This window comes from uncultured Cellulomonas sp. (assembly GCF_963527515.1).
Taxonomy (GTDB): Bacteria; Actinomycetota; Actinomycetes; order Actinomycetales; family Cellulomonadaceae; genus Cellulomonas.
In genome coordinates this window covers 1-43,661 of record NZ_CAURTV010000020.1, presented here as the reverse complement: position 1 = coordinate 43,661, position 43,661 = coordinate 1, and the positions used below count along the sequence as shown (strand labels likewise).

Genomic DNA, 43,661 nt, shown 5'->3' with positions numbered 1-43,661 from the left:
CCCGCGGGCTGCGCACGGTGGTGACGACGCTCGGCGCCGAGGCGAACCAGGACGACTCCGCCGCCGCGACCGCCGCCCGGGCGGTGGCTGAGGGGTACCTGCTCGCGGCCTACGCGCCGCCGAGGGCGTCGGCCAAGGACGCCCCGACCCGCGAGGTCGCGGACCTCGTCCTGCTCGGTCGCGACGGCATGCGTCCCGCCGCCGCGGTCGCGGAGGGTCGCACCGCCGCCACGGCCACCTGGCTGGTCCGGGACCTGGCGACCACCCCGGCCAGCACCAAGACCCCGGCCTGGCTGGCCGACCAGGCGAAGCGGCTGGCGACGAAGGCGGGCCTCGAGGTCGTCGTGCGCGGACCGCGCGAGCTGGCGGCCGAGGGGTTCGGCGGGATCCTCGCTGTCGGCGCCGGCTCGGCGTCGCCACCCCGGCTGGTCACGGTGACGTACTCGCCGCCGACCGCCGGCGGGCAGCACGTGGTCGTCGTGGGCAAGGGCATCACGTTCGACACCGGCGGCCTCTCGATCAAGCCGCGCGAGGCCATGGTGCCGATGAAGACCGACATGACCGGGGCCGCCGTCGCGCTGGCCACCGTGCTCGGTGCCGCCGCCGCCGGGGTCGCCCACCGGGTCACCGCGGTGCTGCCGCTCGCCGAGAACCATGTCGGTGGCGCCTCCTACCGCCCCGGCGACGTCCTGACGATGTGGGGCGGCACCACCGTCGAGATCGCCAACACCGACGCCGAGGGTCGCCTGGTCCTGGCCGACGCCCTGGCCTGGGCGGACGCCACCCTCGACCCGGACGTGCTCATCGACGTCGCCACGCTCACCGGCGCCGCGACCCTCGGCCTGGGCAAGCAGCACGCCGCGCTCTACTCCGCCGACGCCGGCCTGGTGAGCTCCCTGCTGGCGGCGGCCGACGCCTCCGGCGAGCTGGCGTGGCACATGCCGCTGGTCGAGGAGTACGAGGAGGCCGTGTCCTCCGCCATCGCCGACCTGCGCCACGTCCCCGTCGACAAGCACATCGGTGGCGGGTCGATCACCGCCGCGCTGTTCCTGCGGCACTTCGTCGGTGCGCGGACGTGGGCGCACCTGGACATCGCCGGGCCCGCCCGCGCGACCTCCGACCGGCACGAGGTCACCGAGGGTGCGACCGGCTTCGGCGCCCGACTGCTGCTGCGGTTCCTGGACGACCTGCGCTGACGGCGTCGGCCCCGCACCGTCCCGTGGGTCGGTGCGGGGCTCGTCCGCGCGATCAGAACGGGCAGCTGGTGCTCACGGCGGAGAGTGCAGAGCCGGACGGCGCCGGGCAGAGGAACTGCGTGTAGCGGGTGTCAGCGTCGACGAACCGCTTGAGCCAGGCGATCGAGTACTCGGCGATCGTCGTGTTGGAGGTGTTGGGCGCGAAGTGGCTGGCTCCCCGCAGCTCCAGGTAGGTGCGCGGGGTCGACGCCGGCAGGGTCTGGTAGAACGGCCGGGCGTGCGACGCGACCGAGGCGACGGAGTCGTTCTGCGCACCGATGACCAGGGTCGGGGTGGTGACCTCGGGCCAGGTCTTGTCGATGTTCCAGGGCGTCAGCGGGATCGCCGCCTTGAGCGACGGACGGTCCTTGACGGCCTCCAGGGTTCCGCCGCCGCCCATCGAGTGGCCCATGACGGCGACCCGGCCGGCGTCGATCCGGTCGGCCGCCGAGCTCCGCTGGGTCAGGTAGTCGGCGGCCGCGAGCAGCTGGTCACCCCGGGACGCGGGCTGGTCGTAGACCGTCGTCGTGTCGATGGTGAACACGACGAACCCCTGCGACGCGATCCGCGGCCCGAGCCAGGCGATGCTCGACTGCCTCGCCGTGTAGCCGGGGGCGACGACGACCGCACCGAACGTGCCCTGCGACCGGTCCGACGGGTAGTAGATGGTGCCCCCGCCGAAGCCGCTGACCAGGTACCGCGAGACCGACGACTGGGAGACGGCGAACGCGCCGCGTGCGGCTTCGATGCTGGCCCAGGTCGGTGCCGGTCCGCGCTCGTACGGGTTGTCGGCAGCGACGGCGGGACCGGCGACCCCGCCGACCGCGACCGTGGTGAGGAGTGCAGCGGTGGCGACGGCCCGCCGCCAGAAGATCGGAGATGTCACGACGTTGTGTCCTCTCGTGGGTGCCCCGCCCGCGACCGGCGACTGCGAGGCGCTGATGGGGAGCTGCCTCCTCTCGAAGCAAACCGACCGGTCGGTATCAGCACCGTAGCAACGAGGAGGCACTGCTGTCACGAGGGTGGGTCATCGCGTCATGCGTCGGAGCACAACCCGCCGAGAGCTCAGCGCTTGACGGCGACCAGGAGCCCGTCGCCCGTGGGCAGGAGGGCGGGGAGCAGGCGGTCGTCGGCACGCACGATGCGGCCGACCTCGCGGATGGTCGTCGTCGTCTCGTCCCGTCGCGCGGGGTCGGCCACCCGGTCGTGCCACAGGGCGTTGTCCACCGCGAGCACGCCACCGGGCCGCAGCAGGCGCACCGCCTGCTCGACGTAGCCCGGGTAGCTCTCCTTGTCGGCGTCGACGAACACGAGGTCGTAGCCGCCGTCGGTCAGTCGCGGCACCACCTCGAGGGCGCGGCCGGAGATCGTCCGCGTCCGGGTCGGCTTGACGCGCTCCTCGGCGAACGCCTCCTTGGCGGCACGCTGGTGCTCGACCTCGAGGTCGATGGTGGTGAGCACGCCGTCCGCCGGCATGCCGCGCAGCAGGTAGAGGGAGCCGACGCCGGCACCGGTGCCGATCTCGACGACGGCCCGCGCCGCCACGGCGGCGGCCAGCACGCTCAGCGCAGCGCCGGACCCGGGCAGGACGGGCGTGCACCCGAGCTGCGCGGCACGCTCACGGGCACGCAGCAGGATGTCGTCCTCCGGCAGGAACTCCTCGCAGTAGACCCAGCTCTGGGCCTTGTCGGTGGAGATGGCTGCCTCCTGGGCGGGACGGGGTGGAGCTGCAACGGTCGTCGACCAGAGTAGTCGCGGCGCCCCGCCGGACGCGGGAGGCGGTCGGCTCCGCCGAGGGCGGAACTTCTGGGGCCCCGCAGGCGTTCCTACCGTTCGAGGCTCACAGGTCCACCTGGGACACTGGGGCACGATGTCACGTACCGAGGAGACCCGTCCTGTGGCCAGCCAGCCCGCCACCCAGCCCGCCGCCTGGCAGGCTCCGTCGTGGGAGGAGATCGTCCGCGACCACTCCGCGCGGGTGTACCGGCTGGCCTACCGGCTCACCGGCAACAAGCACGACGCCGAGGACCTCACGCAGGAGACGTTCGTCCGCGTGTTCCGTTCCCTGCACTCCTACACGCCCGGCACGTTCGAGGGCTGGCTGCACCGGATCACCACCAACCTGTTCCTCGACCAGGCACGCCGGCGCCAGCGCATCCGCATGGACGCCATGGGTGAGGACTCCGAGCGGTACGCCTCGGGCGACCAGCTGGGAGCTCCTGAGCGCGCGTTCGAGCACGGCAACCTCGACCTCGACATCCAGCGCGCCCTCGACGACCTGCCGCCGGAGTACCGCGCGGCCGTCGTGCTGTGTGACATCGAGGGACTCTCCTACGAGGAGATCGCGGTCACGCTCGGGATCAAGCTGGGCACCGTCCGGTCCCGCATCCACCGCGCCCGCGCGCGGCTGCGCGTCTCTCTCGAGCACCGCGCGCCGACCACCTTCGTCGACTCCGCCGACGCGTCCCCGCTGACGGTCCTCGGATGAGCCACCTCGGGTCGCGGATCAGCGCGCTGGCCGACGGGCAGCTCTCGGTGGCGGACACCGAGAAGGCCCTCGCGCACGTCGCCGTCTGCCCCGAGTGCTGCGCCGAGCTGGCCGCCTCCCGTGCGGCCCGGCGCGCCCTGGCGTCCGCCGACGAGGTGGAGCCGGCGCCCGACCTGACGGCGCGCCTGCTCTCGCTCGCCGCCGGCGCGGACCTGTGCGGCAGCGACCCCTTCGCCCCGCCGGGGCGGCAGTCCCGCGACGAGCTGGCCTCCTACGGGGTGGCGAGCGGCGGGCTGGGTGCCCGCGGGTGGCGCGCGGGCGGCTCGTTGCGCGGGGACGTCGGGCACCGGCGGTCGGCGGTCCGGCTCGCCGCCGGCTCGATGGCCGGTCTCGGTGCCGTGGCGGCGATGCTCTTCGTCCTCGGCGAGCGGCCCGACGTCGTGCCGACCGTCCACCCCGGCGTCGACCTCGGCCTGCTCGGCCAGGCGATCACCGCGGGTCCGCCGCCGACCACCGGCGTCTCGGGCACGGCCGACCGCACGGAGGGCGTGACCGAGACGGTGTCGTGGCTGCGCGAGCACGCGTGGTCGTTCCCCGCCGCGCTGCCCGACGGGTGGTCGGTGACCTCCGTGCGCTGGGCGGAGGACGACTCGCGCGTGCTGGAGGTCGACGTGCGCGCCGCCGACGGGACCTCCTTCGTGGTCACCGAGCAGCAGGGGCGCCTCGAGACGAGCGCCCTGGCCGGTGCGCCGACGAGCGAGGTCGGTGGCCGGGAGGTGTACGTCCTGTCCTACGAGCCGTGGCACGTCGTGTGGCAGTCGGACGCAACCGTGGTCCAGGTGGTCGGCTCGCAGTCCTCGGCGTCGGGCGAGACACTTGTGGGAGCCTTTCCGGGCGGCGCCTTCGACGACGGCGTGCCCGCGCGGATCACGCGCGGCTGGAACACCGTGGCAGGAGCGCTCGAACGACCATGACGACCCCCGACGACGCGCACGCCGCGGCACCGGACCCCGGGACCGACCCGGTCGCGGCGCCGACCAGCCCGTTCGCGTCGCCGTCGGGACGTCGTGACCTCCCGCCCACGCCGGCGCTCCCGGAAACCACCGCGCCGCGCGAGCCCTCTACGGCATCGCGCGCGCCCGGGACGCACTGGTCCGTGCCGCACGGCTCGCTGCCGCCGACCGGGGCCCCGAGCCCGTACGGGTCGACGGCGCAGCAGCCGGGTGCCCCGTGGGCGGGGATGCCGGACGCGGCACCCGTGCCCGAGCGGGGGCCGCACGACGTCCCGCCGGTCGTGGTGCACCGCAGGCGCCGACGCTCCCTCTCCCTCGTGTGGATCGCGCCGCTCGTCGTGCTGGCCCTCGCGGCGGGCGCGGTCGGCGGCGTCCTCGGCGCGCGCCTGGACGAGGACGACCACCTCGCGGACGCGGGTCTGCCCGTGGCGCCCGTGGGAGCCGGACCGGTCGAGCGCGCCCCGGAGTCGGTGGCGGGGATCGCCTCGCGCGTGCTGCCCAGCGTGGTCTCGATCCAGGTCGACGGCCTCGGGGGCAGCGCCACCGGGTCGGGCTTCGTGCTGCGCGGCGACGGGTACCTGGTCACCAACAACCACGTGATCGCCCAGGCGGACGGGGCGGACGCCACGACGATCACGGTGACGTTCGTCGACGGCAGCGAGCAGGAGGCGACGATCGTGGGCCGCACGGCCGACTACGACCTCGCGGTGCTCAAGGTCGACGTGCAGGGCCTGACGCCCCTGCTGCTCGGTGACTCCGACGGCGTGGTGGTCGGGGACGCCGTCGTGGCCGTCGGTGCTCCGCTCGGCCTGGCCGGGACCGTGACCACGGGCATCGTCAGCGCGCTCAACAGGCCCGTGTCCGCGGGCGAGTCGGACGACCCCGACGACCAGGCGTTCATCAACGCGATCCAGACCGACGCCGCGATCAACCCCGGCAACTCCGGCGGTCCGCTGGTGAACCTGGCCGGCGAGGTCATCGGGATCAACTCGGCCATCGCCCAGCCGCCGGGCTCCACCTCGATCGTCGGCGGGAGCATAGGGCTGGGGTTCGCCATCCCCTCGAACCAGGTGCGCCGCACCGCGGACCAGCTCATCGAGTCCGGTCGGGCGACGTACCCGATCATCGGCGTGCTGCTGGACCAGCGGTACACCGGCGAGGGCGTGCAGGTCTCGTCGGCCGCGCAGCAGGGACGGGAGCCGGTCTCCGCCGACGGCCCTGCGGAGCGCGCCGGCATCCACCCCGGGGACGTCATCCTGGCCATCGACGGACGCCCCGTGACCGACCCGGACGAGCTCATCGTGGCGATCCGTGCGCGCACGCCGGGGGACACCATCGTGCTGCGCGTCCGCAGCGGCTCCGACGAGCGCGACGTGCGCGTCCAGCTGGACGAGTCGCCCACGTAGGCAGGCTCGACCGTCGGTCGGCCCGGGCCCCCGGCGCAGGCCGCAGGGGTAGTCTGACCCGGTGTTCGGGATCAACGGCGGTGAGCTGCTGGTGCTGCTCGTCGTCGCCGCGCTGGTCATCGGCCCCGAGCGGCTCCCCGGCTACGCCGAGCAGCTGGGACAGTGGGTCCGCCGGGGGCGGGCGTTCGTCCGGGACGCCAAGGCGCGCGTGGACGAGGAGCTGGCCGAGGAGGTCGGCGACGTCGACTGGGCCGCGCTCGACCCCCGCAAGTACGACCCGCGCAGGATCGTGCGGGACGCCCTCCTCGAGGACGACCCGCCCCGGCCCGTCCGACCGCCCGCCAGCCGTCCGGTGACGGGTACCGGCGCCGCCCGCGCCGCCACGGGTGGGGCTGCGGCCGCAGCGGTCCCGCCGACGCCGGCACCGTACGACGACGAGGCCACCTGACACCGGTCCGCACCCGTCCTCCCCCTCCCGGGCGGCATCCGGCACGCCGGGTCCGCCCGCCCTGACAGAATGGTCCGATGGTCTTGGCGCCGCAGCAGTCGCGCATCTTCTCGGGGATGCAGCCCACGTCCGACTCCCTCCACCTGGGCAACTACCTGGGCGCGCTGACGCAGTGGGTCGCCCTGCAGGAGGAGCACGACGCCATCTACTGCGTCGTGGACCTGCACGCCCTGACGGTGAGCCCCGACCCGTCCGTGCTGCGCGACCGCACCCGCCGCACCGCCGCGCAGTACCTGGCCGCGGGCGTGGACCCGGCTCGCTCGATCCTGTTCGTGCAGTCGCAGGTGCCGGAGCACGCGGAGCTGGCCTGGTTGCTCTCGTGCCACACGGGGTTCGGCGAGGCCAACCGGATGACGCAGTTCAAGGACAAGTCCGGCAAGCACGGCGCCGAGGGCACCACCGTCGGCCTGTTCACCTACCCGGTGCTCATGGCGGCGGACATCCTCCTGTACGACACCACGCTCGTGCCCGTGGGGGAGGACCAGCGCCAGCACCTGGAGCTGACCCGGGACCTCGCGCAGCGGCTGAACTCCCGGTTCGGGCCGGACACCGTGGTGGTGCCGGAGCCGCACATCGTGAAGGCGACCGCGAAGATCTACGACCTGCAGGACCCGGCGGCCAAGATGAGCAAGTCGGCGGGCAGCCCGAACGGCCTCATCGAGCTGCTCGACGACCCCAAGGTCGTCGCCAAGCGGATCCGGTCGGCGGTCACCGACGCGGACCGGGAGATCCGCTTCGATCCTGAGGGCAAGGCGGGCGTCTCCAATTTGCTCACCATCTACTCGGCGCTCACCGGCCGGGAGATCCCGGCGCTCGAGGCCGACTACGCGGGCAAGGGGTACGGCGACCTGAAGGTCGACCTGGCCAACGTCGTCGTGGACTTCCTCGCGCCGTTCCAGGCCCGCGTGCACGGGTATCTGGCGGACCCGGCGTCGCTCGACGACGTGCTCTCCGACGGTGCCGACCGGGCGAGCGAGCTGGCCGGGGCGACGCTCGAGCGGCTGTACGACCGCAGCGGTCTGCTGCCCCGCCGCGCGCGCACCCGGGTGGGCGCGTGAGGCTGCCGGAACGGTCCGGCGACCAGCTCCGGATCGGCGTCGCGATCACCGTGCCGGAGCCGTACGGCTCGGTGCTGCAGGCCGCGCGGGCGCGGTTCGGTGACCCGTGGGCCGAGTTCATCCCGCCGCACATCACGCTGCTGGGCCCCACCGTGATCGAGCACGACGAGATCCTGACCGTCGACGAGCACCTCGCCGCCGTCGCGCAGCAGCACGCACCGTTCGTGATCCGCCTGCGGGGGACGGCGACGTTCCGGCCGGTCTCACCCGTGGTGTTCGTCCGCGTGACCGAGGGGGCTCCCGGCTGCGAGGGCCTGGAGCGCAGCGTCCGCTCGGGCGTCCTCGCCCAGGAGCTCCGGTTCCGGTACCACCCGCACGTCACGGTCGCGCACGAGGTTCCGGACGACCAGCTGGACGCGGCGTTCGACGGGCTGGGCGACTTCGACGCCTCCTTCGTCGCCGACAGCTTCCACAGCTACGCCCACGGCGACGACGGCGTCTGGCGGCCCGCTCGTGACTTCACTCTCACCGGGTCGCCCGCAGATGCCGGGGTCGTCGCCGCGACCTAGGGTCGGGTCATGGCAGCCGACGGCACGCGTCCTGCGACCGGTGCCGGGGCCGCCCACGCGCACGCCACGGCGGTGGCTCCGGACCCCTCGCCGCCGACGCCGCGCGTGTCGCTCGTGGCGCGGGTGCAGAAGCTGCTCGCGTGGTGGCAGCACAGCCGTGCCGGCCGCGCCAACGCCCGGTTCGGGTCCCGCGGTGGCGGGGTGCTCACCGGCGGCATCGCGTACGCCGCCCTGTTCTCCGTGTTCGCCGCGCTGACCATCAGCTACACCGTCTTCATGGCCGTCCTCGGCGGGAACGACGCGCTGCGCCAGAGGGTGCTGGACTCCGTCAACGCGTCGCTGCCGGGGCTCCTCGACACCGGTGACGACACGGGAATGATCGACCCGGACTCCCTCGAGCTCAGCGGCGGGCTGACGCTCACCGGGATCGTGGCGGTCGTCGTCCTGCTGGTCAGCGCGATCGCCGTGATGGCGGCCCTGCGCACGGCGCTGCGGGCGATGTTCGCCGACGACGGGCCGGGCGGGAACGTGGTGCTCGGCAAGGCCCGGGAGCTCGGGGGCTTCGTGGGCATGGGGGTCGCGATCCTGCTCTCGGCGGTGCTGACCACCGCAGTGGCGTCGGCCGCGCAGTGGGTGCTCGACGCGCTCGGGTGGGGCGGGTCGACCGCGGTCGTGCTCCGGGTGGTCGCGGTCCTGGTGGGCCTCCTCATCGACGCCTCGATCTTCCTGCTGCTGGTCAAGGTGCTCGCCGGGGAGGATCCCGCGTGGCGTGACCTGTGGCGCGGTGCGGTCATCGCGGCGGTCGGGATGGGCGCGGTCCGGATCCTCGGTACCTCCGTGGTGGCCGGCAGCGTGAGCCGGAACCCCCTGTTCACGTCCGTGGCCGTGATCGTCACGCTGCTGGTGTGGATCAACCTCATCGCCCGCATCGTGCTGCTCGCGGCCGCGTGGACGGCCGACCCGCCGTTCGTCGGCCCCCCGTCGACCGACGAGCCGGACGGCGAGGTCAGCGGTCGAGAGCCTGGTGCAGGACCGGGAGCCGACCGCGCAGCACCGTGAGCCGTGCGCGGGTGGCCGCGGGCTCGCCGACCGTGCCGAGCCGCAGCATGCCCGGGTCGCCCGCCGCCTGGGCCGCCGCGATCTTGTCGGCGGCGCCGGTCATGCGCACCAGCACGTGGTCGAGCAGCGCGTGCGGGTCGAGGCCGCCGCCGTAGCCGTCCGCCGTGGTGCGCAGGCCGTGCGCGACCTCGTCGGCGTCGGCGTCCGGGAAGAGGACCGCGCCGTTCCACGCGAAGATCGCGACGTCGTCCAGCGGGATCCCGGGCCCGGCGACGTCCCAGTCGAAGACGCCTGCCAGCTCCTCGCCGTCGAACGCCATGTTGTACATCGCGGTGTCGTGGTGGCACACGATCTCCCCGGGGGCCAGGGCGCGCTCGAGGAACCGCCACCGCCGGCTGTCGCGCGGGAAGCCGGCGACCGTCGCGTGGTACTCGCGCAGCCACGCCATCGCCGAGCGCACCTGGGCATCGCTCAGAGTCTCGCGGCCGATGTCCAGCACCCGTCCGGGCAGGAACGTGAGGATCTCCCGGTCGCGGTCGTCGATGCCGAGCACCCGGGGGATGCGGCCGAGTCCCGCGTCGTCGAGGAACCGCAGCAGCTCGTGCACCGCCGGGGTCCACGGGCCGGTCGGTCGGCGCACCGTGTCCCCCACGCGGACGGCGCCGCCGACGTTCCCGCCGGGCAGGGGGATCTCGTCCTCGGGGCCGGAGGGTGGGGACGGGAGGTCAGCGGGCACGGGAGATCATCACCTGCCACGCACCCAGCGGGTGCGTGCCCTTCGCGGCTGAGCGGGTCAGAAGGCGCGGGTGATCATCGCCCTCTTCACTTCTTGGATCGCCTTCGTCACCTCGATGCCACGCGGGCACGCCTCGGTGCAGTTGAAGGTGGTGCGGCAGCGCCACACGCCCTCCTTGTCGTTGAGGATCTCGAGGCGCTGGGCGCCACCCTCGTCGCGGCTGTCGAAGATGAACCGGTGCGCGTTGACGATCGCGGCGGGCCCGAAGTACTGCCCGTCGGTCCAGAACACCGGGCACGACGAGGTGCACGCGGCGCAGAGGATGCACTTGGTGGTGTCGTCGAACCGCTCGCGCTGCTCGGCGCTCTGCAGGCGCTCCTTGGTGGGCTCGTTCCCGGTGGTGATGAGGAACGGCATGATCTCGCGGTACGACGCGAAGAACGGCTCCATGTCGACGACCAGGTCCTTGATCACCGGCAGGCCCTTGATGGGCTCGACGATGATCGGCTTGCTCGGGTCCAGGTCCTTGAGCAGCGTCTTGCACGCCAGCCGGTTGCGGCCGTTGATCCGCATGGCGTCGGACCCGCACACGCCGTGGGCGCAGGAGCGGCGGAAGGTGAGGGAGCCGTCCTCCTCCCACTTCACCTTGTGCAGGGCGTCGAGCACGCGGTCGGTGCCGTGGGCGCGGACGGTGAACTCGTCCCAGTACGGCTCCGGGGCACCGGCGCCGTCGTCGGGCAGGTAGCGCCGGATCTTCAGCGTCACGTCGAAGGACGGGATCGCACCGACCTCAGCAGCAGGGGCGTCGAGGGTCGCGGTCATCAGTACTTACGCTCCATCGGCTGGTAGCGGGTCATCGTGACGGGCTTGGAACCCAGGACGAGCTGGTAGTCCTCGAACAGGGTGGTGTGCGCGAAGGAGCCCTTGTGGTCGCCGTCGCCCTCGGTGCCCCACAGGCGGTGGCCCTTGACCGGCAGCGGCCGGCGGTACGCCATGGTGTGGCGCATGTAGCCCTTGTCGTCGCGGTCCGGGAAGTCCTCGCGGAAGTGACCGCCGCGGGACTCCTCGCGGTTGAGGGCGCCGACGACGACCGTCTCCGCGATGTCGAGCAGGAAGCCCAGCTCGACGGCCTCCAGCAGGTCGGTGTTGAACATCTTGCTCTTGTCCTGCACGGACACCCGGCGGAACCGCTTCTGCAGCGCCTTGATGTCGTCGAGCGCCTGCGTGAGCGAGTCGGCCGTGCGGAACACCTGCGCGTTGAGGTCCATCGACTCCTGCAGCGCGCGGCGGATGTCCGAGACGCGCTCCCCGTCGGGACGCGTGCGGATCTCCTCCAGTCCGGCGACGACGGTGGCAGCCGGGTCCTCGGGCAGGTCGACGAAGGACGCGGTGACGGCGTACCTCGCGGCCGAGATGCCGGCCCGCTTGCCGAACACGTTGATGTCCAGCAGCGAGTTGGTGCCCAGGCGGTTGGAGCCGTGCACGCTCACGCAGGCCACCTCGCCGGCGGCGTACAGGCCGCGGATGACGTCCGTGGAGTTGCGCAGCACCTCCGCCTCGATGTTGGTGGGGATGCCGCCCATCGCGTAGTGGGCCGTCGGGTAGACCGGCACGGGCTCGGTGTACGGCTCGATGCCCAGGTACGTCCGGGCGAACTCGGTGATGTCCGGCAGCTTGGCGTCGATGTGCGCCGGCTCCAGGTGCGTCAGGTCGAGCAGCACGTAGTCCTTGTTGGGGCCGGCGCCGCGGCCCTCACGCACCTCGTTGGCCATGGACCGGGCGACGATGTCGCGCGGCGCCAGGTCCTTGATGGTCGGGGCGTAGCGCTCCATGAAGCGCTCGCCCTCGGAGTTGCGCAGGATGCCACCCTCGCCACGCGCCGCCTCGGAGAGCAGGATGCCCAGGCCGGCCAGGCCGGTCGGGTGGAACTGGAAGAACTCCATGTCCTCCAGCGGGATGCCGCGGCGGTACGCCAGCGCCATGCCGTCGCCGGTGAGGGTGTGCGCGTTGGAGGTCGTCTTGTAGATCTTGCCCGCGCCGCCGGTGGCCAGCACCACCGACTTGGCCCGGAAGACGTGGATCTCCCCGGTGGCCAGCTCGTAGGCGACGACGCCGGAGACGTTGACCTCCTCGCCGTCCGGCACGTGGCCGGCCGCAAGGTCGTGGTCCACCAGCAGGTCCAGCACGTAGAACTCGTTGAAGAACTCCACCTCGTTCTTCACGCACTGCTGGTAGAGCGTCTGCAGGATCATGTGCCCGGTGCGGTCCGCGGCGTAGCAGGACCGTCGAACGGCCGCCTCGCCGTGGTTGCGGGTGTGCCCGCCGAACCGGCGCTGGTCGATCTTGCCCTCGGGCGTGCGGTTGAACGGCAGGCCCATCTTCTCCAGGTCGAGCACCGCGTCGATGGCCTCCTTGGCCATCACCTCGGCGGCGTCCTGGTCCACCAGGTAGTCACCGCCCTTGACGGTGTCGAACGTGTGCCACTCCCAGTTGTCCTCCTCGACGTTGGCCAGCGCGGCGCACATGCCGCCCTGCGCCGCGCCCGTGTGGGAGCGCGTCGGGTAGAGCTTGGAGATGACTGCCGTGCGCACGCGGGTGGAGGACTCCAGCGCCGCGCGCATGCCGGCGCCGCCCGCGCCGACGATCACGACGTCGTACTGGTGGGTCTGCATCGGGGTCGATGCCTTCCTGTCTGTGGGTCAGGCCGTGCAGAACGACGGCAGCAGGTCCGCCGGGGAGCCCGCCGGGCACGGGTCGAACGTGAAGATCACGAGCGTGCCGAGCACGACGACCACGACGAACGCGAGGTACAGCAGGCCCTTGAGCACCAGCCGCACGCCGTCGCGCTCCGCGTAGTCGTTGATGATCGTCCGCACGCCGTTGGTGCCGTGGATCATGGCGAGCCAGAGCATGAGCAGGTCCCAGACCTGCCAGAACGGCGACGCCCACTTGCCGGCGACGAAGCCGAAGTCGATGGCCGTGACGCCCTCACCGGCGACCAGGTTGACGAAGAGGTGCCCGAAGATCAGGACGACGAGCACCACGCCGGACGCCCGCATCAACACCCAGCCGTACAGCTCGGTGTTGCCGCGGGTGGTGAGGCGGGACGGGCGGGCGCGCGGGGGGCGCGGTGCCTTCGGGTCCGCGATCGTGGTCATCACTCGCCTCCGAACACGTGCATGAGGTGGCGGGGCAGGAAGCCGGCCATGGTCACGACGAACAGCCCCATCACGACCCAGAGCATGACGCGCTGGTACCGCGGACCCTTGGCCCAGAAGTCCACCAGGATGATCCGGATGCCGTTGAACGCGTGGAACACGATGGCGGCGACGAGGCCGGCCTCACCGAGTCCCATGATCGGGTTCTTGTACGTGGCGATCACGTCGTTGTACGCCTCCGGGGAGATGCGCACGAGCGACGTGTCGAGCACGTGCACGAGGAGGAAGAAGAAGATGGCGACGCCGGTGATGCGGTGGGCGACCCAGGACCACATGCCCTCGCGCCCCCGGTAGAGCGTTCCGGCGGGCACTCTGCGGGCAGGGGCCGGCGCTCCGCCCTTGACGGGTGCTGCAGGCACGGAGCCCTCCTGGTGGGTCAGAGGTTCGGACGACGGCGTCCTTGTCCCGGCAACTGTAGTGAACCGATCAGCACGCGACCGCTCGGCAAGGGCCCTTAGGCCCCCGCTGTGAGGTATTGCACAGAACGGTGCGGGGGTTCGTGCTCGCTACCCTGACCCCCATGTCGCCCTCTCCGATCCCCGGGTTCCACGCCGTCGTCCCGGCGGGCGGTGCCGGCACGCGTCTGTGGCCGCTGTCGCGCGCCGGCCACCCCAAGTTCCTGCTCGACCTGACCGGCTCCGGTCGCACCCTCCTGCAGGCGACGGTCGACCGGCTGCTCCCGCTGACGGGCGAGGGCGGCGTGCTCGTGGTGACCGGGGCCCGGCACGCCGAGGCCGTGACCGGCCAGCTGCCCGAGGTCGGTGCGGCGGACGTCCTGGCGGAGCCGTCGCCGCGCGACTCGATGGCGGCGATCGGGCTGGCGGCGGCCGTGCTCCTCGAGCGGCACGGTGAGGACGTGGTGCTCGGGTCGTTCGCGGCCGACCACGTCATCGACGGCACCGAGGCGTTCGAGCAGACGGTGCGCGAGGGCGTCGTCGCCGCCCGTGCCGGGTACGTCGTGACGATCGGCATCGCGGCCACCGGCCCGTCCACCGCGTTCGGCTACGTGCGCTCGGGTGCGACGCTCGGTCTCGCGGACGCCCCGAGCGTCGCGCACGCCGCCGGGTTCACGGAGAAGCCCGACGCCGAGACCGCGACCGCCTACCTGGCGACCGGGGAGTACCGCTGGAACGCCGGCATGTTCCTGGTCCGGGCACGCGTGCTGCTGGACCACCTGGCGACGCAGCTGCCCGCGCTGGCCGCCGGGCTGGCGGAGATCGCCGCGGCGTGGGACGGGCCCGACCGCGCGGACGTGCTCGGGCGCGTGTGGCCGGGGCTGACCAAGATCGCCATCGACCACGCGATCGCCGAGCCGGTCGCGGCTGCCGGGGGAGTCGCGGTCGTGCCCGGTGACTTCTCCTGGGACGACATCGGCGACTTCGACTCCCTGGCGCAGCTGCTGGCGGGGGACACCCTCGGCGACGAGTCGGTCGTCCTGCGGGTCGGCGCGGACGGGGCGTTCGTCGTCCCCGGCACGGGCCGGACGGTGTCCGTGGTGGGGCTGCCCCGCGCGGTGGTCGTCGACACCCCCGACGCGGTGCTGGTGACCACGCGGGAGCACGCGCAGTCGGTGAAGTCGGCGGTGGACGGCTGGCGCGGACGCGGGCGCGAGGACCTGCTCTGACGCGGACAGCATCCGCCGGTCCGCGTCGGCGCGGCTAGGGTCGAAGACGTGTCCCCCGCTCATCCCGGACCTCTCGTCGCTCCGCTGACCAGCCTCCGGCCCGCGCCCACCGAGCCGATGACGGTCCGCCTCGCCGCACTCGTCGCCGACCTGCGCGACGAGCTCGTCGCCGTCCGCCGCGACCTGCACGCCCACCCCGAGCTGGGCCGCACCGAGGTGCGGACCACGAAGGTGGTCGCCGAGCGGCTGCGCGCCGCCGGGCTCGAGCCGCACCTGCTGCCGAGCAGCGGCCTGATCTGCGACATCGGCCCCGGCCCCGTGACCACCGGCCGCAAGCGGATCGCGCTGCGGGCGGACCTCGACGGGCTGCCGGTGCAGGACACGTGCGGGGCGCCCTGGGCGTCGACCGTGCGGGGCGTCTCGCACGCGTGCGGCCACGACGTGCACATCGCCGCGGTGCTCGGCGCCGGGATCGCGCTGGCCCAGCTGGCCGACGAGCTGCGCACCGGGGTGCGGCTGATCTTCCAGCCCGCCGAGGAGGTGCAGCCCGGCGGCGCGCTCGACGTGGTGGCGGCGGGTGGACTGGACGGCGTCGGGGAGATCTACTCGTTCCACTGCGACCCCAAGGTCGACGTCGGCCAGGTCGGCACCCGCATCGGACCCATCACGTCCGCCTCCGACGAGGTGACCGTGACGATCTCCGGCCCCGGCGGCCACACGTCACGGCCGCACCTCACCGGTGACGTCGTGTTCGCCCTCGCCCAGGTGATCACGCAGGTGCCCGCGATCCTGGGCCGGCGCCTGGACCCGCGCTCCGGCGTCAACCTCACGTGGGGTGCCGTCCAGGCGGGGTCGGCGCACAACGCGATCCCCTCGACCGGCACGGCCAAGGGCACGCTCCGCTGCCTCGACGTCCGCGCGTGGGAGAAGGCCTCGGAGGTCTTCCACGCCGCGGTCGAGCAGGTCGTCGCGCCGCTGGGCGTGGAGGTCGACGTGCGCCACCACCGCGGCGTACCCCCGGTCGAGAACGCCGCGCATGCCACAGGGGTCCTCGAGGCGGCCGCGCACGACGTGCTGGGCAAGGGCTCGGTGCTGCTGACCGAGCAGTCCCTCGGCGGCGAGGACTTCGCGTGGTACCTGACCAAGGTGCCCGGAGCCATGGCGCGGCTGGGCACCCGGACGCCCGGCGGCCACACCTACGACATCCACCAGGGCGACCTGCGCGTGGACGAGCGGGCGATCGAGGTCGGCGCGCTGCTTATGGCGCGGACGGCGCTTCTCGCAGGTTGAGACGAAACGTCCGTCGCCTGGGCGTACACATACCAAGTCGGTAACGGAACCTGCGCGGATACCCGCCGGTAACCTGCCCGACACCTCTCGCTCGTTATGGTCCGAGAATCAATGCCGGGCAGCCCCAGACCTTGTGGTGGTACACCGTCGTGCTACCCGCACGGTCGGCCCAGCCGGACCGGCTGCTGACGAGATTCAGGAGAGTCGCGTGAAGAAGATCATTCGAGTGGCCGTGCTCGGCGGGGCGGTCGCCCTCGCACTTGCGGCGTGTGGCAGTGCCCCCGAGGACACCGAGGAGACCCCCGGCGCGACCGCGTCGGAGAGCGTCGACTTCAAGGCCTGCATGGTCTCGGACGCGGGCGGTTTCGACGACAAGTCGTTCAACCAGTCCGGCTTCGAGGGCCTGACCCAGGCCGAGGAGGAGCTCGGCATCGAGGTGGCCTCCGTCGAGTCCTCCGCGGACACCGACTACACCCCGAACATCGACGGTCTCGTCGCCGAGAACTGCGACCTGATCATCGGCGTCGGCTTCCTGCTCGAGGACCCGATCCAGGCGGCCGCCGAGGCCAACCCGGACGTGAACTTCGCGCTCGTCGACAGCTCCTTCTCCGACGCGGACTTCGCGCCCGTCACCCTGGAGAACGGCAAGCCGATCCTGTTCGACACCGCCCAGGCGGCCTATCTCGCGGGCTACGTCGCCGCGGGGACGTCGACCACCGGCAAGGTCGCGACCTTCGGTGGCATCCAGATCCCGTCCGTCACCATCTTCATGGACGGCTTCGCCGACGGCATCGCCAAGTACAACGAGGACAACGGCACCACCGTCGCGCTCCTCGGCTGGGACAAGGCCGCGCAGACCGGCGTCTTCGCCGGCAACTTCGACAGCCAGGACGACGGCAAGAACATCGGCCAGTCGTTCATCGACCAGGGTGCGGACATCATCATGCCCGTCGCCGGCCCCGTGGGCATCGGCACGGCGTCCGTCGCGCAGGCGGCCGGCAACGTCTCGGTCATCGGTGTCGACGCCGACTGGTTCGAGACCACGGAGTACGGCCCGATCGTGCTCACCTCGGTCATGAAGGAGATCGGCCCGGCCGTCTTCGACACGATCAAGGAGGCCGTGGACGGCAGCTTCAGCTCCGACGCGTACGTCGGCACGCTGGAGAACGAGGGCCTCGGCCTGGCGCCGTTCCACGACCTCGAGTCGAAGGTCGCCACCGACGTCGTCACCAAGATCGACGAGCTCAAGGCAGCGATCATCGCCGGTGACATCGTGGTGGAGTCCGACGCCTCCCCGAAGTGACCTGACGCATCACCGCAGGACGACGGCCCGGGCCCAGCGCCCGGGCCGTCGGCCTGTCCAGCACGGGAGCTCGTGAGGGGACGGATAGTGTTCGAGGACAGTCGTGACGTCGAGGGAGACGACCGGTGAAGCTGGAGCTGCAGGGCATCACCAAGACCTTCGGGCCGTTGGTCGCCAACGACCACATCGACCTCGTCGTGCAGCCGGGAGAGATCCACGCGCTGCTCGGTGAGAACGGCGCCGGCAAGAGCACCCTCATGAACGTCCTGTACGGCCTGTACGACCCCGACGAGGGTCAGATCCTCGTCGACGACGTCCCGGCGCGGTTCGTCGGGCCCGGTGACGCGATGGCCGCGGGCATCGGCATGGTCCACCAGCACTTCATGCTCGTCCCGGTGTTCACCGTCGCGGAGAACGTGGTGCTCGGCCACGAGCCCGTACGCGGCGCGGGACTGATCGACCTTCCCGAGGCGCGCCGCCGGGTCAAGGAGATCTCCGACCGGTTCGGGTTCCACGTCGACCCCGACGCCTACATCGAGGACCTGCCCGTCGGCGTCCAGCAGCGCGTCGAGATCATCAAGGCGCTCTCCCGCCAGGCCAAGGTGCTCATCCTCGACGAGCCCACCGCCGTGCTCACGCCGCAGGAGACCGACGAGCTGATCGCGATCATGCGCCAGCTCAAGGAGTCCGGAACCTCGATCGTCTTCATCACCCACAAGCTGCGCGAGGTGCGCGCGGTCGCGGACCGGATCACGGTCATCCGGCGCGGCAAGGTCGTCGGCACCGCGGAGCCGTCGGCGTCCGAGACCGAGCTCGCGTCGCTCATGGTCGGCCGCTCGGTCGACCTGGGCGTCGACCGCTCGGTCGCCGTGCCGGGCGAGGTCACCGTCCAGGTCCGCCACCTGACGGTCATCGACGAGGCCGGCGTGCGCCAGGTCGACGACGTGTCGTTCGACGTCGCCCGTGGGGAGATCGTGGCGATCGCCGGCGTGCAGGGCAACGGCCAGACCGAGCTCACCGAGGTCGTGCTGGGGCTCCAGGCCCCCGTCGCCGGCTCCGTGCAGCTGGACGGCCTCGAGCTGGTGGGGCGCTCCGTGCAGGACGTGCTCCACGCCGGCGTCGGGTTCGTGCCGGAGGACCGGTCGACCGACGGCGTCATCGCCGACTTCTCCATCGCCGAGAACCTCATCCTCGACCTGCACCGCTACGAGCCGTTCGCCCGCGGCGTCGCGCTGCGTCCGGTCGCCGTGCGCGAGAACGCCGAGCGGCGGATTGCCGAGTTCGACGTGCGCACCGGCTCGATCGACGCGCACGCGAGCACCCTGTCGGGCGGCAACCAGCAGAAGGTGGTGCTGGCCCGCGAGATGTCGCGGCCGCTGCGGCTGTTCATCGCGTCGCAGCCCACCCGTGGCCTGGACGTCGGCTCGATCGAGTTCGTGCACACGCGGATCGTGCAGGAGCGCGACAACGGCACGCCGGTGATCATCGTGTCCACCGAGCTGGACGAGGTGCTCGCCCTCGCGGACCGCATCCTCGTGATGTACCGCGGGCGCATCGTGGGCGACGTGCCCGGCGGGACCGAGCGCGACGTGCTCGGCCTGATGATGGCGGGCGTGCCGGAGGACGAGGCCGTCCGCCAGGCCGCCGAGCACCGGACGACGCTCGGCGTGGCCGACCTCGAGGCCGTGCACGACGAGCCCGCACCGATCACCACGACCGCCGACAGGGCGATCCCCCAGGAGGAGCTGTGAGCAGCCAGACCCCGGTCCCGCTGCCGGACGCGCAGGTGCCGCCCCCCGGCCAGACCGGTGTCGCCACCCCGGCGCAGGAGCCGGACGGCGGGCGTCGCGTCCTGCACGAGATGCTCTCGAGCAGCTGGCTCGTCTCCGTGCTCGCGGTCGTGCTCGCCCTGGTCATCGGCGGGCTGCTGATCGCGGCCGCCAACACCGACGTGCAGGCCGCCGCCGGCTACTTCTTCTCCCGGCCGGTCGACCTGCTCTCGTCGGCGTGGTCCGCCGTCTCGGAGGCCTACGCGGCCCTGTTCGCGGGGGCGGTGTTCGACCCGCGGGCCGAGGAGGTGGGCCGTGCGGTCCGACCGATCACCGAGACGCTCACGGTCGCGACGCCGCTCATCCTCGCCGGTCTCGGCCTGGGGATCGGCTTCCGGGCCGGCCTGTTCAACATCGGCGCCCAGGGCCAGATCATCCTCGGCGGAATCTTCGCCGGGTTCATCGGCTTCACGTTCGACCTCCCCCCGGTGCTGCACCTGCTGCTCTGCGTCCTCGGCGCCGCGCTCGGTGGTGCGCTGTGGGCGGGCATCGCCGGCGTGCTCAAGGCACGCACGGGTGCGCACGAGGTCATCGTCACGATCATGCTCAACAACATCGCGATCTACTTCGTCGCGTACCTGCTGAGCCTCGACGCGTTCCAGCGCACGGGCAGCAACAACCCGGTGAGCCCGCCGATCCCCGACACCGCCGTGTACCCGCTCCTGCTGGGCAGCGGCTACCGGCTGCACGCGGGGTTCCTGGTGGCCATCGCCGCCGCGGTGTTCACCTGGTGGCTCATGGAGCGCTCGACCATCGGGTTCCGGTTCCGCGCCGTCGGGTCCAACCCGCACGCCGCGCGCACCGCGGGCATCTCGGTGAACTCCACGTACGTCTGGGTCATGCTCACCGCCGGTGCGCTGGCCGGCCTGGCCGGCTCCGCGCAGGTGCTCGGCACCGAGCGGGTCCTGACCGCCGGGGTGGCCGCCAGCTACGGGTTCGACGCCATCACGGTCGCCCTGCTCGGCCGGTCCAAGCCGCTCGGCACGGTGCTCGCGGGCATCCTGTTCGGCGCCCTGCGCGCCGGCGGCGTGGTCATGCAGGCGCGTACCGGGACGCCCATCGACATCGTGCTCGTCGTGCAGTCGCTCATCGTCCTGTTCATCGCCGCCCCGCCGCTGGTCCGGTCCGTGTTCCGGCTGCCCGCGCCGGGCGCGCCACGCGCACCCAAGCCCGTCGTCCCCGTCGCCGCGAAGGAGGTCAGCGCGTGAGCGCCCCCACGATCGACTCCCCGGCGTCCGCACGCCCCGCCTCCCCGCAGGTGCTGCCCCCGATCCGGTGGCACGCGCCGATCGCCTACGCGGCCGTGGCGCTGGTCGGCCTGGTCGTGTTCGGCCTGCTCGGCCCCAGCGGGGAGAAGAGCACGTTCGGCGTCTCCACCGCGCGCGACTTCGTCCAGTTCACGCCCTTCTCGGTGCCCTCCAAGCTCACCGCGATCGTCCTGTGCCTCGGCGCGCTCGCGCTCGCCGGCGTGGCGTTCTACGAGACGCGCCGCCGGGAGAAGGCCGGCGTCTGGCTGCCGATCACCTACGGCGTGCTCATGGTCTTCGCGTTCCTGGTGTGGGCGGTCGCGGGCAAGGACAGCGCCCTGCCGCTGACCGGCCTGCTGCAGGGCTCGCTGTTCCTGGCCATCCCGCTGGTGTTCGGCGCCCTGGCGGGTCTGCTGTGCGAGCGGTCGGGCATCATCAACATCGCGATCGAGGGCCAGCTGCTCGGTGGCGCGTTCCTCGCGGCCGTCGTCGCCACCCTCACCGGCAGTGCGTACGCGGGGCTGATCGCGGCCCCGATCGCCGGTGCGCTGGTCGGTCTGCTGCTGGTGCTCTTCTCCATCAAGTACGTGGTCAACCAGATCATCGTCGGCGTGGTGCTCAACGTGCTGGTCATCGGCGTGACGAGCTACCTGTTCTCCACGGTGCTCAAGGAGAACCCCGACACCTGGAACAACCCCCCGGGCCTTCCGGTCATCAGCATCCCCGTGCTGTCCCAGATCCCGATCATCGGTCCCGTGCTGTTCCGGCAGACCGCGCTCGTCTACATCATGTACGTGGTCGTGATCGTGCTGCAGGTCATGGTCTTCCGGTCCCGGTGGGGCCTGCGTCTGCGATCCGTCGGCGAGCACCCGAAGGCCGCGGACACCGTGGGCATCAAGGTCAACCGGACCCGGCTGCGCGCCACGGTGCTGGGTGGCGCGGTGGCCGGACTCGGCGGCGCGTTCTTCACGGTCGCCGCGGGGCTGGCGTTCGGCAAGGAGATGACCAACGGCAAGGGGTACATCGCCCTCGCCGCGATGATCCTGGGCCGCTGGAGCCCCAAGGGCGCGCTGGCGGCCGCCCTGCTGTTCGGGTTCGCCAACAACCTGCAGCTCCAGCTGAGCATCATCCAGACGCCCATCCCCAGCCAGATCATGCTGATGACGCCGTACATCGTCACGATCTTCGCCGTCGCCGGGCTCGTCGGGCGCGTGCGCCCGCCGGCCGCCGAGGGCATCCCCTACACGAAGTGAGCTCTGCCGTGTCGAACGAGATCGACTGGGACGCCCTGCGTTCCGCTGCCACCGACGTCATGCACCGCGCCTACGCGCCCTACTCGCAGTTCCCGGTCGGCGCCGCCGCGCTGGTCGACGACGGGCGGGTGGTCGTCGGCTGCAACGTGGAGAACGCCTCCTACGGCGTGACGCTCTGCGCCGAGTGCGCGCTCGTCTCCGGCCTGCACGTCTCGGGCGGTGGGCGCCTCGTGGCGTTCACCTGCGTGGACAAGCACGGGAACATCCTCATGCCCTGCGGCCGCTGCCGGCAGCTGCTCTGGGAGCACGGGGGAGCGCGGCTGCTGGTGGAGACCACGCACGGGATCAAGCCGATGACCGAGGTGCTCCCGGACGCGTTCGGGCCCGCCGACCTGGAGGAACGCGCGTGAGCACCGAGGCATTTGACGCCGTCGACGTCATCGTCACCAAGCGCGACGGGCACCGCCTGAGCGACGCGCAGATCGACTGGGTCATCGACGCGTACACGCGCGGCGTGGTGGCCGAGGAGCAGATGTCGGCGCTGAACATGGCGATCCTGCTCAACGGCATGGACCGGTCCGAGATCGCCCGCTGGACCGCCGCGATGATCGCGAGCGGCGAGCGGATGGACTTCTCCGGGCTGTCGCGGCCGACCGCGGACAAGCACTCGACCGGCGGCGTGGGGGACAAGATCACGCTGCCGCTGGCGCCGCTCGTCGCGGTGTTCGGCGTCGCGGTGCCGCAGCTGTCCGGCCGCGGGCTCGGCCACACCGGCGGGACGCTGGACAAGCTGGAGTCCATCCCCGGCTGGCGGGCCGCACTGAGCAACGAGGAGATGATGGCGCAGCTCGACGACGTCGGCGCCGTCATCTGCCAGGCGGGCTCAGGCCTGGCGCCCGCCGACCGCAAGCTCTATGCGCTGCGCGACGTGACCGGCACGGTCGAGGCCATCCCGCTCATCGCCAGCTCGATCATGAGCAAGAAGATCGCCGAGGGCACCGGCGCGCTGGTGCTCGACGTCAAGGTGGGCTCCGGGGCGTTCATGAAGGACGTGGACCGCGCGCGCGAGCTGGCCCGGACCATGGTCGCGCTCGGCACGGACGCCGGCGTGAAGACCGTCGCGCTGCTCACCGACATGTCCACGCCGCTCGGCCTGACCGCCGGGAACGCCCTCGAGGTCCGCGAGTCGGTCGAGGTGCTGGCCGGCGGCGGACCCGCGGACGTCGTGGAGCTCACGGTCGCGCTTGCCCGCGAGATGCTCGCCGCGGCCGGGAGGACCGGCGACGACGTGGCGGCGGCGCTGCGCGACGGGCGCGCGATGGACGCGTGGAAGCGGATGATCGCGGCCCAGGGCGGTGACCCCGACGCGACCCTGCCGGTGGCGCGCGAGACCGAGCAGGTGCTGGCGGAGTCGGACGGCGTGCTCGCCGAGCTCGACGCGTACGCCGTGGGCATCGCGGCCTGGCGCCTCGGTGCCGGGCGGGCCCGCAAGGAGGACCCGGTGCAGGCCGGTGCGGGCGTCGAGCTGCACGCCAAGCCCGGGGACGTCGTGCGGGCCGGGCAGCCGCTGCTGACGCTGCACACGGACACCCCCGAGCGGTTCGGGCGGGCACGCGAGGCGCTCGTCGGGGCAGTCGTCGTCGCACCGGCGGGGACCGAGGTGCCCGCGCGACCGCTGGTGATCGACCGCATCGACGCCTGACCCCTCGCGGGCCGGGCCGGCCGGGGGCACGATGGAGCCATGAGCACCGTGCCCGGGAGTGACGCGTGGCGGGACGCCGGACTCGCACCGGTGGAACCCGACGGACCGCGCAGCCTGGCCGACGAAATCGAGACCGACGCCGACGACACGGACCCGGAGGAGTACGAGCCCGGGTTCGCCCGTGCCGACCGGGACGGCCGCGCGGACGAGGCGGACGTGGTCGAGCAGGACACCGAGGTCCCCGCGCGGGACGACGAGGCCGGCGACTGAGAACCTGCTCATGAACGTCGGCCCCGCTACGGTGGGGCCATGACCTCCCCTTCCGAGCCCTCGGTGGCCGTGCCCGCCGACGCGCCCGCTCCCACCGACGTCGAGGCGCTCGTCGCGCTGATCCCCGGGCTTCCGAAGGTCGTCCTGCACGACCACCTCGACGGTGGCCTGCGCCCCGCGACGCTCATCGAGCTGGCGGCGGAGATCGGCTACGAGCTGCCCGCCACGGACCCCGAGGAGCTGGGCCGCTGGTTCGTCGAGGCCGCGAGCTCCGGCACCCTCGAGCGCTACCTCGAGACGTTCGACCACACGGTCGCCGTCATGCAGACCGAGGAGGGCCTGCGCCGCGTCGCGCGGGAGTCCGCGATCGACCTGGCCGCCGACGGTGTCGTCTACGCCGAGCAGCGGTACGCGCCCGAGCAGCACCTGAGCAAGGGGCTCTCGCTCCAGCAGGTGGTCGACGCGGTGCAGGCCGGGTTCGCCGAGGGGATCGCCGAGGCCGCGAGCCAGGGGCGGTCGATCCGGATCGGCACGCTCATCACCGCCATGCGGCACGCGGACCGCGGCGACGAGATCGCTGCGCTCGCGCTCGAGAACCGCGACAACGGGGTGGTCGGCTTCGACATCGCCGGTGCCGAGGCGGGCTTCCCGCCCTCGCGCCAGGCCGACGCCTTCGCCACCCTCGAGGACGCGAACTTCCCCGCCACCGTGCACGCCGGAGAGGCGGCCGGTGTCGAGTCGATCGCCGAGGCCGTGCACGTGGCCCACGCCTGCCGGATCGGGCACGGTGTGCGGATCGTCGAGGACATCACCACCGACGGCCTGGGGGACAGGCTGGGCGAGCTGGCGCACTGGGTCCGGGACCGGCGCATCCCGCTGGAGCTGTGCCCGTCCTCCAACGTGCAGACCGGTGCCGCTGAGTCGGTGGCCACCCACCCCGTCACCCGCCTGCGCGAGCTCGGCTTCGCGGTCACCGTGAACACCGACAACCGCCTGCAGTCGGGCACCTCGATGACCCGCGAGCTGACGCTGCTGGTGCAGGAGGCCGGTTGGGGCCTGGTCGACCTGCGGGACGTGGCGGTCACGGCCGCGGCGCACGCGTTCCTGCACCACGACGAGCGGTCCGCCCTGATCGACCAGGTGATCCGCCCGGCGTACGTCGCCGCGCGGGGCGGCCGGCACCGCGCCTGAGCGGTGCTACGAGGCGAGCTGTCGGCCCGCGGCCTCGGCGTCCGTCTCCGCTCCGCTGATCTCGGCCCAGACGGCGTCGAGGGAGAGGCCGAGGACGGCGGCGATCGCGGCGATGGTCGGGAAGGCCGGCGTCGCGACCCGGCCCGACTCGATCTTGCGGAGGGTCTCCGGTGAGACGCCGGCATCGAGCGCGGTCAGCAGCATCGAGCGCTCTCCGCGGGCGCGACGCAGCAGGGCGCCCAGTCGCTGCCCGCGCTCGAGCTCGGCGGGGGTGAGTGGCAACCTGACCATGGACCGATAGTAATACCGGGATAGTATGGCCGGGATAGTTATTGGAGCACCCGGGAAGAGCGCCGCATGATCGAGATCCTGAACACCGCCGAGCTGGCCAGGGCCAGGGTCGCCGGCGCCCTCGTCGCCGAGATCCTGCGGACGCTGCAGGGACGCACGACCGTCGGGACGAACCTCCTGGACATCGACCGGTGGGCGCAGGCCATGATCGCCGACGCCGGGGCACAGTCCTGCTACGTCGACTACGCGCCCTCGTTCGGCCGCGGCCCGTTCGGCCACTACATCTGCACGTCGGTCAACGACGCGGTGCTGCACGGCCTGCCGCACGACTACCGGCTGGCCGAGGGCGACCTGCTGACCCTCGACCTCGCGGTCTCCACCGGCGGGATCGCGGCCGACTCGGCGGTGAGCTTCCTGGTCGGTACCGCACGGCCCGCCCAGAGCGTCGCCCTGATCGACGCGACGGAGCGAGCGCTGAGCGCGGGCATCGCCGCCGCCAGGCCCGGCGCGCGGATCGGCGACCTGTCCTACGCCATCGGCACCGTGCTGAGCGGGGCGGGATACCCGATCAACACCGAGTTCGGCGGGCACGGCATCGGCTCCACGATGCACCAGGACCCGCACATCACGAACACCGGCCGGCCCGGCCGCGGCTACACCCTGCGCCCAGGGCTCCTGCTCGCGCTGGAGCCCTGGGTCATGGTGGACACCGACCGGCTGGTCACCGCCGCCGACGGGTGGACGCTGCGCAGCGCGACGGGCTGCCGCACCGCGCACAGCGAGCACACGATCGCCATCACCGACGACGGTGCCGAGATCCTCACCCTGCGGAGCTAGATCAGGCCCTTCGTGTGCCAGACGGTCTTGGTCTCCACGAACGCGGTGATGCGGCCCAGCGTGGGTGCCGCTGCGTCCGGGCCGTTCTCCGGCGGCAGCACGCGCTTGAGGGTGTCCGCGGCTGCGATCTGCAGGTCGACCCAGTCCAGCGCGCCGGCCCCGACCAGGTCGAGCGCGTTGACGTCCTGGTGGCTGGCCAGCCAGGGCGCGATCTCGGCGGGCGACCCGGTGAGCACGTTGACGACGCCCTTCGGCACGTCGCTCGTGGCGAGCACCTCGGACAGGCTGATCGCCGACAGCGGCAGCCGCTCGCTGGCCACCACCACGACGGTGTTCCCGGAGACGAGCGCGGGCGCCACGGCGGACACCAGCCCGAGCAGCGACGAGTCCTGCGGCGCGATGATCGCGACGACGCCGGTGGGCTCCGGGACCGAGATGTTGAAGTACGGACCGGCGACGGGGTTGGCGTTGCCGGCCACCTGCGCGTACTTGTCCGCCCAGCCGGCGTACCAGACCCACCGGTCGATCGCGGCGTCCACCTGCGCGGTCGCGACGGCGGAGGAGACGCCCTCGGCGTCGACGATCTCCGCGACGAACTGGGCGCGACGGCCCTCGAGGATCTCCGCGACGCGGTAGAGCACCTGGCCGCGGTTGTACGCGGTCGCACCCGACCAGCCGCCGACGGCGCCGCGGGCGGCGACGACCGCGTCCCGCGCGTCCTTGCGGGACGCCTTCGACGCGTTGGCGAGGAACGCGCCCTTGGCGCTGGTGATCTCGTACGTCCGACCCGACTCGCTGCGCGGGAACGTCCCGCCGATGTACAGCTTGTAGGTCTTGGGCACGGCGAGGCGGGTCACTTGGTGGCTCCCTTGGTGACGGCGGGGCGCTTGACGGGGGCGGGCAGGGCCGGCGCGGCGGTCGTGAGGTACGAGGCGATGCCGTGGCGGCCGCCCTCGCGTCCGTAGCCGGACTCCTTGTACCCGCCGAACGGGCTCGACGGGTCGAACCGGTTGAAGGTGTTGGCCCAGATCACGCCGGCGCGGAGCTTGTCGGCCACGGCCAGGACGCGGCTGCCCTTGTCGGACCAGATGCCGGCGGACAGGCCGAACGGGGTGTTGTTGGCCTTGGCGATCGCCTCCGCAGGGGTGCGGAACGTGAGCACCGACAGGACGGGACCGAACACCTCCTCCTGGGCGATCCGGTGGCTGGTCGAGACGTTGGTGAAGATCGTCGGCGCGAACCAGAACCCGTTCTCGGGGATGGCGCACTCCGCGGTCCAGCGCTCGGCGCCCTCCGCCTCGCCGATGTCGCTCAGCGACCGGATGCGGTCCAGCTGCGCGGCGCTGTTGATGGCGCCGATGTCCGTGTTCTTGTCCAGCGGGTCGCCCAGGCGCAGGGTGGACAGGCGCGCCTTGAGCCGCTCGACCACCTCGTCGTGGATCGACTCCTGCACCAGAAGGCGGCTGCCCGCGCAGCAGACGTGACCCTGGTTGAAGAAGATGCCGTTGACGATGCCCTCGATGGCCTGGTCGATGGGGGCGTCGTCGAACACGATGTTCGCCGCCTTGCCGCCCAGCTCGAGGGTCACCTTCTTGTGCGTCCCGGCGACCGACTTCGCGATGGCCCGGCCGACCGGCGTCGACCCCGTGAACGCCACCGCGTCCACGTCGTCGTGACCGACCAGCGCCACTCCCGTGGCTCCTGCGCCCGTGATGATGTTGACGACCCCCGGCGGCAGGTCGGCCTGCTGCACGATCTCGGCGAACAGCAGCGCGGTCAGCGAGGTGGTCTCCGCCGGCTTGAGCACGACCGTGTTGCCGGCGGCGAGCGCGGGTGCGATCTTCCACGCGAGCATCAGGAGCGGGAAGTTCCACGGGATCACCTGGGCGGCGACGCCGAGGGAGCGCGGGTTGGCGCCGAGGCCGGCGTGGTCGAGCTTGTCGGCCCAGCCGGCGTAGTAGAAGAACCAGGCCGCGACCAGCGGCACGTCGACGTCCCGGCTCTCCTTGATCGACTTGCCGTTGTCGAGGCTCTCGGCCACGGCGAGCTCGCGGCTGCGCTCCTGGACCAGGCGGGCGATGCGGAACAGGTACTTGCCGCGGTCGGCACCGGACATGCGCGACCACGTGCGGTCGTAGGCCCGGCGGGCGGCGGCCACGGCGACGTCGACGTCCGCGGCGTCAGCCGTCGCGATCGTCGCGACGTGCTTCTCGGTGGCGGGCGAGATGGAGGCGAACGGGGTGCCGTGACCCTCCCGGAACTCGCCGTCGATGAACAGGCCGTACTCGCTGCGCAGGTTCAGGACGGCCTGCGACTCGGGGGCCGGGGCGTACTCGAGGAATGACATCAGTGGGCCCTTCAGTCGATCGTCACGTAGTCGGGGCCGGTGTAGTGCCCGCTGGTCATCTTCTGGCGCTGCATGAGCACGTCGTTGAGCAGGCTCGAGGCGCCGAACCGGAACAGGTGCGGCGTCAGCCACTCCTCGCCGACCGTCTCCGCGACGGTGACGAGGTACTTGATCGCGTCCTTGGACGTCCGGATGCCGCCGGCCGGCTTGACGCCGACCTTCTCGCCGCTGAGCCGGTGCCAGTCGCGCACGACCTCCAGCATCAGCAGGGTCACGGGCAGCGTCGCGGCCGGCGCGACCTTGCCGGTGGAGGTCTTGATGAAGTCGCCCCCGGCCAGGATGGCCAGCCACGACGCCCGGCGCGCGTTGTCGTAGGTGGTCAGCTCGCCGGTCTCGAGGATGACCTTGAGGTGGGCGGAGGTGCCGTCCGCGCGGCGGCAGGCGTCCTTGACCGCGACGATCTCGTCGTACACCTGCCCGTAGCGGCCCGACAGGAAGGCGCCGCGGTCGATGACCATGTCGATCTCGTCGGCACCCGCGGCGACGGCGTCCGCGGTGTCCTCGAGCTTGATGGACCGCGAGGCGCGGCCGCTCGGGAACGCGGTGGCCACGGCGGCGACGGCGATCTTGCCCTGGTCCGGGTCGCCGTGTGCCGAGCCGAGCGCCTGGACCGCGTGCGGGACCATGTCGCCGTACACGCAGACCGCCGCGACGCGCGGGCAGGAGGGGTCGGTCGGGTCGGGGGTGACCGCCTTCGCCACGAGCGACCTGACCTTGCCGGGGGTGTCCGCGCCCTCGAGCGTGGTCAGGTCGATCAGGCCGATGATCCGGTCCAGCGCCCAGGCCTTCGACGTGGTCTTGATCGAGCGGGTGCCCAGGCCGGCGGCCCGGTGCTCGAGGCCGACCGCGTCGACGCCGGGGATGCCGTGCAGGTACCGACGCAGGTTGGCGTCGTTCGCCTCGCCGCCCAGGAGCGCGATCGCGCGCTCCCCGGGGACGACCGGGGTGAGTGTCATGGTGTGCCTCGCTGTCCGTCGTGGTGCTGGTTCGATGAGGGGTGGTCGAGGAGGCTCAGGGCGGTCTCCTCGTCGGTGACGAGCACGGTGCACAGCCCGCTGCCGACGACCGCGCGGGCGACGGCGTGCTTGGCCGCTCCGGCGATCACGGCGATGCTCAGCTGCGCCCCACGCAGGCTCTCCAGGGGGAGGCCGACCGTGCGGCCGTCCAGGCCGGCGTCGACGATGGCACCGGCGCTGTCCACGTAGCGCCCGACGACGTCGCCGACCGCGCCGCGACGGACGAGCTCGGTGACGTCGTGGGCCGTGAGGTACCCGCTGTCGACGAGCACGGAGCCCGCGTCGGCAGCTCCGGCGCTGAACAGGTAGGCGTCCGCGCCGGACGCCAGGTCGAGCACGGCGGAGACGGCGCGGTCGGACTCGATGGCCTGCTTGGTCTCGAGCCGTTCGAGGATGGCGGGGCTGGGCAGGAGGGTGGCGTGCCCGCCGGCCTTCTGCGCGATCGTCACCGCGGTGGACGCGGCGGTCCCCGCCCGCCGGTTCAGGCTGACGCCGCCGTTGATCTGGACGACGTCGACGCCGGCCGCCCAGCCGTCCTGCAGGTGCCGGGCGACGTCGTCGAGGGTGCGGCCCCAGCTGATGCCGAGCGTGCGCGGGGTGGGCCGCAGCGCGGTGAGGTAGTCGGCGGCGGCCTGGGCCGTGCGCGTCTGCAGCTCGTCCTGGTCGTCCACGCCGGAGGTCGACACGACGATCGCGTCCGTCAGGCCCCACGCCTCCCGGAGCCGGCGCTCGACGGGCAGGCGACGAGCGCGGGGGTGGACGATCTCGATGCGGACGAACCCGCTGGCCTTGGCCTGGGCGAGCAGCCGACCGACCTTCCAGCGGGTCAGCGCGAGGATCGACCCGATCTCGTCCTGGGTCTTGTCCTCCTCGTAGTACAGCTCGGCCGCGCGGATGGAGAGCAGCTCGTCCGACTCGATCATCGCGTTCCTCTCACGTCGCTCCAGGGTAGGCGTCGACGCCGCGTGCTGCAACAGTTGTTGCTCGACCTGCTCATATGAGCAGCGCGGCGATTCATCCGGACGGGTGCCCGGTGTCCGATTGACTGGGCCGGGGGCGTCGGCCACAGTGGGGCGGCCGTACGCCTCTGGCGTGCGGCAGGGCGAAGGGACAGGCGCGGATGGGCCGAGGGGGACGGGGCGCGATCGTCGGCGCCGTGGTCCTGGTCGCCCTGCTGGTCGGCGTGGGGGTCGGCCTGACCGTCCGGCACCTGCGGCCCGACAAGACCGTGGTGGTCCCGGCGGCGTGGGCGGAGTCCTGGGAGCGTGCTCACGTCCTGCAGGGCCAGGACGTCGTGCTCGCCTGGGGCGACCGAGCAGGCGCGGACCCCGCGACCGCTCCGGCCGAGCTGCGGTTCGACCCGGCCCGTGCCGTCGCGCAGCTCGACGCCCTCTTCGCGCTCGACGTGCACGACCTCGGCGTGGTGGACGAGGACGGGGCCGTCGCCCGGCACAAGGTGGTCGTGGTCGTCGACGGGACCTGGTCGGACGGCCCCGGCGCCCCGAGCGCCGGCGTGGTCGTGCCGACCAGCGGAGGTCTGGCGCCGCCCGACCGTGGTGCGACGGGCACGGTGGTCGAGGGCGTCGGCCTGCTGCGCGTGGACGTCCCCGCGCTCACCGCCCGCGGCCACGAGTCGGCGACCGCCCCCGCGACGGGGGCTCCCGCGGCCGGCGGGTCGCAGTTCGACCCGTCGTGGGAGCTGGCGCGCGGGTTCGCGGAGGTGGTGCAGGGCTTCGCGTCGCTCGACACCCCCGGCGCCGGGTTCGCCTCCGACCAGGCGGCCACCTTCTGGGCCGCCAGCGCCGCGTACCTGGCCACCGTGGCGGCCCCCGGGGGGATCGGTGACCCCACCGACCTGGTCCGCAGCCCGCACCTGCACTGGGCCAGCCCTCGCCTGGGCGACGGTGGCTGGCTCCTGCTGCAGTACCTCGCGGAGCGCGACGGCGAGCAGCTGCTGGGCAGCATGTGGCGCGAGGCGCGGGCGGGCGAGGACCCGCTGAGCACCTACAAGCGCCTCACCGGGCTCAGCCAGGCTGACCTGAACCGGCGGGTCGCCGAGTACGCGATGCGCACGGTCACGTGGGACTTCGCGGGTCGCAGCGCGATCGCCGCCGCGGTGGACGGCCTCGACCCCGTGCTGCTCGCGGACCGGACCACGCCCGTCGAGGCCGTCGAGGGGGACCCCGGCCACTACCGGGTGCTCGACGGGTTCGCCCCGGCCGACTACGGCTTCACGGTCGTGCGGCTCGTCCCCGACGCCGGCGTCCGCGAGATCCACCTGCGCCTGCGCGGGCACGACGACGCCGCGGACGCGGGGCTCAGCTTCGGGTTCGTCGCGATGCGTGCGGGCGTTCCCCGGTACAGCCCGGTGACGGAGAGCCTCGACGAGGAGGTCCAGCTCTCGCTGCGCGCGCAGGAGCAGGAGGTCTACCTGGTGGTCGTCGGCACCCCGACCGCGAACCGTGCCCATGGCTCGGGGGACGGCTTCGGCGAGGTCACCCGCTATCCCTACGAGTTCCGGGTCGCGGGCGCGAGCGTGCAGGACGACGCCTCGGTACCGGCCGCCGACGGGGGTCACCGGCACGCCAACGGCGGGGGTTGGGTGGACGACGCAGCGACGGTCGAGGAGACCGCGTTCGTCGGGCCCGACGCCGTGGTGCGCGGCGACGCCCGCGTGCTGGGCGGCGCCCGCATCGAGGGGCGAGCCTGGGTGGACGCGGGTGCGGTGGTCGAGGGTGGCGCCGTCGTGCGCGACGTCGCGGTCGTCCGGTCGGCCGCCCGCCTGAGCGGCACCGTGGTGGTCGGGGGTGATGCGGTGGTCGACTTCGCGTGCTCCGCGGGGACCTACACGACGTTCGACCCGGCCCGCTGGTGCGACGGGCGCACGAGCCTCCCGGACGTGAACACCCCGCCCTCGCCGTTCGCGCCCGCTGACCTCCGGCTCACCCGCGTCCCCGAGCCCACCCCCACCCCGACGCCGACGCCAGCGCCCACGACGCCCGCGCCGCAGGTGACGCCGACCCCGACCGTGCCGCCGGTCGCGCGGCCCACGCCGCAGCCGACCCCCACGGTGCCGAGTCCGACCGACGGAGGCGTCGAGCCGCCGGAACCGGTCCCCGCCGGCGCGTGCACCGCGGTCTACACGGTCACCAACCACTGGACCTCGCAGGGACAGAACTGGTTCCAGGCGCAGGTGGTCGTCACTCCCGGTGCCAGCGGCGTGGAGGGCTGGGCGGTCACGTGGGCCCTGCCCGAGGGCGCTCAGATCACGGAGACCTGGAACACCCGGCTGGGCTTGAGCGGGACCCAGGTGACCGCCGAGAACATGTCCTACAACGGCACCCTGCGTGCCGAGGACACCGCGACGTTCGGGTTCCACGGCACCGCGCCCGGGGACTCCGGCCAGGTCGTGCCGGCGGTCACCTGCTCCCGCACGCGCTAGATGCCGAGCGCCGCCCGCACGTCGGCGGCGACCGCGTCCAGGCGGGTGCGCGCCTGTTCCCGGGCACGGCCGAGGGCCTTGTGGTCCGCGGCACGGTCCACCGGGACGACGACCTCGAGGTAGCACTTGACCTTGGGCTCGGTGCCGCTGGGGCGCACGATGACGCGCGTGCCGTCCGCGGTGAGCAGCCGAAGACCCTCGGTGGGCGGCAGGCCGTCGCGGTCGGCCTCGCTGCCCGCGGCCAGGTCGACCACCTCGGTCACGTGGGAGCCGCCCAGCGACGATGGCGGCCCGCTGCGCAGGCGCTGCACCGTCCGGCCGATCTGGTCGAGGTCGGTGAACCGCGCGGAGACCTGGTCGGTCAGGTGCAGGCCGTGCTCGCGGGCCAGGTCGTCCAGGGCGTCGACGACCGTGCGGCCCTCGGCCTTGAGCCGGGCGGCCATGCCGACCACGAGCAGTGCCGCGGAGATGCCGTCCTTGTCCCGCACGTGCGCCGGGTCGACGCAGTAGCCCAGCGCCTCCTCGTAGCCGAACACCAGGCCGTCGACGCGCGAGATCCACTTGAAGCCGGTCAGCGTCTGCGCGTAGCGGTGGCCCTTGCTGCGCGCGATCTTGCCGAGCAGGCGCGAGGACACGATCGAGCTGGCGAAGGCCGAGCCGTCGGGGTGGGCCGCACCGGCGAGGTCGGCGCCCAGCAGGGACCCCGTCTCGTCGCCGTGCAGGATGCGCCAGCCCTCGGCCTCCGCGGTGTCCGGGCCGCGGAACGAGCGGTGGCGCAGGTCCTGGATCCCGACGCCGCAGCGGTCCGCGTCGGGGTCGAGGGCGATCACCAGGTCCGCGTTCTCGTCGCTGGCCAGGCCGAGGGCGAGGTCGATCGCACCGGGCTCCTCGGGGTTGGGGAATGCGACGCTCGGGAAGTCGGCGTCCGGCTCGGCCTGCTCGGGCACCACCAGCACGTCCGTGAACCCGGCCTCGGCCAGCACCCGCTGGGCGACGGCCCCACCGACACCGTGCAGCGGGGTCAGGACCACCCGCAGGCGCTTGGCGGCCGCCCGGGTGGCGTCGTCCGTCGGGGCGAGCGCCAGGACGGAGGACACGTACGCGTCGAGCACCTCGGGCCCGAGGACGGTCCAGCCCGTCGCCGCGCGTGGCACCGACGCGACCGAGGGGACGTGCGCGATCTCGGCGGCGATGGCCGCGTCGGCCGGGGGCACGATCTGGGCGCCCTGGCCGGAGTCGGTGACCACGCGGCCGCCCAGGTACACCTTGTAGCCGTTGTCCTGCGGCGGGTTGTGCGACGCGGTGACCATGATCCCCGCGTCGGCGCCGAGGTGGCGGACCGCGAACGCCAGGACCGGGGTGGGCAGCGGCGACGGCAGGACCAGGACCTCCATGCCCACCGCGGTGAGCACCGCCGCGGAGTCGCGCGCGAAGTCCACGGACTTGTGCCGGGCGTCGTAGCCGATCACCACGCGCGGCGCCGGGTGCACGCCGTCCAGCTCGCCCAGCAGGTAGTCCGCCAGGCCGGACGCCGCGCGGATGACGACCGCACGGTTCATGCGGTGCGGGCCACCCCCGAGCCGGCCGCGCAGGCCCGCGGTGCCGAACTGCAGGAGGCCGCTGAACCGGTCGGCCAGCTCGTCGCGGGCGGCGGACCGGGCGTCGAGCGCCTGACGCTGCGTCGGGTCCGGCTCGCGGCCCGGCGCGAGGGTCGGGGGTGCGGAGCGGGCCTGGTCGAGCAGGTCACGCAGCTCCTCGGCCGTCTGGGGATCGGGGTCGTCGTCGATCCATGCCTGCACCCGGGCATCGAGGGGCGCCCATGCGTCGTCGCTGGTCATGGTGCCAACGTACTCACGCCGACGACCGGTCGCCTCCCGCCTACAGGCGGCGCACGATCTGCGCCAGCAGCGCGCTGATCCGCGGGCCCGCCGCGCGGCCGGCCTCGAGGACCTCCGCGTGCGAGAGGGGCTCGGGGCTGATGCCCGCGGCGAGGTTGGTCACCAGCGAGATGCCCAGCACCTCGAGCCCGGCGTGCCGTGCGGCGATGGACTCGATGGTCGTGGACATGCCGACCAGGTCGCCGCCGAGGACCCCCGCCATGCGGACCTCCGCGGGCGTCTCGTAGTGCGGGCCGCGGAACTGCACGTAGACGCCCTCGTCGAGCGTCGGGTCCACCTCGCGGGCGAGGGTGCGCAGCCGGTGGCTGTACAGGTCGGTGAGGTCGACGAACGTGGCACCCTCGAGCGGCGAGGTGGCCGTGAGGTTGAGGTGGTCGCTGATGAGGACCGGCGTGCCGGGCGCCCAGGCGGGGTTGAGCCCCCCGCAGCCGTTGGTGAGGACCACGGTCGACGCCCCGGTCGCGGCGGCGGTCCGGACACCGTGCACGACCCGGCGCACGCCGCGGCCCTCATAGAGGTGGGTGCGGGACCCCAGCACCAGGGCGTGGCGGTCGGTGCCCTCGATGCGGATGGTCCGGATGGTGCCGACGTGTCCGACGACGGCCGGCGCGGCGAACCCGGGGACGTCGTGGCTGGGCAGCTCCGCGACCGTGTCGCCCAGCAGCTCGGCGGCGCCGCCCCACCCGGAGCCGAGCACCAGCGCGACATCGTGACGCTCCACACCGGTGGCCTGCGCGATGTACGCGGCGGCCTCGCGGGCGACGTCGAACGGGTCGGTGGTGGGGTCGTCCAGGTCCAGGGCACGTGTGACGTCGCTCATGGTCCGAGGCTAACGGTCACCGTCCGCCTGGCCGTGCTGCGCCGGACCGGCAGAATGGGTGACCGTGAGCACCCCCGCGCAGGACTCGTCCGCCCCCCGCGTCGTCATCGTCGGCGGCGGCCCCGGCGGCTACGAGGCTGCGCTGGTGGGGCGCCGCCTCGGGGCAGACGTCACGGTCGTCGAGGGCGCCGGGATGGGCGGCGCGGCCGTCCTGACCGACGTGGTCCCGTCCAAGACGCTCATCGCGACCGCGGAGTGGATGACCATCGCGGACCGCGCGCCCGAGCTCGGCATCCGGCTCGACGGCACCCCGCTGGCCGGTGTGGTGGGCGGCACGCTCGAGCAGCTGCGGCACCGCATCGACCTGGCGGCCGTCAACACGCGCGTCAAGGCGCTCGCGGCCGCGCAGTCCGCCGACATCCGGGCGCGGCTGGAGCGCGAGGGCGTGCGGATCGTGCTCGGCCACGGCCACCTCGACGGCCCGTCCCGCGTGGTGGTCACCGGGCGGGAGGGTGCCGAGGAGCTCACCCTCGACGCGGACGCGGTGCTGGTGGCGACGGGGGCCACGCCCCGCACGCTGGAGACCGCGCGACCGGACGGCGAGCGCATCCTCACCTGGACACAGCTGTACAACCTCAGCACGCTGCCCACCCGGCTGATCGTCGTCGGCTCCGGCGTCACCGGGGCGGAGTTCGCCGGCGCGTACACGTCGCTGGGCGCCGAGGTGGTCCTCGTGTCCAGCCGCGACCGCGTGCTGCCCGGCGAGGACGCGGACGCCGCCCAGCTGCTCGAGGACGTGTTCAAGGCCCGCGGCATGACCGTCATGTCCCGGTCCCGCGCCGAGGGGGCGCGGCGGACGGCCGAGGGCGTCGAGGTGACGCTCTCCGACGGTCGCGTGATCGAGGGGTCGCACGTGCTGTTCGCGGTCGGCTCCATCCCGACCTCCGCCGGTCTCGGGCTCGAGGAGGCCGGTGTCCGGCTGACTCCGTCCGGGCACATCCAGGTGGACAAGGTCTCGCGCACCAACGTCCGTGGCGTCTACGCCGCCGGTGACGTGACGGGGGTCCTGCCGCTCGCCTCCGTGGCCGCGATGCAGGGCCGGGTGGCCATGGCGCACGCGCTCGGCGACGCCGTCAAGCCGCTCTCGCTGCAGGGCGTGTCGGCGAACATCTTCACGTCACCGGAGATCGCGACCGTCGGCGCCTCCGAGGCCCGGCTGGTGGAGCAGGGCGTGAAGTACTCCGTGAGCATGCTGCCGCTGTCCCGCAACCCGCGCGCCAAGATGCTGGGTGTGCGGGACGGGTTCATCAAGATCTTCGCCCACGCCGCGACCGGGACCGTGCTCGGCGCCGTCGTGGTCGGTCCGCGCGCCAGCGAGTCGATCTACCCGCTGACGATCGCCGTGGCCCACCGCCTCACCACCGACCAGCTGGCCGAGACCGCCACGGTGTACCCGTCGATGTCGGGCACGATCGCCGAGGTGGCCCGCATCCTCCACCACCGGACCGAGGACTGACCCGCAGCGGAGCGCAGGGTCGGTCCGACCATGAGTACCGAGGACTGACGCGAGTAACGAGGGCGTAGCCCGTTCGGTATACCGGCGAGTAGACTGACCGTCGTGTCGACGTTCACCACCATCAAGGTGCCCAAGGATCTCCGCGACCGGATCGCGGCACTGGCAGCGCACGAGGGAACGACCCTGGCGGGTGCGCTCACGCACGCGCTCGACCGTGCCGACGAGCAGGCGTTCTGGCAGCAGGTCCATGAGGCGCACGCGCACCTGACCAGCGAGCAGCGTTCCGCGCACGGGGACGTGGGCGTCGCCACCCTCCGTGAGAACCTCGCCGACCGGAGCGACGACCAGATCAGCGCAGCGGGCGACTGGTGAGGCGCGGCGACATCTACCTCGCCGACCTCGGTCAGCCCGTCGGGCACGAGCAGGGCGGCACCCGACCGGTACTCGTGCTGAGTGCTCAGCCGTGGCTGGACTCGAACCCGCCCGTCGTCACCGTCGTCCCGATCACGAGGACGCCCTGGGTCTCACCCACGCGGATCGAGATCGAGCCGGGAGGCTCGGGACTCAAGGCCACGAGCTACGCACGGTGCGAGGACGCCGCGGCGATCTCGCCGCAGCGCCTGACGTCCAGGTTCGGGTCCGCCGACCCCCTCGTGATCCTTCGGGTGGAGCAGGCTCTCCGCAGACTGCTCGCTCTGTAGACCGAGCGCGTCGTCGGCGGTCAGGCGCGGGCGAGGAGGAGCTCGCCGACCGCGGTGCCCAGCGCGGGGTCCAGCCGCAAGGACTGCAGGTGGGACGCGCGCACCGTCAGGGGGGCGTCGGAGGTCGCGATCTCGTAGACGCGGGTCTTGAGGTCGTAGCTGATCTGCGCGCGGTCGAGGAGCGCGAACAGGCGCGCGTCGACGTCGTCGGCCCGCAGCTGCGGCTCGGGGCCGACCGTGACCGTGAGGGTCCCGTCGACCGGGACGTCGTCGACCGTGACCGAGACGCGACCGTCGCGACGGTCCAGGGTGCCCGCGTAGCCGCTGACCGACGGTGAGCCGTCGAACGACACGAACGTCACGGTCCACGACCGGGTGGCGGGCACGCAGCCCAGCGCGCCGGTGGCGGGTCCGACCGTGAGGGTCCCGGTGCCCTGGGTGAACGTGAGCGGCGTGCGGGCGACCCCCGTCTCGTCGTCCTCGACCAGGGTGAACGACCCGTCCGCGCCGACGACCACGAGGACCTCGAGCGCCGACGGGTTGGCGGGCTCGTTGCCGGGCACGGCGGCCGCGTCGAGGGGGACGATCGCGCCGGCCGGGGCCAGGACGGGGATGCTCGACAGGTCGCGGTGCAGCAGGAGCTCGCGGCCGCCGTCGTAGACGAGGCCGGTGAACACGTCCACCCATGCGCCGGCGGGCAGCCATGCCCGGACCGAGGCCAGCCGGGTGTGCGGGTCGGCCGGGCTGGTGAGCGGCGCGACGAGCAACGAGCTCCCGAACAGGAACTGGGTCGGCTGGTCGTACGCCTCGGCCTGCGAGGGCCACTGGTGGTACAGAGGCTCGACCAGCGGGCGACCCTCGACCGCGGCGCGGTGGTTCATGGTGTGCAGGTACGGGACCAGCCGGTGCCGCAGTCGGAGGTGCTCGGTCATCACGGCACGCGCGGCGGGCTCGAACGTCCACGGCTCCTTGGCGGTGAACGCGTTGGCGCCCGAGTGCAGGCGCAGGATCGGGGAGAACACGCCGAGCTGCAGCCAGCGCGTGGCCAGCTCGTCGTCCTTGCCGCCGAACATGTGGCCGCCGATGTCGTGGCTCCACCAGCCGTACCCGATGTTGGACGCGGTGGCGGTGAAGTAGGGCTGGAAGGCGAGCGACGCCCAGGAGATGACGGTGTCGCCGCTGAACCCCACGGGGTAGCGGTGGCTGCCGGGGCCGGCGTAGCGGGAGAACGTCAGCGCTCGGCGGCCGTCGCGGCCGTTGTCGAGGTAGTGGAAGTGGTTGAGCATCCACAGGGGGTCGATGCCGGCGACGCGCGAGTGCGGACCGGACTGCCAGTCGAGCCACCAGAAGTCGACGCCGTCGTCCTCGAGCCGTCGGTGCAGGACGTCGAAGTAGGCGTCGAGGAACGCCCGGTCGGTCACGTCGAAGGCGAGGGGTTCCTCGTGCGACCGGCCCAGCGCGGCGGCCATCGCGGGGTGCGCGTCCTCGTGCGTGCGGACACCGTCCGCGGGGTGCACGTTGAGCGTCACGCGCAGGCCCCGCTCGTGCAGGGACGCCAGGAACGCGGCGGGGTCCGGGAACAGGGACCGGTTCCACGTGTAGCCGGTCCAGCCGCTGCCCAGCGCCGGGTCGACGTCGGTGACGTGCCAGTCCATGTCGATCACGGCCACGCTGAACGGCAGGCCCTCGGCCTCGAACCGGTCCAGCAGGGCCGCGTAGGTGTCGGCGGTGTAGCGGTGGAACCGGCTCCACCAGTTGCCCAGCGCGAACCGGGGGAGCACGGGCGTGGGCCCCGAGACCGCGTAGAACGCCCGGAGCGCCTCGCGGTAGTCGTGGCCGTACGCGAACACGTACAGGTCCGTGCGGGAGCCGTCGCGCGGAGCCACCCAGCCGTCGGGCTCGAACACCATCGAGCGGGAGTCGTCCAGGACGGCGAAGCCCTGCCGGGACACCACACCGGGTTCCAGCGGGATGGCGCCGTCGGCGAGGTCGAGGGTGCGCGCGGTCCCGCCCAGGCCCACGGTGTCAGGGGAGTCGTCGCCGTAGCGCCACACCGAGTGGTAGGCGCTGACCCCGCCGAGCACCGAGACGCTCAGGCCGCTGGTGCTGAACGGGCGGCGGTCGTAGACCAGGTGCAGCCGGTCGGTGAGCACCTCCACGTGCGCGTCCGTCTCGATCACCCGGAAGTCCGGCACCGGCAGCTCGCGGTTGAGGGCGAAGGTCGAGGCCCGGTCCTCGAACACCCCGTCGGCGGAGTGCTCGAGCCGCACCAGCCCGTCCGTCAGCACCGTGATCCGGTACTGCGGGCCGACGACCACCGCGCGGGGGTCGGCGAGCGGTCGGGCGGGCAGGGGCTGCCGGGTCATGTGATCGAGGGTCCTCTCGGGTGGAGCGGCGGACAAACGGGCGGTCGCACCGGTTCGTGGGTCCACCTCGGCGTCGAGCTGGTGGTGCGGGGGTCGACGGGCCTGCGTCAGTCGACTGTCAGCTCCGCGGACAGCGGGCGGTGGTCGGACAGCGGGGTGGTCCACACGAACCCGCGGACGAACGTCACTCCCTGGCCGAAGACCCAGTCGATCTTGGCGGTCGGCCGGTCGGCCGGCGAGGTGAGCATCTCGGAGTCGGCAGGCTCCCAGCCCTCGGACTCGAGCAGCTCGATCTCCGGCCAGCCCGGCTCGGCGTTGAGGTCACCGGCCAGGAGCGCGGGCGACGTCACCGGCTCGGCGTCCGCGAGCGCCTCCAGCTGCTCCAGGCGGGTCGGGGTGTTCGCCTCGCGGTGCTGGGTGTGGATCGACGTGACGCGCAGCTCGGTCCCGTCCGCGGTGGTCAGGGTGGTGCACAGGGCGGACCGGCTCTGCGGTCCGGCGCCGTAGGGCAGCCGGTGCACGACGACGTCCGTCAGCTCGGAGCGGGCCAGCACCGCGTTGCCGAACTGGTGGTCCGCGGCGGGCGCGAAGCGCACGGTCATGCCGAGCCGGTGCGCCAGCCAGGTGGCCATGTCGGTGCCGCCACCGAACACCCATCCGCGGTTGACCTCCTGCAGCGTGACGACGTCCGGGTCCTCCTCCTCGATCGTCGCCGCGATGCCCTCGAGGTCGACGGCGGTCAGCGGCGAGACGCCGTAGTGCAGGTTCCAGTCCACGAGCGTGAGCGGCGACTCGTCCGCGCGGGCGGGCACCTCGGCGCCCGTGGTGCTCGTGGTGGAGGGCAGGAGCCCGACGACCCCGAGGACGAGCGCGGGCAGGACCATCAGGCGCACGGAGCTGGCACGGCGGGGGAGCCGGTCGGGGCTGGTCAGTGCGGGCACCGCACCGGGGGTGCGCCGGCGCAGGCCGGACAGTGCCAGCCCGGTGGCGGCCAGCACGATCACCCAGACGTTGTCGACCGGCAGGGGGACGTCGTAGTCGAGCATGTAGAGCAGCAGCGGGCCGATGGTCCCCAGTCCGACGACGAGCGTCGCGGCGCCCGTGCGGGTGATCCCGCGGGGCGCCGGACGGTGCGCGCTGAGCGCCGCGGACAGGACGATGCCGAGCGCGAGCTGGAGCACGACCACGGCCACCAGCGCGGCGATGCCGGTGAGCCACAGCGCGCAGGCGGCACCCGCGACGAGCAGCACGGCGGCACCCACCCGCACGCCGGCGGACCAGGGGTCCGGCCGCAGGAGGGTCCAGGCGCCCAGGGCGTTGGCGACGACGACCACGAGCCCCGCCCAGCCGAGCGCGACCCCGGACTGCGAGGCCACGAAGGCGGGGTTGGCGACGATCATCGCGGCGAGCGCGAGGAACAGCCCGAGCACCCAGAGCCGGCGCGGCCGTCCGGTCGCCTCCGACGCCGACGAGGCCGTGAACGCGACGAGCCCGCGGGCGGTCACCACGACCCCCACCGCGAGGACTGCCGCGACCAGCCAGCCGACCCCTCCGTCGCGCCACACGGCGTCCCAGGTGCCGAGCACCAGCTGCAGACCGGCGGACAGCCCGCAGCCGAGCACGAGCCCGATGGCCGCCTGTCGGCCTCCCGCGGGGCGGCCGGCGACGAACGAGACCGCGAGCGTCAGCACACCCACCGCCACGGCGACCGCCAGCAGGCCCACGACGACCAGGGCGCCGCCGTCGAGGGCTTGGACGGTGAGGCGCAGCACGGCGAGCACGGCGGCTCCGACCAGCAGCGTGCGCGCGTCCGGCGAGCCGGAGGGCCGGCGGAGCGCGACCAGCAGCAGGGCGGCGACCAGGCCCGCGCAGGCATACGTGCCGAGCGCCGTGACCGCGGCCTGGACCACCCCGGCCGCGAACGCCCGGTCCAGCAGCGGACCGCTGGCCCGGACCAGCTCGAGGCACATCACCGTGAGCAGCGCGACGAGCCACACACGTGTCGGGGTGCCGGCGTCGGGGGGTGTCCGCACGGGGGTGCCGGCGGGGGGAGTGGTCGTCACGCGCGCGACAGTACCCCGGTGGTCAGGCGAAGAGCTGCTCACCGACGAAGGGGCTGTCGTCCGTCGTCACGGGTGTGCCGTCGGCGCCGGTGACCAGGGAGCCGTCGGGCACGCCGGGCGGCACCGCGAACAGCCCCGAACCCGTGTGGGTGAGGTACTCCATAAGCACGTCGTCGCGGGACAGCGCGGCCTGCATCGGGATGTAGTGGGTGCGCGGGTCCCGCACGAACGCGAGGAAGAACAGGCCCGCGTCCAGCCGGCCGAGCGCGTCGTTGCCGTCGGTGAAGTTGTACCCACGGCGGAGCATGCGGGCGCCGCCGTTCGAGGACGGGTGGGCCAGCCGCACGTGGGAGTCGACGGCGATGAGCGGCGCGCCGCCCCGGCCCTCCTTCGCGAAGTCCGGCTCGCTGAACTCGGTCCCGCCCGACAGCGGGGCACCCTCACCCTTCGTGCGGCCGACGAGGGTCTCCTGCTCGCGCAGGGAGGTGCGGTCCCACGTCTCGATGCGCATCCGGATCCGGCGTGCCACCAGGTACGACCCGCCGGTGAGCCACCCGGAGTCGATGCCGGCCTGGTGGTCGGCGGCAGCGGCGCTCGCGGGCACCCACACGTGCTCGGCGAGCGCGTCGGCCTCCTCCGCCTTGACGTTGGCGGTGCCGTCCTTGAAGCCGAACAGGTTGCGCGGGGTGCGCTGCTCGGTGCTCGTGGACGACGTCCGCCCGTACCCGAGCTGCGTCCAGCGGATCGTCGCCGAGCCGAACGCCGCACGCGACAGGTTCCGGATGGCGTGCACCGCGATCTGCGGGTCGTCGGCGCACGCCTGCACGACGAGGTCGCCGTCGCTGCGGGCCGGATCGAGGTCGTCGGCGGCGAAGTGCGGGAGGTCGACGAGGCCGCCGGGGAGCCGGCCGGCCAGGCCGAAGCGGTCCTGGCCGGGCGCTCCGTCCGGGCCCGGGGTGCCGACGAACAGGGAGCGGCCGAGGCCGAACGTGATCGTCAGCCCCGCCGGGGACAGGTCGGCGGCCTCGCCGGTGTCGTCCGGCGGCGCGTCGTACGGTCCCGACGCCGGACCGAACGGCCCCGCCGAGAGGCCCTGCGTGAGCCGGGCGGCGATGGTCGTCCACCGGCGCAGCAGCTCGACCAGCTCGTCGCGGGACGTCGTCGTGAGGTCGAACGCGGCGAGGTAGAGCCGGTCCTGCGCGGGGGTGACGATGCCGGCCTGGTGCGTGCCGGTGAACGGGTAGGTGCCCGCCGCGGACACGGGCGCCACGGCGTCCGCCGCCGTCGCGCGGCCGACCCCGAACC

At 73.0% G+C, this 43,661-nt stretch carries 40 protein-coding genes; 23 read left to right on the top strand and 17 right to left on the bottom strand.

Going from position 1 to position 43,661, the window contains the following annotated elements; all coding sequences use genetic code 11:
* A partial coding sequence (locus tag RYN42_RS07750; protein WP_315095154.1) for a M17 family metallopeptidase occupies positions 1-1,196 on the top strand: 1,196 nt, incomplete at its 5' end.
* Positions 1,197-1,248: 52 nt separating this feature from the next.
* On the opposite strand, the gene RYN42_RS07745 is transcribed toward RYN42_RS07750, so the two are convergent.
* Both RYN42_RS07745 and RYN42_RS07740 read right to left on the bottom strand, forming a co-directional pair.
* A complete protein-coding gene (locus tag RYN42_RS07745) occupies positions 1,249-2,121 on the bottom strand; it encodes an alpha/beta hydrolase (protein ID WP_315095153.1) in 873 nt (290 codons plus the stop codon).
* Positions 2,122-2,300: 179 nt separating this feature from the next.
* A complete protein-coding gene (locus RYN42_RS07740; protein WP_315095159.1) occupies positions 2,301-2,933 on the bottom strand; it encodes an O-methyltransferase in 633 nt (210 codons plus the stop codon).
* 172 nt (positions 2,934-3,105) lie between these two features.
* On the opposite strand from RYN42_RS07740, the gene sigE reads away from it, so the two are divergent.
* The 7 genes from sigE (at position 3,106) to RYN42_RS07705 (ending at position 9,336) form a co-directional block, all read left to right on the top strand.
* A complete protein-coding gene (sigE, locus tag RYN42_RS07735) occupies positions 3,106-3,723 on the top strand; it encodes an RNA polymerase sigma factor SigE (protein WP_315095151.1) in 618 nt (205 codons plus the stop codon).
* Positions 3,720-4,697 carry a zf-HC2 domain-containing protein gene (locus RYN42_RS07730; protein WP_315095149.1) on the top strand — a complete coding sequence of 326 codons (978 nt, stop codon included), beginning with the start codon at positions 3,720-3,722 and terminating at the stop codon, positions 4,695-4,697. The genes sigE and RYN42_RS07730 overlap by 4 nt, the downstream gene beginning before the upstream one ends.
* A complete protein-coding gene (locus tag RYN42_RS07725) occupies positions 4,694-6,142 on the top strand; it encodes a trypsin-like peptidase domain-containing protein (RefSeq protein WP_315095147.1) in 1,449 nt (482 codons plus the stop codon). Before RYN42_RS07730 ends, RYN42_RS07725 begins: the two co-directional genes overlap by 4 nt.
* Positions 6,143-6,203: 61 nt before the next feature.
* Positions 6,204-6,590 (top strand): twin-arginine translocase TatA/TatE family subunit, encoded by a 387-nt coding sequence (locus RYN42_RS07720; RefSeq protein WP_315095145.1) that lies wholly within the window; start codon positions 6,204-6,206, stop codon positions 6,588-6,590.
* Between the two features lie 77 nt (positions 6,591-6,667).
* Entirely contained in the window at positions 6,668-7,708 is a 1,041-nt protein-coding gene (trpS, locus tag RYN42_RS07715; RefSeq protein WP_315095144.1) for a tryptophan--tRNA ligase, read from the top strand.
* Positions 7,705-8,277, top strand: coding sequence for a 2'-5' RNA ligase family protein (locus RYN42_RS07710; protein WP_315095142.1), 573 nt, complete (start codon positions 7,705-7,707; stop codon positions 8,275-8,277). The genes trpS and RYN42_RS07710 overlap by 4 nt, the downstream gene beginning before the upstream one ends.
* A gap of 9 nt (positions 8,278-8,286) precedes the next feature.
* A complete protein-coding gene (locus RYN42_RS07705) occupies positions 8,287-9,336 on the top strand; it encodes a YihY/virulence factor BrkB family protein (protein WP_315095141.1) in 1,050 nt (349 codons plus the stop codon).
* Here the strand turns inward: RYN42_RS07705 and RYN42_RS07700 are convergent.
* Genes RYN42_RS07700 through sdhC form a run of 5 tightly spaced genes read right to left on the bottom strand, consistent with a single transcriptional unit; the run spans position 9,284 to position 13,601 of the window.
* Positions 9,284-10,072 (bottom strand): phosphotransferase, encoded by a 789-nt coding sequence (locus RYN42_RS07700; RefSeq protein WP_315095139.1) that lies wholly within the window; start codon positions 10,070-10,072, stop codon positions 9,284-9,286. The two genes, RYN42_RS07705 and RYN42_RS07700, sit on opposite strands and share 53 nt — an antisense overlap.
* 57 nt (positions 10,073-10,129) lie before the next feature.
* On the bottom strand, positions 10,130-10,894 hold the full coding sequence (locus tag RYN42_RS07695) for a succinate dehydrogenase iron-sulfur subunit (RefSeq protein ID WP_315095138.1): 765 nt from the start codon (positions 10,892-10,894) through the stop codon (positions 10,130-10,132).
* Positions 10,894-12,744, bottom strand: a complete 1,851-nt coding sequence (sdhA, locus tag RYN42_RS07690; RefSeq protein WP_315095136.1) for a succinate dehydrogenase flavoprotein subunit — start codon at positions 12,742-12,744, stop codon at positions 10,894-10,896. The genes RYN42_RS07695 and sdhA overlap by 1 nt, the downstream gene beginning before the upstream one ends.
* A gap of 27 nt (positions 12,745-12,771) precedes the next feature.
* A complete protein-coding gene (gene sdhD, locus RYN42_RS07685) occupies positions 12,772-13,230 on the bottom strand; it encodes a succinate dehydrogenase, hydrophobic membrane anchor protein (protein WP_315095135.1) in 459 nt (152 codons plus the stop codon).
* Positions 13,230-13,601 (bottom strand): succinate dehydrogenase, cytochrome b556 subunit, encoded by a 372-nt coding sequence (gene sdhC, locus RYN42_RS07680; RefSeq protein WP_399552431.1) that lies wholly within the window; start codon positions 13,599-13,601, stop codon positions 13,230-13,232. The genes sdhD and sdhC overlap by 1 nt, the downstream gene beginning before the upstream one ends.
* Before the next feature lie 209 nt (positions 13,602-13,810).
* Here sdhC and RYN42_RS07675 point away from each other — a divergent pair, with 209 nt between their 5' ends.
* From RYN42_RS07675 to RYN42_RS07630, 10 genes are all read left to right on the top strand, one after another.
* Positions 13,811-14,914 (top strand): mannose-1-phosphate guanylyltransferase, encoded by a 1,104-nt coding sequence (locus RYN42_RS07675; RefSeq protein WP_315095131.1) that lies wholly within the window; start codon positions 13,811-13,813, stop codon positions 14,912-14,914.
* A gap of 117 nt (positions 14,915-15,031) precedes the next feature.
* Positions 15,032-16,204, top strand: a complete 1,173-nt coding sequence (locus tag RYN42_RS07670; protein WP_315095157.1) for an amidohydrolase — start codon at positions 15,032-15,034, stop codon at positions 16,202-16,204.
* A gap of 208 nt (positions 16,205-16,412) precedes the next feature.
* Complete coding sequence (locus tag RYN42_RS07665) at positions 16,413-17,507, top strand: BMP family ABC transporter substrate-binding protein (RefSeq protein WP_315095128.1); 1,095 nt, start codon at positions 16,413-16,415, stop codon at positions 17,505-17,507.
* A gap of 125 nt (positions 17,508-17,632) precedes the next feature.
* Positions 17,633-19,258: an ABC transporter ATP-binding protein gene (locus tag RYN42_RS07660; RefSeq protein ID WP_315095126.1), complete on the top strand. Its 1,626-nt coding sequence runs from the start codon at positions 17,633-17,635 to the stop codon at positions 19,256-19,258.
* Complete coding sequence (locus RYN42_RS07655; RefSeq protein ID WP_399552429.1) at positions 19,255-20,544, top strand: ABC transporter permease; 1,290 nt, start codon at positions 19,255-19,257, stop codon at positions 20,542-20,544. Before RYN42_RS07660 ends, RYN42_RS07655 begins: the two co-directional genes overlap by 4 nt.
* Positions 20,541-21,836, top strand: a complete 1,296-nt coding sequence (locus RYN42_RS07650) for an ABC transporter permease (protein ID WP_315095125.1) — start codon at positions 20,541-20,543, stop codon at positions 21,834-21,836. The genes RYN42_RS07655 and RYN42_RS07650 overlap by 4 nt, the downstream gene beginning before the upstream one ends.
* The gene (locus RYN42_RS07645; RefSeq protein WP_315095124.1) at positions 21,833-22,246 is read left to right on the top strand and encodes a cytidine deaminase; all 414 of its coding nucleotides are present in this window, start codon (positions 21,833-21,835) and stop codon (positions 22,244-22,246) included. The genes RYN42_RS07650 and RYN42_RS07645 overlap by 4 nt, the downstream gene beginning before the upstream one ends.
* Complete coding sequence (locus tag RYN42_RS07640) at positions 22,243-23,538, top strand: thymidine phosphorylase (protein ID WP_315095123.1); 1,296 nt, start codon at positions 22,243-22,245, stop codon at positions 23,536-23,538. The genes RYN42_RS07645 and RYN42_RS07640 overlap by 4 nt, the downstream gene beginning before the upstream one ends.
* 39 nt (positions 23,539-23,577) lie before the next feature.
* Complete coding sequence (locus RYN42_RS07635) at positions 23,578-23,808, top strand: hypothetical protein (RefSeq protein WP_315095122.1); 231 nt, start codon at positions 23,578-23,580, stop codon at positions 23,806-23,808.
* A 39-nt stretch (positions 23,809-23,847) separates the two neighbouring features.
* A complete protein-coding gene (locus tag RYN42_RS07630; protein ID WP_315095121.1) occupies positions 23,848-24,999 on the top strand; it encodes an adenosine deaminase in 1,152 nt (383 codons plus the stop codon).
* Positions 25,000-25,005: 6 nt separating this feature from the next.
* On the opposite strand, the gene RYN42_RS07625 is transcribed toward RYN42_RS07630, so the two are convergent.
* Positions 25,006-25,290, bottom strand: a complete 285-nt coding sequence (locus RYN42_RS07625; RefSeq protein ID WP_315095119.1) for a helix-turn-helix transcriptional regulator — start codon at positions 25,288-25,290, stop codon at positions 25,006-25,008.
* Positions 25,291-25,356: 66 nt separating this feature from the next.
* Between RYN42_RS07625 and map the strand changes: the two genes are divergently transcribed.
* Positions 25,357-26,127: a type I methionyl aminopeptidase gene (gene map / locus RYN42_RS07620; protein ID WP_315095117.1), complete on the top strand. Its 771-nt coding sequence runs from the start codon at positions 25,357-25,359 to the stop codon at positions 26,125-26,127.
* On the opposite strand, the gene RYN42_RS07615 is transcribed toward map, so the two are convergent.
* Genes RYN42_RS07615 through RYN42_RS07600 form a run of 4 tightly spaced genes read right to left on the bottom strand, consistent with a single transcriptional unit; the run spans position 26,124 to position 30,473 of the window.
* Complete coding sequence (locus RYN42_RS07615; RefSeq protein ID WP_315095116.1) at positions 26,124-26,984, bottom strand: aldehyde dehydrogenase family protein; 861 nt, start codon at positions 26,982-26,984, stop codon at positions 26,124-26,126. The genes map and RYN42_RS07615 overlap by 4 nt on opposite strands.
* Complete coding sequence (locus RYN42_RS07610; RefSeq protein WP_315095114.1) at positions 26,981-28,474, bottom strand: aldehyde dehydrogenase family protein; 1,494 nt, start codon at positions 28,472-28,474, stop codon at positions 26,981-26,983. Before RYN42_RS07610 ends, RYN42_RS07615 begins: the two co-directional genes overlap by 4 nt.
* Positions 28,475-28,485: 11 nt before the next feature.
* The gene (gene deoC / locus RYN42_RS07605) at positions 28,486-29,490 is read right to left on the bottom strand and encodes a deoxyribose-phosphate aldolase (RefSeq protein ID WP_315095113.1); all 1,005 of its coding nucleotides are present in this window, start codon (positions 29,488-29,490) and stop codon (positions 28,486-28,488) included.
* Positions 29,487-30,473 (bottom strand): sugar-binding domain-containing protein, encoded by a 987-nt coding sequence (locus RYN42_RS07600; RefSeq protein WP_315095111.1) that lies wholly within the window; start codon positions 30,471-30,473, stop codon positions 29,487-29,489. Before RYN42_RS07600 ends, deoC begins: the two co-directional genes overlap by 4 nt.
* A 197-nt stretch (positions 30,474-30,670) precedes the next feature.
* Here RYN42_RS07600 and RYN42_RS07595 point away from each other — a divergent pair, with 197 nt between their 5' ends.
* Complete coding sequence (locus RYN42_RS07595) at positions 30,671-32,992, top strand: DUF6055 domain-containing protein (RefSeq protein ID WP_315095109.1); 2,322 nt, start codon at positions 30,671-30,673, stop codon at positions 32,990-32,992.
* Here the strand turns inward: RYN42_RS07595 and RYN42_RS07590 are convergent.
* Both RYN42_RS07590 and RYN42_RS07585 read right to left on the bottom strand, forming a co-directional pair.
* The gene (locus RYN42_RS07590; protein ID WP_315095107.1) at positions 32,989-34,830 is read right to left on the bottom strand and encodes a phospho-sugar mutase; all 1,842 of its coding nucleotides are present in this window, start codon (positions 34,828-34,830) and stop codon (positions 32,989-32,991) included. The two genes, RYN42_RS07595 and RYN42_RS07590, sit on opposite strands and share 4 nt — an antisense overlap.
* Before the next feature lie 40 nt (positions 34,831-34,870).
* Complete coding sequence (locus tag RYN42_RS07585; RefSeq protein ID WP_315095106.1) at positions 34,871-35,710, bottom strand: purine-nucleoside phosphorylase; 840 nt, start codon at positions 35,708-35,710, stop codon at positions 34,871-34,873.
* Between the two features lie 58 nt (positions 35,711-35,768).
* Between RYN42_RS07585 and RYN42_RS07580 the strand changes: the two genes are divergently transcribed.
* From RYN42_RS07580 to RYN42_RS07570, 3 genes are all read left to right on the top strand, one after another.
* Positions 35,769-37,226, top strand: a complete 1,458-nt coding sequence (locus tag RYN42_RS07580; protein WP_399552427.1) for an NAD(P)H-quinone dehydrogenase — start codon at positions 35,769-35,771, stop codon at positions 37,224-37,226.
* Positions 37,227-37,328: 102 nt separating this feature from the next.
* Positions 37,329-37,598: a hypothetical protein gene (locus tag RYN42_RS07575; RefSeq protein ID WP_315095103.1), complete on the top strand. Its 270-nt coding sequence runs from the start codon at positions 37,329-37,331 to the stop codon at positions 37,596-37,598.
* On the top strand, positions 37,595-37,927 hold the full coding sequence (locus RYN42_RS07570) for a type II toxin-antitoxin system PemK/MazF family toxin (protein WP_315095101.1): 333 nt from the start codon (positions 37,595-37,597) through the stop codon (positions 37,925-37,927). The genes RYN42_RS07575 and RYN42_RS07570 overlap by 4 nt, the downstream gene beginning before the upstream one ends.
* A 20-nt stretch (positions 37,928-37,947) precedes the next feature.
* Here RYN42_RS07570 and RYN42_RS07565 read toward each other — a convergent pair whose 3' ends face one another.
* The 3 genes from RYN42_RS07565 to efeB form a co-directional block, all read right to left on the bottom strand.
* On the bottom strand, positions 37,948-40,293 hold the full coding sequence (locus tag RYN42_RS07565) for a TIM-barrel domain-containing protein (RefSeq protein ID WP_315095099.1): 2,346 nt from the start codon (positions 40,291-40,293) through the stop codon (positions 37,948-37,950).
* A gap of 107 nt (positions 40,294-40,400) precedes the next feature.
* Complete coding sequence (locus RYN42_RS07560; RefSeq protein WP_315095098.1) at positions 40,401-42,356, bottom strand: endonuclease/exonuclease/phosphatase family protein; 1,956 nt, start codon at positions 42,354-42,356, stop codon at positions 40,401-40,403.
* Positions 42,357-42,378: 22 nt separating this feature from the next.
* Positions 42,379-43,661, bottom strand: a 1,283-nt coding sequence (efeB, locus tag RYN42_RS07555; RefSeq protein WP_315095096.1) for an iron uptake transporter deferrochelatase/peroxidase subunit, incomplete at its 5' end; no start/stop codon positions are given.

Coding starts and splice junctions, on each gene's coding strand:
- sigE (WP_315095151.1), top strand. CDS start 3,106: ATGTCACGTACCGAGGAGACCCGTCCTGTGGCCAGCCAGCCCGCCACC.
- RYN42_RS07675 (WP_315095131.1), top strand. CDS start 13,811: ATGTCGCCCTCTCCGATCCCCGGGTTCCACGCCGTCGTCCCGGCGGGC.
- RYN42_RS07695 (WP_315095138.1), bottom strand. CDS start 10,894: ATGACCGCGACCCTCGACGCCCCTGCTGCTGAGGTCGGTGCGATCCCG.
- RYN42_RS07595 (WP_315095109.1), top strand. CDS start 30,671: ATGGGCCGAGGGGGACGGGGCGCGATCGTCGGCGCCGTGGTCCTGGTC.
- RYN42_RS07625 (WP_315095119.1), bottom strand. CDS start 25,290: ATGGTCAGGTTGCCACTCACCCCCGCCGAGCTCGAGCGCGGGCAGCGA.
- trpS (WP_315095144.1), top strand. CDS start 6,668: ATGGTCTTGGCGCCGCAGCAGTCGCGCATCTTCTCGGGGATGCAGCCC.
- RYN42_RS07610 (WP_315095114.1), bottom strand. CDS start 28,474: ATGTCATTCCTCGAGTACGCCCCGGCCCCCGAGTCGCAGGCCGTCCTG.
- RYN42_RS07635 (WP_315095122.1), top strand. CDS start 23,578: ATGAGCACCGTGCCCGGGAGTGACGCGTGGCGGGACGCCGGACTCGCA.
- deoC (WP_315095113.1), bottom strand. CDS start 29,490: ATGACACTCACCCCGGTCGTCCCCGGGGAGCGCGCGATCGCGCTCCTG.
- sdhA (WP_315095136.1), bottom strand. CDS start 12,744: ATGCAGACCCACCAGTACGACGTCGTGATCGTCGGCGCGGGCGGCGCC.
- RYN42_RS07730 (WP_315095149.1), top strand. CDS start 3,720: ATGAGCCACCTCGGGTCGCGGATCAGCGCGCTGGCCGACGGGCAGCTC.
- RYN42_RS07590 (WP_315095107.1), bottom strand. CDS start 34,830: ATGACCAGCGACGACGCATGGGCGCCCCTCGATGCCCGGGTGCAGGCA.
- RYN42_RS07705 (WP_315095141.1), top strand. CDS start 8,287: ATGGCAGCCGACGGCACGCGTCCTGCGACCGGTGCCGGGGCCGCCCAC.
- RYN42_RS07585 (WP_315095106.1), bottom strand. CDS start 35,710: ATGAGCGACGTCACACGTGCCCTGGACCTGGACGACCCCACCACCGAC.
- sdhD (WP_315095135.1), bottom strand. CDS start 13,230: ATGACCACGATCGCGGACCCGAAGGCACCGCGCCCCCCGCGCGCCCGC.
- RYN42_RS07670 (WP_315095157.1), top strand. CDS start 15,032: ATGACGGTCCGCCTCGCCGCACTCGTCGCCGACCTGCGCGACGAGCTC.
- map (WP_315095117.1), top strand. CDS start 25,357: ATGATCGAGATCCTGAACACCGCCGAGCTGGCCAGGGCCAGGGTCGCC.
- RYN42_RS07565 (WP_315095099.1), bottom strand. CDS start 40,293: ATGACCCGGCAGCCCCTGCCCGCCCGACCGCTCGCCGACCCCCGCGCG.
- RYN42_RS07600 (WP_315095111.1), bottom strand. CDS start 30,473: ATGATCGAGTCGGACGAGCTGCTCTCCATCCGCGCGGCCGAGCTGTAC.
- RYN42_RS07630 (WP_315095121.1), top strand. CDS start 23,848: ATGACCTCCCCTTCCGAGCCCTCGGTGGCCGTGCCCGCCGACGCGCCC.
- RYN42_RS07725 (WP_315095147.1), top strand. CDS start 4,694: ATGACGACCCCCGACGACGCGCACGCCGCGGCACCGGACCCCGGGACC.